Raw genomic sequence first — 57,671 nt, 5'->3', positions numbered from 1 at the left:
AGTTCGAAGATTAAGGCAAGACTTGCTATGGTTTTAGGCATTTTTAAAAGATATGATTGTAAGGATGGGGAGAGATTATCCTCTCTTACTTCTTTATGAAGATTTTCCCACCATTCACGAAAGAGTTCTTGTGCATCGGGAGAAAAACGCATCACAATCGGGTGTTTAGGTGATCCCAAGGGTTTATATCCCGAAAAGAACGAAAAACCTCTTCATAGTTCTTATAGGCATCTTTTAAAGGGTCTCTATCAACCCATTTACATTTTTTTGTATCATCGGGCCACACTATCATTTGAAAACGTTGGATTAAACCATCATCTCCTTTTCCAGAATGGAGTGCCCGAATAAGAGGGGTAATTCGTGCAGGTTGGATGCCTCCAATCATAGAAAGCGTTGTATTTTCAACATGGATTGTTTCACGCCCAATATGGTCATGGGTATAGGGTTGATCACTATTGAAAGATTGCAAATAAAAACCACGGTCTGTTTGATACGCCTTTCGTTCTAGATTTGCTAAAAAACCAGAAAGTTCATCACGGACCAATAATAATCCGCGCGGGTTTTCTTTGAGTAATTCTCCTAGCTTTTCTACCGTTGCATCATTGACAATAAGACGCTGCTTTGTATCGTTTTGGTTGCTTTCTTCCTCATTTTCAATGAGCTCTGCTAAAAAGACACGGGTTGCATCATAATCATCGTTTTTAAAAGCTTTTGCTGCTTTTTTATTTCCTTCTTTTTTTATGCAAGGTCTCAAAAGCTTCATTCACTTTTGCTTGTTTATTCTGGTGTTGACAATTTTTATGCCATTCATTTTGTAAGTTATAGAGAGGAGCGAGAGCCGCTTGCATAGCAGGTGTTTTTCGTGCAGAAGGTTCTCCAATAATAACCCCCCATAGATTAGGGACAATGAACCAATCATCATGCTGTTTTGGAGCGATGCGCACGCCATTGCCAATCACGGAAGCTAAAGCACAGACGGCAGACACAGCAACAAAATCAAGAGAGGATTGTTGACGGTCAGCAATATCATAAATATAACTTCCCAATACCAATGGAACTTGGGTAGCATGAAAAGGCTCAACCGATAAAAGAGCGCTATTAATCGGTTGTATTTCCCCCCAACCAATTTGTTGCAATGCCACTTCATAAGGAATGGCTTTTAAGCAATCATGGCTCTTTAAAGAGACATCGTCGTTATTGTTATCATTATTATTTAAAGGAACATTTCCATTGTTATTGGCTAAATCAGATGGATTATGTTCTATCATTTTTTCTCCTTAAAATTTAGTAAACAATTATTGTAATCAACTCCTTCGGGAGCTTGCATGATAAAGACTTTGAAGCCGTGGCTATAAGCATGTTCTGCGAGGGCAACTGCTTTACGACTCGCATCATCTCCATCCATCGCTACAGTGAGACGGGCTTTGCATTTGGGTAAATTGACATGCATTATGCCAGTGGTTGAAAGAGATGCCCATAAAGTAACAGGCTTTGATAACAGACCAGACAGCAGAGAAAGACCTGTTTCTATTCCCTCACAAATGACCAGATGTTGGTGATTGGCTTGACATAAATACACAGCACCGCCCTTAACAGACCCCAGCATGGCTTTTGCTGTTAACTGCTCTGTTTTGCAGCCATTGTCTTGTAAAAAGGTTCTATGGATTGCAAAGGAGCTACCACCCTCAACAAGGGCAACCAACGCGGGGATGTTTTTCCCAGAGGGATGGGGGCATTTGTTATGAAAACGTAAATTAGGAGGCAAGTCACAAGTGATGCTCCGCTTGCGTAAATAAAGCTCTGCTAGGGTATCTTGAATCGGTTGACTTTGTTTCCAAATCTTTTGTGCTTTTTCTGCTTTCTGTTTTGCCTTGTTATCTTCACAACAAACCTGTTTTGAGAGAGAAAAGTTATGCGTGTAAGCTTTATCAAAACATGCTTGTGTATCAATAAGACCAATATTTTTGAGAGCTTGTATGATCTCTCTAAAAGAGCAACCAGCATAACAATGAAGTAAGAGACGCCTATCATTTCCATTAGAAATAGTTAAACTAGGCGACCTATCATCATGAGCAGGGCAACGGGCTAGTCTATAAGCCCCATGCCACACACCACGCAATGCATAAGCAATGCTTTGAGCATTTGTACAATGCATAAAATATCATCCTGTACTTGCATTACAGGATAGATTCTGTTATTTTAGGATTTGCTACAATCGAAATAGTTTTGTCTGTCCTATAGACAAAGTTGTTTTTTAGGGGGTGTTGTTGCCACGTTGATTTTTAGCCTTCTCAATTACATTATGAAGGTCTGATGCTAACCAACGGGATAAGGCACCAATATTTAAAGGTTTAGGTACCGTTCCATCAGCGACACGCCTCCAAAGTGTCGTGGTGCTTATACTTAGTAGTTTTGCACTCTCACGAGTTGTGAGAAGTGTTTCTTTTTGTTCATGATATCCCTAATCTTTTAGTTTATTTTAAAATTATCGAATCACTGTTCGATAACGATCTATAAATAGCAATTTGTAGCAAACATTTCCAGTGAAAACATGCGATTCTTTCGTAAAAAAAAACAATATATTGTGTTGCTGTCTTCATAATAAGCAATAATTTGTGATTTATATTATTCATTATGTATACAATAAAAAGCAGCGTCATAGTTATTCACAGTTTTTATTGTTTTGCCCCGTGACATAAGCCGTCCATTTATCCATAAAAACACGGCGTTGTTCTAGATAGTCAGTACGACGGTAGGCACGCTCTACTTTACCACTGGTCTTATGACCTAGAATGGTTTCTGCTACCTCAAAAGGGGCATCGGTTGTTTCTGCTAGCCAATCGCGTAAACTAGACCGAAATCCATGAGGGTAGGTATCAAGTCCAATTCTTTTCATGTAGTTTGACATGCATTAAAAAAGAAATCATTGCGAGAAAGAAGGCGCGCTTGTTTCAAAATTTCCAATGCCTCTGATGATAAAGGCACGCGAAATTCTGTTGTGGTATCATGCCTTCCTTTCATATTCTCAGCAGGGATGGTCCATATATTCCCATCAATCTGATCTTTATTAATATGACGCAAAGGATTTGTACGAACACCTGTAAGAATAAGCAGACGTAAAGCTAGTTGTGTCATGGTTGGTGTTTTGCAAAGTGTTTGATAAAAAGCTGGTATATCTTTCCAATCCATTGCTGGTCTGTTTTGCGTTTTATGGCGTTGTTTCCCTAAGAGGGCTTTTGCTTTTTCTGTTGCTTGTAAATCAACATCCAATCCCAATGCAGCAGCATGTTTGAGACAGAGATTGAGACGTATCAGTGCTGTGTTAGCTGTTGCAGCTTTTGTATGCAAAATGGGGGCAAGGGTATTGCGTATATCGGTTTGTGTAATCTCTGAAATCGGTAGACAGCCTAATTGGGGGAGAATATGAAGTTTTAAAGGTAAAAACCATACACCATCTTTACCATCATTTTTTAATTCAGCTTTACGACTTTCAAAAGCATCCACAGCAATGTCTTTTAAGTAGTGGAGGTTACGCATTGCCTCACGCTTTTGTTTTTCACGTTCTTTAATGGGGTCACGCCCCTCACGAAGAACAGAACGCCATTGAGTTGTCAATTCACGGGCTTTTTTAAAAAGAGAAATTTCTTAGCACCCAAGCCTATCTCACAACGCCGCCCGTGTATGGTATAATGATAAATCCATTGAGCACCACCATCTTTAAGCTTATGAAGGAGCAAGCTGGCACCATCATTATATTTGCCAGCCCCCAATGTTGCGACAGCTCTTGCATTAAGACGATTCATAAGAGGCATTTTTACTCCTTTCTAAATGGTTTTTTATCCACACGATAATCCCACTTGTGATGTGCAAGGAGATGGTTTTGATTGATTCAAAATGAAATGATTTGAGATGAGAGAATCTTACAATATTCGGGGGTATGATACAAGTTAAAAAACGATGATTTATCATTATAAATCAATGTGTTGTGTTTATACGACGGCACGGTTGCATGGTTGTAAATTAGGACGCTATATGGAAATTAATGAGCGGGTCGTTTTGCATGATGTAACGGTTGGAGATTTTTCTTATTTTGAGCGTAACAGTAAAGCTATTTACAGCGATATTGGGCGTTTTTGTTCTATCGCATCTCATGTGTGTGTGGATGCGCTAGAGCATCCCATGGAACGACTTTCAACGCATAAAATAACAATCGTTCTAATGAATATTTTCATTATATGGCATTAGATAGTGCTTTTCGCGAAAGGCGTTGTGCAAAACGTGTTATCATAGGGCATGATGTATGGATTGGACACGGTGCGGTTATTATGCCTGGAGTGGAAATTGGACATGGCGCTATCATTGGTGCGAACGCTGTTATAACGAAAGATGTTTTGCCTTATACGGTTGTTGCTGGTGTTCCTGCAAAGCGGTTACGGATGCGTTTTTCCGATACTGTGATTCAGTGTCTTTTAGAGATGGCTTGGTGGAATTGGCCGCTTGACAAAATTTACAAGGCATTGCCTGATATGCAAAACCTTCCAATCGAGGTTTTTATTGGCAAATGGAAAGAGCATTTAAAATAAAATGATTTTTTGTTTGGGGATGTGGTTTCATTGTTTTTTATACTAAGCTTTGCTCACAAAATTATCGAGCACACGCTTTTCTCCAGCTTTCTCAAACACAATAGTTAATTTATGGCCGTCTATTGCTGAAATATGACCATAACCAAATTTTATATGAAAAATCCGATCATTGATTGAAAAATTTGAGGGTGTTTCAGAGACTGATTGGGCAATGACTTTTCCTTCAATGTTTTTTTGTGCACGTTTCCACCCTGATTTTGAATAATCGTTATAAAAGGGATTTTGATATTTAAAGTGCGATTTTCCATAACCACCATAAGAGGTTTCTATTTCTACTACTTCTATATGTTCTTCTGGCAATTCATTCAGAAAACGCGAGGGAAGTGTAGATTGCCAAAATCCATGAATTTTTCGATTAGATACAAACCATATATGCAGATGTTTTTTTGCTCTTGTTAGTCCTACGTAAGCTAGCCTACGTTCTTCTTCTAAACCTGAACGTCCTCCTTCATCCAATGAACGTTGATGGGGAAAAAGCCCTTCTTCCCAGCCAGGAAGAAAAACTGTTTCAAATTCAAGCCCTTTGGCTGAATGAAGGGTCATGATGTTGACGGCATCGGTATTTTTATTGTTTTCAGTGTCCATAACCAGTGCAACATGTTCTAAAAAGCTGTGAAGACTTTCAAATTGTTCCATAGAGCGGATCATTTCTTTGAGATTTTCTAGTCGCGTTGGTGCTTCTGGGGAGCGATCTTCTAGCCACATAGCTGTGTAACCTGAATCATCAAGGATTGTTTCGGCAAGCTCTCTATGGGGGATGTATTGCAGCATATTTTGCCAGCGGCGGAAATTTTCTACAATGTTTCGTAGAGCACTGCGTGTTTTTGGTTTTATCTCATCGGTTTCAATTATTTCAGTGGCAGCAGCAAAAAGAGGAATAGAGCGTGCACGTGCACTTTCATAAAGAGTGCGTAGGGTTGCATCTCCTAAACCACGTTTAGGTGTGTTGATAATACGTTCAAAGGCTAAATCATCGGCTGGTTGGACAACAACGCGTAAATAAGCCATGGCATCACGTATTTCCATTCGTTCATAAAAGCGTGGACCACCAATGACACGGTAATTAAGACCAAGTGTTACCAAGCGGTCTTCAAATTCACGCATCTGGAATGATGCTCGTACCAATATAGCTATATGATTTAATGAATAACCGGCTTTTTGCAATTGTTCAATTTCTTCTCCGATGGCGCGTGCCTCCTCTTGCGAGTCCCATGCTGCATGAATTTTTACTTTTTCTTCTTCGTTGTTTGTTTGATCAGAAAAAAGTGCTTTTCCAAGTCTTTCTTGATTATGAGAAATAAGATGAGAAGCTGTTTTGAGAATATGTGATGTTGAGCGATAATTGCGCTCTAAACGAATAATTTTTGCAGGAGGAAAATCTTTCTCAAAACGTAATATGTTATCAACTTTAGCGCCACGCCATCCGTAGATGGATTGGTCATCATCCCCAACACAACAAAGATTGACATGTTGGCCTTTTGGTTGCTGCGCCAAAAGGCGAAGCCAAAGATATTGTGCTGTATTCGTATCTTGATATTCATCTACGAGAATATAGCGAAATTGAGAATGATATTTGCAAAGAATATCTGGATTATGTTGAAAGATAGAGATAGAATGAAGCAGGAGATCGCCGAAATCACAGGCATTAAGGCTTTTTAATCTATCCTGATAGCTGTGATACAGCATGCGTCCCATACCATTACCAAAGGAATGGGCCTCACTTTCTGAAATGCGCTCTGGTAAAAGTCCTTGATTTTTCCAAGAATCAATCATTATGGCAAGGCTTCGTGCAGGCCAACGCTTATCGTCTAAGCCTTCAGCTTGAATAAGCTGTTTTAAAAGACGAAGTACATCATCGCTATCAAGAATTGTAAAGTTGCTTTTTAAACCAACAAGCTCTGCATGGCGGCGCAGAATTTTCGCACCGGTAGAATGAAAGGTTCCAAGCCAGGGCATGCCTTCAACAATTTCACCAATCAGTTCACCAATACGCGTTTTCATTTCACGCGCTGCTTTGTTAGTGAAAGTTACAGCGAGTATTTGCTTAGGGGAAGCAAGCCCTGAGCGCAAAATGTGAGAAATGCGGGTAGTCAAAACACGCGTTTTTCCAGTGCCAGCCCCCGCAAGAACTAAAAGAGGCCCTTGTGTATTCATGACAGCCTGTCGTTGTTCGGGGTTGAGTTTTTCTAAATAGTTAGCATCAAACTTCACAATATGAGCAACTAACCCAGGATTGTTTTCATGCTTTTGGGGAGGGGGCGCATCTTCGAAAAATGGTATGTCATCAGAAAAATTATTCATTGTACCTTTTGTGTAGTATTTTTTTCATTTAAGTGCTAGATCTAAAAAATCTTTTCTCAGAAAAGCTACACTTTCGGTTGAATAAGAAAGCAGAGATCGTAAAAATAAATATTAAAGACGTTGGCTGAGAACGCTTTGGAGTGCATAAATACGTAACGAAGCCGAAAGATTCACTTTCTGTGGTCTTTTACTGTCAATATCAGTGATAATGAAGGCTAAAGATTGTCCTTTTTTGCGTGCTAGAGTTTTGAGTATGTCTAGGAATGGTTGTTCTAAAGATACGCTTGTCGAATGCCCATCAATTCGAACAGATATTTTCCGAGTAATTACTGTTGACCAATCAATCAAATCATCTCTTTGCATTCTTTTTTACTCTTATTCACCGTTAGATAAACGATTTTGATCAAGAAATTCTTGAACCTTTAGGGCTTCTTTTTGTTCAAAAAGTTTTTCAACTTTTGTTCGTCCAAAACGATAACGATTTTCTTCTGCATGAACAGCTTGTTCCGCACGCTTTTTTTGTTTTCGAAATTGGCGAAGGTTAATCAGTTTAGTCATGAGCAAATTATTTTTTTCGGAAAGAATCTAAGGAAACAACATCAGCACTTTGTTTGGCATCATTGTTTGAAGGTTCTTTATTTGTTTTAAGATTTTGGTCTTTATTTAACATGTTTTCTTTTTTTTGTTCGTCCGATAGAATGACAGGTGCAGACGAGGTATTTTTAAATTTCTTACTCTCTTCAGGGTTAAGATTTGGAGGTAAGTCAAATGCTGCTTCAAATGTTGCTATAGGATCATAAAATACTTGGATAGACGTGAAAGGAATTACTAATCTTTCGCTAATTTCCCTAAAAGACAATGTTACTTCAAAAGCAGTTTCTGATACACTTAAATCTCTAAATTGATGTTGTAATACGATTGTCATTTGTTCTGGATAACGGTTTTTAAGTCGAGTAGAAATTTTTACTCCTGGCGCATTTGTCAAAAAAGTAATAAAAAAATGGTGATTACCTGGAAGTCCTGCTTTGGAAACTTCCGATAAAACCTTACGGATAACTCCACGGAGCGCATCCTGAACGAGAATATCGTAACGGATTTGATCTTGAACCATCGAAGTTTATTCCTTTTATTTCATACAGTGGATGGCATAAATGATATTGTGTAATGAAATGTTTCTCTAAGGTAGCAATATTTTTTTTACAATGCATCTTATTAATTGAGAAAAACACGAAATTTTATCACAAATAGTTTCTGAAAGATCAATCAATAATACTTAAAAAAGTGAAGGCTTCTGTTGCCAGGTGCCTTCGAACCCCGCTTAAACCTGCGACGGTTTAAGGCTTAGTTTGAAACATTCGCACTGCATTAAGCAGCGAGACTTGCTTCCGCATAGTTGTCATTTGCAACTACTCATTTAGTCCGATAACGGTGGTACTATGCCGAGTAAAAGAGCAATCTTTACGCCCTTGTCGATCCTATTTCGCCCCCACCAAAATATAATTTCCATCCATTATATTTTGGTGGAGGCGCCGGGTACCGCCCCCGGGTCCAATGAGTTTATTTCATTGTCCATTTATTACCATAGCTGGCAAGCCAGCCTTTTAAATATAGTTGAAAAACAGTCTTTGTAAAAGGGGGCTTGTTAATATTTTTAATCCTCTAGTTATTTATAAAATAGATAATGCGGTTGTAAAATACAGTCGCTAATTTTGGGAGAGGAGATGTTGCAGAATGACAAATGATCTAGAAGATATTAAATTATATGATCCAAATCCCGATGAAGCTGCAATAGAAAGGCTTCATCATCGTTTAGCTTTGGTGATGAAAAAGCAGGATGCATCACTTGTTGCTACATCAGATCCAAAAGAATTAGAGCGTGTTGAAAAATGGATTCGAGATGTATTAGCTGCTGGTGAGCAGAGTGCTAAAGCCGCTGTTTCAAAAGTTGCCGAAATGATGTCTGGAGATCATAGAAAAAGCCGTATGACTTTTTATTATTTGGTCGCCAAACAATTAGACGCACTTGATAAAATTTAAACAATTTTAAAATTCAATTTTTATTCGATAATTGCAAAAAAGCCCAGTTTATTGGGCTTTTTTATTTTTTTGTAAAAAGTTTAATGGGTTTCATTGTTTTGGAGATATCCCCCTTTACTCATATCCGGTATAAAAAGGGTGGCAATGAATGCAATGATCATTACGCCGGTTACGTAAAAATAGAAGAGAGATTCATGTCCCATATTTTTTAATCCAAGTGCTACGTATTCGGCAGAACCACCAAATAATGCATTACCAACAGCATGAGAGAGACCAACTCCTAGTGCTCGTACTGAAGAAGGAAACATAGCTGATTTTACGACACCAGAGATGGATGTATACATGCTCATAATACAAAGTATTCCAATAAGGGTTGACAGCGCAATCCATGTATTATGTGTGTGACCGATTATGAGAAGTCCAGGAATCGTAAAGAGAGTAGAGAGTACACTCCAAAGGACAAGTAAATTTTTTGTGCCAATTTTATCGGCTAGGATACCAAATACGGGTTGGAGTAATATGAAAATAAACAGCGCGGCAGTCATCACAGTTGTAGCTGTATGTTTATCAAAGCCAGTAGTTGTGATGAGATATTTCTGCATATAAGTCGTACAGGTGTAAAATGTGAGAGATCCTCCAGAGGCGAAGATAGCAATCACAAAGAAGGCTTTTGTATGTTTGCTTAGAAGCTCTCTAAGACTTCCAGTTTGTTTTTGAGAGCGGCTTACTTCAGTGGTTGTTTCATGGAGAGAACGACGTAGATAAAGTGCGACTGCTGCTGCTAATCCACCAATAGCAAAAGGAATACGCCAGCCCCATGTTCTTAATTGGTCTTCCGTTAGATAAAGTGCCAAAATAAATATAATAAAACTGGCTAAAAGTTGACCAGTAATAAGCGTGCCAGATTGGAAAGAAGCAAAGAGACCACGGTGATTTTTAAGGGAAATCTCGCTTATATAAGTTGCAGCTGTACCATATTCCCCCCCCGCTGAAAGTCCCTGCATCATTCGGATTAGGAGCAGAAGAATTGCTGCAGTTCTCCCTAAAGTTTCATAAGTAGGAAGTATGGCAATGAAAAAAGAGCCTCCACACATCATAAGAATAGATATGAGCATTGAGCGTTTGCGTCCATAGCGATCCGCAATAAAGCCAAAGAGCCAGCTTCCAATTGGGCGCATAAGAAAACCAATAAAAAAGATGCCTGCAGTTTTTAAAAATTGGGTAACAACATCGCCATCTGAAGGGAAAAATTGTGGTGCAAAGTAAATCGATGCAAATGAGTAAACGTAAAAATCATACCACTCTACCAGATTCCCTGATGCACTGGATATAATAGAAAAAATACGTTTTCTTGTATCATGTTGTATTAAATTTGTTTCGTTTTTCATAAAATGTTCCCCTTTTAGATCTATTTTATTTTTCTATTTAAAACTGTTTACAATTTGCGTTATAAGAATTCAATTGTATCACGATAATTTCTTATAAAAGTTATTGAAGGTTTGTTTGGGTTATAAATTTGTGCCTTTTGATGACTTTATTGTTGTAGTAGGCTAAAAGCTAATCACATCGAATCTAAAGGGAAAGAGTGCATTGAAAAATAGCTTTAAGTGGGATAAATGTTTGTAAAAAGAGTGCTAAAATAGCCATTTTAAAAGTTGCCGATAGGATGTTTGGAGAGTGCAGGAAAATTGTATAACTTTTAATTATTTAGTCGCTAAGCAATTTAAAATATTTGATAAATTCTAAATAAGACAGATTTTTATATACATATTCTTTACTTTGCAAAGGAGCATAGTATTTGCTCCTTTTATTGAATTTTTATACATTTATTACAAAAAAGCCCAATTTCTTGGGCTTTTTTTATTGTGTGTATAATTTTTAATGGATTTCATCATTTTTAAGATATCCCTCTTTGTCTATATCCGGCATCAAAAGAATTGAGATGAGTGCAATGATCATCATACCAACTATGTAAAAAGAGAACACAGTTTCATATCCAATATTTTTCAATCCAAGCGCTACATATTCAGCAGAACCGCCGAATAGTGCATTACCAATAGCAAAAGAAAATCCAACTCCGATTGCTCGGATTGAAGCAGGGAACAGTTCTGCTTTTATGATACCAGCGATAGATGTATAAAGACTCATAACACAGAGCATGCCGATAATAATTAATAGTGCAACCCATGCATTGTTGGTATTCCCAATCATTTTAAGCACAGGAATTGTGCAAATAATGGATAAGATACTCCAACTGATGAGTGAAGCCCTTGCTCCAATTTTGTCTGCTAGAGAACCAAAGAGCGGTTGGAGTAACACAAAAATAAAAAGTGCAGCAGTCATTATCATTGTTGCAGTGTGTTTATCGAATCCAGTGGTTGTGATGAGATATTTTTGCATATAAGTGGTGTATGTATAAAATGTGAGCGATCCTCCTGCTGTAAAGCCAACAACCAAAAAGAAAGCTTTTTTGTGGTTGTGTAAAAGCTCTCTAATACTACCAGCGTTTTGTTTAGAGCGGCTTTCTTTAGTGGTTGTTTCATGAAGCGAACGACGCAGATAAATTGCAATTATTGCTCCTAAACCACCGATCACAAAGGGAATACGCCAGCCCCATGCTTTTAACTGATCTTCAGTGAGGTAAAGCGCTAAAATGAATATAATAAAGCTGGCAAGAAGTTGACCTGTGATTGTTGTAGCATATTGGAAGGAGGCAAAGAGTCCGCGACGATTTTTGAAAGCGACTTCACTCATATAAGTTGCTGTTGTACCATATTCACCGCCAACTGAAAGTCCTTGAAACATACGGATTAAAAGCAGAAGAAATACTGCTGTTATTCCCAAAATTTTGTAGGTGGGGAGTATGGCAATGAGGAATGAGCCACAACACATCATAAAAACAGAAATAAGCATTGAGCATTTACGTCCATAACGATCGGCAATGAAGCCGAAGAGCGATGCTCCAATTGGGCGCATAAGAAAGCCAATAAAAAAGATTCCTGCGGTTTTTAACAGTTGTGTAATGGTATCATCATCTGAAGGGAAGAATTGTGATGCAAAATAAATCGACGTAAATGAGTAAACATAAAAATCATACCATTCTACTAGATTTCCCGATGCACTGGCTATGATAGCAAAAATACGCTTTCTTGTATCATGTGGTGCTAAAGCTGTTTTATTTTTCATTGAGTATCCCCTGTTAATGCTTATATTTATTTTTCTATTTAAAGTTGTTTACAATTTGAGCCATTAAAATTCAATTGTATAACGATAATTTTGATTGCGTTTTTAATAATGGCATTGATCAGTCATATCGAAAGGGCTTTGAGATAGGAGTGTTTTGTTGTACAGACGTAGTTTAATTTCCATTTTTGACAATAAGAAAACTATATTTTTGCTTAAATTATTATGAGCTTTTATAATTTCTTAGGATGATACAAAAATTACATGCTGAAAAAGAGTATTTTATCTTTTAGGATTAAAGAGTTTGATCAAAAAGGCAATTTTGTAAGAGCTACCAATGTTGCTTTTGTCCAATGTTATATTATTTAAATGAGCGCTCTTTGGGATATGGTTAAGAAAATTGTTGTATCTTGTTCTTTAATTATGAATTTTAGCTACATGCCAGAGCATCTGTAATTCTATAACATTTCCAATTTTTTTAATATAACGCTTTTTATCGATAAATTTATGGCGTTTTTAAAGTATTAGTTTGCGATGAATTCATTATCATTGAGAGAAATTTTCGATTTTTCTCAGGTAAATTCTCTATGTATTTTCTCAGGTAAATTCTCTATGTACAAGAATATTGTGATAACTTGTAGTTATACATTCACAGCTAAAGACATCGTTGTTGCTTATTTTCTTTTGCAAGTTTTTACTGTTACAAAAAAGGGGGAATGGATTTAAAGAATGGAGCGAATACGGTAGCTTATATTGAAAGAAGGAAAATTTTTCAACAAAGGTTAATCATTGCTGATAAAATATCATTTGCTAAAATTTAATCTTTAGTGAAGGGGCTTTTTCTTCTGATCCCTGTAAAAAAAGAGCGGATTCTTGTTTAAAAAAATCTAATACTTCACATCTAACTGCACTGAATTTTGTGCAATCATCAAACAAAATACTCGTAGTAGTATGAGAATTTACTTCTCAGAGTCTATATTGAAGGGGGGAGATTTATTCTTTTATGATGTTAGAGATTAAGCATAACATTTTGGAAATGTTTAATTTTATGACTTTTATAAAAAAGCCCAAAAGATTGGGCTTTTTCCTTTAATATAGAAAAATTTAATGAATATCATCACCTTGGAGATATCCTTTTTTTCGGGCATCGGGCATCAAAAGAACCGCAATAAATGCAATGATCATCATGCCAGTTATATAAAAATAAAAGACGGATTCATATCCGATATTTTTTAATTCGAGTGCTACAGCTTCAGCTGAGCCCCCAAAGAGGGCATTGGCAATAGCATAAGAAAGCCCAACCCCAATTGCTCTTACTGAAGAGGGAAACATTTCTGACTTTACGATACCAGAAATCGAAGTATAAAAGCTCATAATGCATAGCATTCCAATAATAATTGCTAGAGCAACCCATGTATCATTAGCGTGAGCAATCAGTCTAAGCCCAGGAATCGTAAAAATAATAGATAAAAAACTCCAAATGAGGAGTGAAGTTCTTGTTCCAATTTTATCAGCTAGAAAACCAAATGCGGGCTGAAGTAACATAAAAACGAAGAGTGCAGCGGTCATTATAGTTGTCGCTGTATGCTTATCAAATCCGGTGGTCGTAATCAAATATTTTTGCATATAAGTTGTATAAGTATAAAATGTGAGAGATCCTCCAGCTGTAAAGCCAATAACTAGAAAAAAAGCTTTTCGATGGTTTCGTAGAAGTTCTATAACACTGCCAGCTTGTGCATTAGAACGGCTTTCTTTGGTTGTTGTTTCATGGAGTGAACGGCGCAGATAAATTGCAACAATTGCTCCTAGTCCACCAATGGCAAACGGAATACGCCAGCCCCAAGCTTTCAGTTGATCTTCTGTTAGATAAAGTGCCAGAATGAATATAACAAGACTGGCTAGAAGCTGACCACCAATCAGTGTAGTGTATTGGAAAGAGCTAAAGAATCCACGACGATTTTTTAGAGCAATTTCGCTCATATAAGTTGCTGTCGTACCATATTCACCGCCGACAGAAAGTCCTTGAAGCATTCGAAGTAAAAGTAAGAGAACTGCTGCTGTTACTCCAATGGTTTCATAGGTAGGAAGTATGGCGATTAAGAAAGAACCACCACACATCATAAAAACAGAGATAAGCATTGAGCGTTTGCGTCCATAACGATCGGCAATGAAGCCAAAAAGCCATCCACCGATTGGTCGCATGAGAAACCCAATAGCAAAGACACCTGCAGCCATTAAAAGTTGTGTCACAACATTACCATCTGACGGGAAGAATTGTGATGCAAAGTAAATAGATGTAAAGGAATAAACATAAAAGTCGTACCATTCTACTAAATTACCTGATGCACTGGATACGATAGAAAAGATACGATTTCTTGTATCATGCCGCGCTAAAGTTGTTTCATTCTCCATAAAGTTATCCCTTTTGTGATCATATTCGTTCACTTCATTCTGAACATTGTTTACAGTATTTTATTTTTTGCGTCATCAAAATTTTAATTTTATAATACCAATTTCTTGTGTAAGATGCTCTTGGGAGCCGGTTTGGACTGTATTTTTATGAATTTTGCTATTTCTCTTTTCCTGTGAGGGACAGAATCGGTCATAATGTTTACATGAAAACTTATCTTGATCTTTTATTGCATGTTTTAAATAAGGGTATTGATCGTTCAGATCGAACAGGTGTTGGGACGCGATCAGTTTTTGGGTATCAAATGCGGTTTGATTTACAGGCAGGCTTTCCTCTGTTAACAACGAAAAAATTGCATTTGCGTTCGATCATTTATGAACTTTTGTGGTTTCTGAGAGGTGATACAAATATTGCATGGTTGAAAAAACATGGCGTATCAATTTGGGATGAGTGGGCTGATGAAAAAGGTAATCTTGGTCCTATTTATGGTTACCAGTGGCGTTCTTGGCCAACTTCTGATGGACGTCATATTGATCAAATCAGTAATCTTTTGAATATGATTAAGGAAACGCCTGATTCTCGTCGCTTGATTGTATCTGCTTGGAATCCGGCATTGATAGAGGAAATGGCTTTGCCTCCTTGTCATTGTTTTTTTCAATTTTATGTTGCTGATGGTAAATTGTCGTGTCAGCTTTATCAGCGTTCAGCGGATATTTTCTTAGGTGTTCCATTTAATATTGCTTCTTATGCGTTGTTGACGATGATGATTGCGCAAGTAAGCGGACTTAAAGCGGGTGATTTTATTCATACTCTCGGTGATGCACATCTTTATTCTAACCATTTTGAACAGGCGAGATATCAATTGTCTCGTATACCAAATGCTTTGCCGTTGATGCGTATAAACCCAGCGGTAACAGATCTTTTTTCTTTTAAATTTGAGGATTTTGAATTGCTTAATTATGAAGCACAGCCACATATCAAGGCACCGGTCGCAGTATGACTTTTCCAGTTTGTTTAATAGCAGCTGTTGCAAAAAATGGTGTTATCGGTCGTGAAGGTGCAATGCCTTGGCATTTGTCGACTGATTTGCAGCGCTTTAAGGCTTTGACTTTTGGTAGACCTGTTATTATGGGGCGAAAAACTTGGGATTCTCTTGGACGTCCTTTACCAGGGCGTACAAATATTGTCATTACTCGTAATTGTGCATTTACGGCCGAAGGCGCTGTTATTGTTCACTCTTTATCTCAAGCTTGTTCTATCGCAAAAAGAGTGGCTTCTCAAAATGGTGCGGATGCAGTTTTTATTATTGGTGGTGGTGAAATTTTTCAACAAGGATTAAATATTGCTGATAAAATATTCCTTACAGAAGTTTTGGATTCTATTGAAGGTGATAGTTTTTTTCCTGTTTTTGATAAAGAGAAGTGGACTATTGTGCAAACACAATATATTCCAGAAGGAGAGAAAGACAGTCATCCGACACGTTTTGTAGTTTATGAACGAAAATAATCGTTGTGATTAAGTGGAAAGAGCCTGTTAGTTGTATTGTAATGAGGTAAGAGGCACCCTATAAGATCAAGCGAATAGTTGGTATTTAAGTAGTGGTAGTCTGTTAAAGAGGTGATGATGCCCTGGACAAATCAAAATGGTGGTGGCCCGTGGAGTGGCGATAAAAGCAAGTTTGGTGGTGACAAAAAGAAACCAGCTAAGAATCTCTTTGGTTCTGGTGGCAATAACGGTGGTGATAATAGTCCCAATCTTGATGATATTTTGCGTAAAGGGCAGGATCAGTTTAAACAATTTGGTAGGAGTGGACTTTCTGTTTTATTACTTCTGGTTGCTGTGTTTTTTTGGCTATACCAGTCAATTTATATTGTTCAGCAAAATGAGCAAGCGGTGGAGTTGCGTTTTGGCGTTCCTAAAGAAGGAATCATCGGTGATGGTTTACATTTTCATTTTTGGCCAATTGAGACCTACATGAAAGTACCTTTAACGGAAAAAACAATCGCGATTGGTGGCCAATCTGGTCAGATGCAACAAAGTGAAGGCTTAATGCTTTCGAGTGATCAGAATATCGTTAATGTCAATTTTTCCGTTTACTACCGAATTTCCCGCCCTAGTCAGTTTTTATTTAATGTGAATGATCAAGAAGGGACTGTTCGTCAGGTTGCTGAGAGTGCGATGCGTGAGGTCATTGGTTCTCGGCCAGTTGATGATGTTTTGCGTGACAAGAAAGAAGAAGTTGCTAATGATGTAAGAAAGATTATCCAGTTGACTGTAGATAAATATCAGCTTGGTGTTGAAATAAGCCGTGTGTCTATCAGTGAGGCTGCTCCTCCTACAAAGGTTGCTGCTGCGTTTAATTCTGTTCAGCAGGCAGAGCAAGAACGTGGACGAATGATTGAAGAGGGGAATCGTGTGCGTTTTACGAAGATTGGTTTAGCGAATGGTGAAGCTTCACGTACACGGGAAATCGCAAAGGGTGAAAAGGCACAAATGGTTGAAGAGGCCACAGGGCGTGCTGAGCGTTTTCAGGCTATAGCTCGTGAGGCTGCAATTTCACCAGAGGCTACGCGCTACCGTCTCTATATGGAGACGATGGGGCGTATTCTTTCTTCACCAAATAAGTTGGTTCTTGATCAAGTAAATTCTCCAGCGGTGCCCTATTTACCTCTGAACGAATTGTTGCGTGGTAATTCATCAGAAAAAGTGAAGGCAACATCAATGCGTCCTGCATCGCTATTGGATTCTCGAACTTCTGGAGGACATTAATTATGCAGCAGTCTCGTTTTTTGTTTATTTTTAGTGCTATAGTGCTTGTTTTGATGGTTTTCTGGATGTCCGTTTTTATTGTCTATCCCCGTCAACAAGTTGCAATTAAGCGTTTTGGGCAAATTGTTCAGGTAGAGTCTGATCCTGGGATCTATTTGAAGTTGCCTTTTGTAGATAAGATGATCATTGTTGATAATCGGCTGTTGCGTTACGATGTTCCTACACAATCTGTACAGGTTCGTGGTGGTGCCTATTATGAAGTGGATGCATTTTTTATTTATCGTATTACTGATCCTAAGTTGTTTTTACAGCGTATTGCTTCTGGGCGTCCGCAAATTGCTGCGCGTGAAAATCTTGCACCGCGTTTTATTGACGCTTTGCGTGCCGTTTATGGTAAGCGAGAATTTAAAGCGGCTTTATCGGATGAACGAGGAGCTATGATGGCTGAGGTACAGAAGCAGTTTTCTGTAGATGCAGGTTCGTTGGGGATTACCATTGTTGATGTGCGTATTCGCAAAACCGATTTAACCGATGCTGTTTCAGAAGATGTCTATCGGCAAATGGCGGCTGAACGTGAAGCTGCTGCAGAAAATATTCGTGCTCGTGGTCAGCAAGAACGGGATCGTATTGTGGCGGAAGCTAATCGTGAATATGAAGAAATCGTAGCAGCTGCAAAACGTGATGCCGAAATTACCCGTGGTGAAGGTCAGGCTGAAAGTATTCGCCTTTTATTGAATGCGCGGGAGGCTAATCCGTCTTTTTACGATTTTTGGTTGGCTATGGAGCAATATAAAAATTTAGAGCGCACTCCGATGGTGATTTCACCACATGAAGATTTCTTTTTCTATTTTCGTAATCCGCCACAAGCAAATAGAGAATTCTTACCAACAATGAATACTGGACTTAATAATACGGGTAAAAAAACCGCGGGAGAATAGATAGGACAATGGATTGCGGTCTGAATTTTTTATGAGGTAATTCGTGATCGCTTTCTTTTATGATGAAAGTGGTATAGCGTTTTAAGAGCCATAATAATTTCGCATGAATGAATTTAGTAATGCTCTTTGCAGTATTTATCGAAGGCAGGTTATGGGTAAAAATATTAGGGATAAAAATACGTCTCTGAAGCGCTTTGCTATAGGAGCCGCCATCAGTGTAGTTTTGTTTTTTTCAGGATTAATGAATTGTTGGTCTCGTGAGGGAGTATACGAAACTACACCACTTTCTATTCCTGATTTAGCTGCTGAGCTTTTGGAGACAGTGGTGAATATTTCCACAGCCCAGACCGTTGATGGGACCGAACAGGACGAACTGACTTCAGTACCTGTTATCCCAAAGGATTCATTGCTGCAAGAATATTTTAGTGATTTTTTTACGCCTGAAGATGGAAAAGGGAGCCAGTATCAAAAGGTACGTTCTTTGGGATCTGGTTTTGTGATTGATGCGCGAAGAGGGCTTATTGTTACAAATTATCATGTTATCGTTGATGCTGATGATATTGAAGTTAATTTTACTGATGGTACAAAGCTAAAAGCAAAATTACTTGGAAAGGATAGCAAGACTGATTTGGCACTGCTTCAAGTGGAAGTAGGAAGAAAAAAATTAAAAGCTGTACGTTTCGCAGACTCAGAAAAGGCGCGCATTGGTGATTGGGTTATGGCTATTGGTAACCCTTATGGTTTTGGTAGTAGTGTGACGGTTGGTATTATTTCTGCACGCAATCGTGATCTTAATGCTGGTCCTTATGATAATTTTATTCAGACTGATGCAGCCATTAATCGGGGCAATTCTGGAGGTCCATTATTTGATAGAAATGGTGAAGTGATAGGGATTAATACAGCAATTATTTCGCCCTCTGGAGGATCGATTGGTATTGGTTTTGCTATACCATCTGATATGGCTCTTTCTGTTATCAATCAGTTGCGTGATTTTGGGGAAATAAGGCGCGGTTGGTTAGCTATTCGTATTCAACCAGTGACTGAGGGTATTGCAAAAAGTTTGAAGCTGGAAAATCCTGTGGGGGCGTTGGTTGCAGGTAAGATGGAACAGACGGATGTTGATAATAGCCAGTTGCATATTGGGGATATCATTCTTTCCTTCGGGAGTGCTCAAATTAAGCATGCACGTGATTTGCCGCGTTTAGTAGCAGAAAGTCAGGAAGGGAAGGTGGTAGATGTTACTGTTTTGCGGAATGGGCAAGAAAAAACGGTAAAAGTTAAGCTTGGACGTTTAATTGAGACAGATGCAAATGAAGATACAGTAGAAGAATCCGATGATGAAAAAAGTGGTGCTTTATCGAAAAGCGTGACAATGCAATTTATGGGAATGACATTATCTGAGCTTACAGCGGATTTACGTCAACGTTATTCTATTACTGATAAACTTCGAGGTTTAGTCGTGACGTCTGTTGCACAAAATAGCGCGGCAGATAAAAAGCGTATTCGCGCTGGTGAAGTGATTGTTGATATCAATCAAAGTGCTGTCACAACAATTGATCAGGCGCAAAAACGTGTTCATAAATTACGTGAAGCTGGACGCAAAAATGCTTTATTCATTGTTGCTCGTCCAGATGGAGAATTACGGTTTGTAACACTTCCAATGGACTAAATATTGAGGAATTGTTTTTTGAATGGGTGTTTAACTAGTTTGTATTTTTGTTATGTCTATTAAAATTTGTAATAGCTGATGGTTTACTCTCTTTAGTTTGCAAAAATACAATTATACAAAAAATTAATATCAAAACCAGTATTTATAGGCCGGCTGAGTTTTTCTTTGCGGTAGATGGAAAAAAAGTTGCAAGAGTAGAGCTTGAAAAAAATAATTTACTTGGCGCTTATGATAAACCAGAATTTATAAAAAGATAAGACTATTTAATTTGAGATATTAAGTTAAATAGTTAGCATGCAAAGCGTATGTGTATTTATGATGGGTTTTCTGAAAGAATTTTTGTGGGCTGTATTTTGTTATGAAATGATGATAGCAAGAAGAATTGCTGTGAGATTTTTTTAGCATTGTTATTGTGTTCATTTTTTATTTTTTCAAGAGGTTAAGAATTATCCTAGTATTTTCAATATTTTAAGCATAGATGTTCTTTTTTTGTTTGAAAAGCTCACTCTATGACAATGTAGATGAAATATAAGGGCTTTAGGGGAGGGCATGCATCTTGTAATAAAGCGATGTATGACAGACATAGGGGATTTCCATTTATGATGCAGAGAACGATTACATTGATAGCAGGGCCAACTGCAAGTGGGAAGTCAGCCCTTGCTTTACAAATGGCTCAAGAAAAAAATGCTCTCATCATTAACACTGATTCAATGCAAGTTTATGATGTTTTAAATATTTTAACGGCACGGCCTACGGAGGTTGATACTGCGATTGTTCCACACTATCTCTATGGTTATGTGAATCCTACTCTTCATTATTCAGTGGGACAGTGGTTATGTGATGTTGGAAAGCTTTTAAATACTTTCACATCGAAATCACTTATTTTTGTCGGTGGAACAGGGCTTTATTTTCGTGCTCTTTTGGGGGGAATTTCGGAAATTCCACATATTCCAGATGCTGTGAGGCAGAAATGGCGATTTCGGCTTGATAAAGAGGGAGCTGAAAACCTTTATCGCCGGTTGTTGCAGGTTGATGCTGTTCTCGCTGAGAAAATTTCTTCGCAAGATGGTCAGCGTATTGTTCGTGCTTTGGAGGTTTATGATGCAACTGGTAAGAAGCTCAGCTGGTGGCAGAAGAAAAAAACGCTTCCGCTGATTTCGCCAGATTGTTCAGAAAAAATTCTTCTTATTCCACCACGTCAATGGCTTTATGAACGTATTCATAAGCGGCTTGATTCTATGATTGAAAGAGGAGCTTTAGAAGAGGTGTTTGCTATGAAGAAGCTTATGCTTTCCCCTTTGTTACCAGCGATGAAGGCTATTGGTATATCTGAATTTATAGCTTATTTGGATGGATATAGAAGCTTTGAGAATGCTCTAGAAACAGTGAAGATGCAAACGAGGAGATATGCAAAAAGGCAAATGACATGGTTTCGTCATCAATTTGATGAGACATGGACCCTTATTTCTTCATATGAAGAGCTTTAGTAAATTTTAAAAGAAGAGAGCATTTTGAATGGAAAGTTTTTAAAAAGGTAATTTTTGATTGACGAATGGCATTGATAGAATTAGAACTTTTTTCATAAGGAATATCTTTCTTACAGTGCGTTGTACGTTTTAAATGGGGGGATAATTATACGATATATTTTTTTCGTGTGTAATAGGCTCCTTTGGGAGCCTTTTTTTATTGTATTATCAATGGGCGAATGGGGAAAATGATAAATCATCTAACAGTGAAAGAGAGTGCGGATGGAAAAATAATGTCTGGGGCTGAAATTGTGGTTCAAGCTCTTATTGATCAAGGGGTTAAACATCTCTTCGGTTATCCTGGTGGAGCTGTTCTTCCTATTTTTGATGTTATTTATCAACAAAATTCACTTCAGCATATTTTGGTCCGTCATGAACAAGCAGCAGGACATGCTGCTGAAGGTTATGCACGAAGCACAGGAAGAGTGGGAGTTATGCTTGTGACTTCTGGTCCGGGTGCAACTAACGCTGTAACGCCTCTGCAAGATGCATTCATGGATTCTATTCCACTTGTTTGTTTTTCTGGGCAGGTGCCGACAACAGTGATTGGAACAAATGGTTTTCAAGAAGCTGATACAGTCGGTATTACAAAGCCTTCTACAAAATATAATTGTTTAGTTAAAGATGTGAATGATCTTGCAGCGATCATCCATGAAGCCTTCTCTATAGCTCAATCAGGACGCCCAGGACCGGTTTTAGTTGATATTCCTAAAGATGTTCAATTTTCTTCGGGAATTTATAAAGCGCCGCAAGCTTCGACATCTATGCGTTCTTATTCACAGCCGAAAGGGAATATTCAGGCTATCGGACATGCTGTTTCTCTTTTGGCAGAAGCAAAACGTCCTATTATTTATTCTGGTGGTGGTGTTGTTTCATCAGGTCCTGAAGCTGTACAGTTTTTGCGTGATTTGGTTCAATTGGGAAATTTTCCGATTACTTCAACACTCATGGGACTTGGCGCTTATCCAGCTTCTAGAAAGAATTGGCTTGGAATGCTTGGGATGCATGGAACCTATGAAGCTAATATGGCTATGCATGATTGTGATGTTATGTTGGCTGTTGGTGCGCGATTTGATGATCGTATTACTGGGCGTCTTGATGCATTTGCACCTTATGCGCGTATTATTCATATTGATATTGATCCTTCTTCCATCAATAAGATAGTAAAAGTAGAAGTACCACTTATTGGTGATATTGCTTGTGTTTTAGGAGATATGGTGCGGCTCTTAAAGATACAGCAACCAGCGTTTAACAGTGCAGTCCGTGAGGCGTGGTGGGCGCAAATTAATCGCTGGAGGGCTCGTAATTCATTGGCATATGCGGAGAAAAAAGATATTATTATGCCGCAATATGCTCTTGAACGGCTTTATGCACTAACCAAAAATGCGAATGCTTATATCACAACGGATGTTGGACAGCATCAGATGTGGGCAGCACAATATTATCGCTTTGATGAACCAAACCATTGGATGACTTCTGGTGGCCTTGGGACTATGGGTTATGGTCTCCCTGCTGCTGTTGGTGTTCAAATAGCACATCCTGATGCGCTTGTTTTATGTATTTCTGGTGATGCCTCTATTCAAATGAATATTCAAGAGCTTGCAACAGCAATTCAGCATGACACACCAGTGAAAATTTTTATTTTAAATAATCAGTATATGGGTATGGTCCGTCAGTGGCAGCAATTGTTGCATGGTAATCGTCTTTCTCATTCTTATACGGAATCTATGCCTGACTTTGTGAAATTGGCACAAGCTTATGGAGCCGTTGGTATCCGTTGTTCAAAACCTGATGAACTTGATGATAAAATTCAGCAGATGATTGACTGTGATAAGCCAGTTCTCTTCGATTGCCTAGTTGATAATTTAGAAAATTGTTTTCCAATGATCCCATCTGGGTGTGCCCATAATGAGATGTTATTACCCGATGAGGCAAGCGAGGAAGCTGTTGCAAATGCTGTTTCTTCCGAGGGAAAGATTCTTGTATAAAATGAATATGTTAACAAAATAGTGAAGGATGGTGATGATGAAGTCTTTGGAGTCTTCATCTCTGTCTCTTCTTTGTGGAGAGTTCCTGTTATCCTTAGAGTTCATTTTATGATTTTCATTCTTTGTTTAAAGACATGGGGTGTATTCTTATTTGTTGATCTAAAAAATTTTATAACCCGTGTGCTCAATTATATTTGAATTTATTTGTACGCGATGTTTGTTTTTTTACTTCATATGTTCACATTGATAGCTGTTCATTGCATTTTTTAGATAATACATTGAATTATCTATTATAAATTAATTATGTTGTCTCATCTATGAAAGTTTCCATCGTGCAAGAAAAAAAGCTGCCATGCTTGAAGGGGGCAACCATGCAAGCCGTCATGCCTATGAAAACAATAGAAAAGTTTGTCACTATGTTTTGGTTTCGCATTATGAAATTACTCAAAATCGCTCTTTCAAGAGCTTGATAGGAGAATCCCCCTAGCGGCTTGAAAGGAAGGGAAAAAATAACAAAGATCAAAGGCAGCCATAGAAAATCAATTGGCCCCCATAGCTTATAATCAGATAGTAACCTCACCTAATTATGCAGGAGAAATCTATATATATATATATGAGATGTGCAGTCAATATATATAAACCAGAATAATACTCAATATCATATCATTATCAGGACATTAGCATTGAAAATCAAATACTCTTTCTTTTATTTGTTCTACATATCTATGATTCCATAAATCTGCAGACACAAACACTCTTTGAATCCACCGCATTGGATTTTCATAATTATCAAATGATCCAGAAAATTTATCTCTAGAGTGTAGAGCCATTCTGTTATCAATGTATAATAATCTTCCTGGTTGTACATCAATTCCAAAAGATACAGCCTTAATAGCTTCATAAAAATGATCTAAAGCTTCCTTGGCTTTTTTTGACTGTGGTTCTAACATGCCCGGATAAAAAACAGCGCTGATATCTGGAAATTCATCGTCCCCTTGAACTAGGGGCACTTTACTTGTAGAGGTTACCCCATTTTTTCTCCATCTATAGGGAACATTAATTATATATAAACTATCCTTTAAGCTACTCAAAGCTTCCTCACTTAAAAGTTTTAAAGCGAGACGTGCATCAGATATTCTCGTTAACGGGCCATCAACATCATTGCGAACACCAGTTAAAAGTATCCCTTTAGGAGATAAATTTAAACCCCTTATGAATTTTAGTGCAGAATTTTCTATATGAAAATCTAACTCAACTTCCGATCCTAATCCTGTATAATCTTTTTTATTCTCCTCTAAAGGAACCAGGTTATTTACTATAATGTTCGCCTTCAAACTTAATTGAATAAGGTTCTCCGATTAATAAAGAAAACATCATAATTAAATTTTCGCTAATATAGCCACTTTTACAAGACGCATCTAAATTATAAGGATTAGGTGACGTATTAATTTTTCTATCAATTGGAAGGTTTTCAAAGATTAAATATGGTCTAGGGGTAATAGACATCTTTTGATTCATAAGAATTGTCAATATTCTATGTGGTAGCAGTGAAAATGCTATTTTTTTTAGCTTAACCGAATATTCAATACCACCGTATGGATCATAAATAACATGGTCTAAAGCCTCCCGAACTTTGTCTCTTTCGTCATTGCTCAACTCAAAAGTATTTTCATTTATCATTATAATTTTCTCCCCAATTATATTTCCCTACTTTTTTATTAAGAAAAGTGAAAAAACAATCATTAAAATTAAAATCAGCCATGTTAGTAAATAAGTGTCTGTAAAATCTTGGATTAATCCAAATAATGGTGGAGCAGTAATAATTGCGATTTGATTTACAGACATTGCTAAACCCAGAGAAAATCCAACGTTTTCTTTCGGCGAGGAGTCTACAATATAAGCAACCCAAGGGCCATACCATCCTAATCCAAAAAAACCTAACCAAGCAGATAAAATAGTTAAATAAATTATGGATCCACTCATGCCCAAAATTAATGTTAAAAATCCAAAAACTACTGCAATCATGCAAAACAAGACAGGAAAAAATCGTCCTTTTCTACAATGATCACTCCACGCTGCTAAAATAATTCTTCCTAAGGCACCAGAAGCCTGTAAAATAAAAAACAAATAAGCACTTTTATCTAGAGACAGGTGATAGATTCTATGAAAATAAATCGTTATAAAAATGGTTAAAACATATTGAACTATCACAAGTGAAACGCCTGAAAAAATAATATTCTTCATATGTGGCGTAGCCAACATCGCAAGACGAGATCTTACATTTGCGTAGAACGAAATTCTTGCCTTGTTTTTTGGAACGATAGCGACAACTTTTGCTGGTGAGTGATAAAAAATAATAAATATACATCCCCCTAAAAAAGAAACTATGGCACCAACCAAAAACGCACCTTGTATGCCATAGACAAACGCACTAGCAGGAAGAACTATCCCAGCCAATGCCCCACCTAATGGTAGCCCCGCCTGCCTTATTCCCATTGCAAATCCGCGCTGCGATTGTGGAAACCATGAAGAAACAGATTTAGCGCCACCGGGTTGAGCAGAACTGTAAAATCCTCCTACAATTAGCAAACAAACCAAAAGGGAAATATAGTTATCTGCGATTGCTCCCAACAAAAGAGCGACAGAAACGCCGACTGCGCCAGCTCCAACAATATAGCGCTCGTTAAACTTGTCTAGTAATTCGCCAGCTACAAGTAACCCAATAATAGGTAGGAATTGCGCTGCTGAAGACAGCAAACCTATCTGAGAGTCATTAAGCGAGAAATCCTTCTTAAAAAATTCAGCTAAAGGACCAATTCCTTGAACAAAGAAGCAAGCTGATGCTTGAGCGATAGTGGCAACAAGCAATACAATCCATTTATAATAATTTTTTTCTATAAATTTATTATTGCTCACTATGCCCCCTCCAATTAAAGTGTATTCCAATGAAGTAGCCTTTTTTAATAATAATTACAACAATAAATGAGGTATTTTATGCTGATTACATAAAAATCTGTCGATACGCTTGGTATTAATGTGAAAGCTAAGGAATATGCTTCATTTAAGGAAATAAGCTATTAGGTGTAGTGCAAATTTGATACGCTAGCGGTATAAGATAAATTTTACAAACATTGGCTCAGCCGTCATTAAGCGCTCTTCATAAAAGACGCTATATTTTGGCAAGCTTTTTCAATATAATTCTCAAAGCTTTCTCCAGTCACATAGCCCAAATGTGGTGTGCAAAGAACTCTATCTGATTGCAATAATTTGCTCTCATATACTGGCTCGCTGTCATAAACATCGAGTGCAAAGTAAGTTGAATTTTCCAAACTTAGTATTTTTTCTATCGCCCCTTTTTCAACCAAAGCTGAACGCGCTGTGTTGACAAAAATAGCATGAGGTTTCATGCTCAATAGATCATCTCATTGAATGATTTCTCTGGTTTTATCGCTTAAACGTAAATTTACGGATATAATGTCAGGACGTATAAAAAATTTATCTTTTGAATGCGTAAAATGATAACCTAGATTTTTTGCTTCTTGCGTTGAACGCTCACTCCCATAAACCAAAATGGACATGCCAAAAGCTTGAGCATATTGAGCAACCATTTTACCAATACGCCCAAACCCGAATATTCCAAGAGTAGCCCCTTTCATTTGGTTGCCAAATGTTTTTTGCCATCGTCCTTTTTTCATATCAGACACAGATTCACAGAGTTTTCTACGCGCAGACATAGTTAAGAGCCACGCAAATTCAGCAGCAGAAGTTGGATTTCCACCACCCTCTAATATTTCACTTCCTAAGTCTCTACAAGCTTTTATATCAATGTGTGAATATATGGGTGTGGCAGATTAATTTTAAATTTGGCAGTTTCAGGAGAAGATTCCTATCAAATATAGTCCGCTCTTTGATTAAGATAAGAATATCCATCTCTTTGAGCTCATTATTTTATTTCTAAAACGACCAAAAAGCAATCTCACCACTGATATTTTGACATAACGCCAAGCCTATTAGCAAATTATACCCTTTGATTTCATTGTTATTTCTAACAATAAGAATAGCATTAAGTTAGTTTTTATAAAATTTAAAACATTGCAACAAAAAGAAAAAGTTTGATTTCGCAGATGTAGAATTGCGCTTTTCTCATATTCTAGAGGACGAATTTGAAGTGCTACACTGGACTAAAACTATGCCCCAGTTTTTTATAATAGACTACCAAGAAGGCCATACTTACGAACCAGATTTTATTGTCGAAATAGAAAAAGCTATATATTTGTGCGAGATAAAGCGTGCTTCATATAAGCGTGATATCTTTCTTTATGCGTTGAGATATAACTTATTTGTAGCATGAAGAGTGAATTTATGAAAATTATGATAAGGGGGAGAGAGGAACTTTATAGGTGTATCATCATAGGCTTAAGTAGTTTTGTTGAGAGCTATTTCTGTTTCTGCCAAAAGGTTTTTGATGTATTTAATTATTATTTCGTAATAGTGGATGTACTTTATTTTATGTGCAAGAAAGCCGATTGATTGTGTAAAATAGTATGCATAAAATTACATTATTCTTATCCTGTTAAGGACATTTTTTCTGGCGAGGATTTTGCAATTGCAATGCTCTTTTTCTCATTCTAAATTTTGGGTTAGAAAAAGCGTATATAGGTGTTATTTCAAATTTAAGATATGTATATTCTATTGTTGGTGTTACTGTTGTAAAAAACGATATTATCCTTTGATAAGTATAAGGTTTTACCAAGAAGATCGATGTATAGATAAAATTTAGATTGTTACAATATCTTGAAAAAGCAATGGGTAAATAATTGATAATTGTGCTACGAAAGTTGTTAGATGGGCATATGTCAGCAATTCTTAATAAAAAAGTTTTTCTTGATAGGAGTTTTTTTTCAAAATACTGCTCTTTTTATGCAAATCTTGTGTTGGTAGGCTATGCAGTTTTCACCAGAACAAGATAATGCATTGAAGGCTGTTGCTGCGTGGTTGAAAGAGGGGCGCTCTCCGCTTTTTCGTCTTTTTGGCTATGCTGGAACAGGGAAAACGACACTTGCTCGCTATTTTGCGGAAACAGTTGATGGCTCTGTCCAGTTTGCTGCGTTCACAGGTAAAGCAGCTCAGGTTTTGCGTTCTAAAGGTGCAAGCAATGCTTGTACTATTCATTCGCTGATTTATTGCCCGCGTGGGGAAGAAGAAGTTTCCGATGAAGTTACGGGAAAAAAATCAATTGCCCCGACATTTGCGTTAAATCGTAGAAGTGCAGCTGCACAAGCTAAGCTCATTATTGTCGATGAGTGTTCGATGGTAGATGAACAATTAGCGCGTGATTTAATGAGTTTTCGGACGCCAGTTCTTGTTCTTGGTGATCCAGGTCAGTTGCCTCCTATATCAGGAGGAGGTTTTTTTTCCAATGGTGCGCCAGATTTTCTTCTCTCAGAAATTCATCGACAAGCGCAAGATAACCCAATTATTCGTTTAGCGATGAATGTGCGTGAAGGGCGCGATATTGCTTATGGTGATTATGGGGCAGCGCGCGTTGTTACACGTAAAGAGGTTGATAAAAAATTGGTTTTAGAGGCTGATCAGCTTTTGGTAGGGATTAACCGAACACGTTATCTTTATAATAAACGTTTACGTGAGTTGAAGGGGTTTACAGCAGATTATCCACAAGCAGGAGACAAGCTTGTGTGTTTGCGCAATGACCCCGCTAAAGGCTTGTTGAATGGCTCTTTGTGGAAGGTTCTAACTTCACAGAAGGAAACCGTTAAACCCGGTGTTAATCTTCTCGTTAAACCAGAGGAGAGTGAGCGCGGAGTGGTTAAGATAAAGCTTTTGAAAGCAATATTTGAGAATCCTGATAATGAGATTTCATGGCAATTAAAAAAAAGATATGACGATTTTGATTATGGATATGCATTAACTGTTCATAAAGCGCAAGGGTCCCAATGGGACAATGTGGTTTTATTTGACGAAAGTTTTGCATTTCGTGATATGTATGCGCGCTGGCTTTATACCGGAATTACACGTGCGGCAGAGCGTTTAACGATTGTTCGATAGAAGAAAATATTGTTATTGTTTGAGATTGCGCTGGGAATCTATTTTTTTTGTCTTTAGAAATATATATGCAAGTAGGGATCTGTATGGCAGTAAAACTTTCGGTTAATCTCAATGCTGTTGCTGTTTTGCGCAATCGCCGTAATCTTCCGTGGCCAAATATTAAGAATATTGGACATATAGCGCTCACAGCAGGTGCAGCAGGTTTGACGGTTCATCCACGCCCAGATGAGCGACATATTCGTTTTAACGATTTGCCGGAGATACGCTGTTTAATTAACAGTGCTTTTCCTGCTGCAGAGTTTAATATTGAAGGATATCCAAGCGATATATTTTTGGATTTGGCAGAAAAATATGCTGATCAGATTACCCTTGTCCCTGATGATCCAGCTCAGTCAACCTCTGATCATGGTTGGGATTTTGTTCGTGATGCAGAGTTTTTAGCGCCCATTGTTCAGCGCTTAAAAAAAAGAAAAATTCGTGTGTCGTTATTTGCTAATCCTCTTTTAGAGGGGCTTGACATTGCTAAAGCAATTGGTGCTGATCGTGTAGAATTTTATACTGGGCCTTATGGGGGCGCGTTTAAAGATAAGATAAAACAGGATCAAGAGTTGCATAAACTTACTTTAGCGGCAAAAAAGGCCAAAGAGCTGCATTTAGGGGTGAATGCAGGACATGATTTGACGGTTCATAATCTTCCTAATCTTGTCAATCGTATTCCTTGGCTTGACGAAGTTTCCATTGGTCATGGGCTTATTGCTGATGCGTTAGAACATGGAATGCATGAAACTGTTCAACGTTTCGTTCGGTTATTATCGTAATCCTTTGTTTCTTTATTCAATTTTCCGGATGAGGTTTTATAAAGCTCTGTCTCAATTCTAGTTCTGTTTCAAAAGAATAACTTTGCACGTTCTGAGAACAATAACGCCGCTCTGCTGATGATGTATTTATTTATAGTTCGTTATATTTTTTTAGCACATTAAATGTTTTTATATAAATACTCTTGATTATAAAGATGTTTTTATTTGAAATATTTTCATGTTCTCTTTAAGTATATAAAAATAATATTTTAAAAATATTGTTTTTATCAAAAAAATGCGTAGAGGGTTATGTGAATAATTGTTGTTATAATAAGGAAGATGAAGTTATTTTTTTGTACTAGAGTGTAAAGAAAGACTATGCTTATTTTATAATTTTTCTTGCTATCCACTTTAATTTAGTTCATCCTAAAATTGCGTGGTGTATCTTAATTTCAAGGATACAATGATTTATTGTGTGAAGAAGAGTAGAATTTTAGAGTATGTATTTTTCTTCGGCACTGTTGTTTTGTATAATTCCTCGTTTTTTGTAGAGCAGCGGCTTAAATCGTATTTTTGATCTGGATATTCTTTTTGAAGGTTTGGGGACACATTTTTTGTGTAGAATAAGTTTTAGAGATTATTCAAGTGCTGTCTTGTTATGAATAATGATATGGGTATTCATAGTATACGAAGCACGGAGAGGTGGCTTTGGCTTTTTATTCAATAAAAACTTAAATTCAGTTTAATGCAAATATAAGGAAGTATTTTCATGCGTGTTTATTATGATCGAGATGCGAATGTTAATTTGATTAAAGAGAAAAAGGTAGCGATTGTTGGTTATGGATCACAAGGGCGTGCCCATGCTTTAAATCTAAAAGATTCTGGTGTTAAAAATGTGCAAATTGCTTTGCGTTCAGGGTCGGAAACAGCAAAAAAAGCTGTTGTAGATGGTTTTGAGGTTGTTAGTGTTGCTGAAGCAGCAAAATGGGCAGATCTCATTATGATGGCAACACCTGATGAGTTGCAAGCTGATATTTATAAAGAGCATATCCATGATCATTTACGCGATGGTGCAGTGATTGCTTTTGCTCATGGTTTAAGTATCCATTTTGGTTTAATTGAACCTAAAACAACAGTTGATGTTGTGATGATTGCTCCGAAAGGCCCAGGTCATACAGTTCGCAATGAATATCAAAATGGTTGTGGTGTTCCTTGTTTAATTGCGGTTGCACAAGATGCTTCAGGGCATGCCCATGACATAGCATTGTCTTATGCGTGTGGTCTTGGTGGAGGACGTGCTGGGGTGATTGAAACAACGTTTAAAGAAGAGTGCGAAACTGATCTTTTTGGTGAACAAGCTGTTCTCTGTGGTGGTCTTGTTGCACTTATTCGCGCAGGTTATGAAACATTAACGGAAGCGGGCTATGCACCGGAAATGGCTTATTTTGAGTGCTTACATGAAGTTAAATTGATTGTTGATCTCATTTATGAAGGTGGTATTGCGAATATGAATTATTCTATTTCCAATACAGCTGAATGGGGCGAATATATGTCTGGTCCACGCGTGATTACTGATGCAACAAAAGCAGAAATGAAGCGTATTTTGAAGGATATTCAGACTGGTAAATTTACGTCAAATTGGATTCAGGAATATAAAGCCGGTGCAGCCCATTTTAAAGGCATGCGCCGTTTGAATGACAATCATCCTATTGAAGAAGTTGGCAAAAAACTCCGCTCTATGATGCCTTGGATAAAATCTAACGCTTTGGTTGATAAAGAGCGTAATTAAAGGCATAAAGATTTCTATGTGAAAAGTTCTTATGCTTTATCTATAAAAAGGGTAACTAAAGTTACCCTTTTTAAATATGCTCTTTATCTACGGATTCTATTTATTATCTTTAACCGTTTTTTTTCTTAAAAAGATAAAATACGTTATGCCTAATAAAGTGAACCACAATAGACCGTATTTAAAAGCTGTAAAAGTATCAGACTCTAATGTTAATAAGTAGAGAATGAAAGCAAAAAAAGCTAAAATAATCCAGCACATGGTGACACCTCCTGGCATTTTGTAGATGGATTCAGCATGTAACTGAGGATGATTGCGCCGATACACAATATAGCTGATCAAAATTACAGACCACACAAATATAAATGCGATTGCTGAAATGCTGGTGACAATTGTAAAAGCACTTATGATGCTTGGAGAGAGTGATGTAATTGTGTACCCCAATAAAATGCACAAACAAGAAAAGAATAGGGCGTTGGCTGGGACGTGGTATTTAGAAAGTTTTCCCAAAATCCGAGGCGCTCCTTTTTGCGTTGCAAGCCCATATATCATGCGGCTGGTAGAAAAAATACCACTATTTGCTGAAGAGGCAGCTGATGTGAGAACAACAAAATTTACTAAACCAGCAGCTATCGGAACGCCAGCAAGCCAAAACATCTCGACAAAGGGACTTCTATCTGGAATAACTTGATCCCAAGGTGTGACGGACATAATCACAATGAGAGAAAAGATATAAAAAAATACAATACGCACCGGTATCGCATTAATTGCTTTTGGTAGAACTGTTTTAGGGTTTTTGACTTCAGCTGCAGTTGTTCCAGCGATTTCTATACCAACAAAAGAAAAAATGGCAATTTGAAATCCAGCAAAAAAACCTGTAATTCCCAGAGGAAATATATTTCCATCGTTCCATACATGACTGAGAGAGGCAACAGTACCATTGGGAGAGGTGAAACCAGTAACGATCATATAAAAGCCTACAATAATTAATACTAAAATCGCTATAATTTTGATAAGACCAAACCAAAATTCAAGTTCACCAAACATTTTTACGGCAAAAAGATTAAAGACTAAAAAGAAAGTGATGCAAGAAAAAACGACAATCCATGGATTGAGTTCAGGCCACCAAAAGTGCATATAAGTGATGATGGCAATAATATCTGCTGCTCCAGTTACAACCCAGCTCAGCCAATAGCTCCAGCCAACAAAAAAAGCAATTCCTGGTCCTAGCATATCGGTTGAAAAATCAATGAGAGACCGGTATTGTGAATTAGAAAGCAAGAGTTCTCCCATAGCGCGCATGACGAAATATAAGGCGCACCCAATAATAGCATAAACGAGTATGATGGAAGGGCCCGCTACGCTGATTGTTTTTCCTGACCCCATGAAGAGGCCTGTTCCAATAGCACCACCGAGGGCTATAAGTTGTACGTGACGGTTATCTAGTCCTCGATGTAATTTTTTGTGATGTTTTTTATCTAAAGTTTGTTTATAATCCATTTTCTGGAGTTCCCTTTATATTATTTTAAGGATGAAATTACGTTGAAAAAGGTAATATTTTCATATCGAAGCATGATATAACTGAGTCGTAAAGGAGAAAAATATTTTTTATGGCTTCATGTGGACAAAGAATAAAGCATATTCTCTCGATAAGAATTATGCATTTCACTCCAAAAGAACGCACCAGAAATTTGAGTATGGAGTTTTGAATATAGCTTCGATGGCGGGTGAATGATTCATGGAGAAAACACACTGTGATTAGATAGCTACCATTGAGTTGTTAGATAGTCATAAGAAGCTGCAAATTCTCTTTAGATTGTGCCAAAAAGCGGCATAAAATTGAGATGAAGTAATTGAGTTATATTGTTTGCTTGTATAATCAGAGCGATGATTTTTTTTATTTTTTTTAGACAGAGCATAGAATTATCATTTCTTTAAGCAAAAGTCTTTTGTTGCAAATTTTAAAATGATTTCTTCATGAGCAGCTCTCGTACCATAGAAGGATAAAAATAACTCTTAATATTATTTCCAGAGGGAAATTGGTGTTGAGAATTGCGTCATATTTATTTGTTTTTTATAAGGACGATTCTGACGGGTGTTTTATCTAGAATAAAGGAAGTCAAGGGGGCACAAAATTATTTTAGAAGCATCAATAAAAGGGAATAATTGACAGACAAAGAAAGCGTTACCTGCAATAGGTGTTATTAGGCTAGGACACTTGAGATACTCCATGTAATTTGAAACGAGTTTTTGTATTAAGCAGGAAAAGGTGGAATTAGGTAATAATTGGTTGTTTTTATGACTATTTTTTACCATTAAACGCGTTGTTTATAAAATTGGATTTTACATTTAAAATTGCAAAAATCAAAATTTGATAGCAAAAATGAGAGAAGGTTTTGAGAGGTCTTTGAGAACCCCTTTAAGAGCTTTGAAAAAAATAAATTGGTAGAAAATCTAGTGTTGTTAAAATATACAAAACTTATCGAAAAGCTACAAAAAGAGAAGATGAGAAAATGCTATTGTTGTAGAGAATGCTATTGTTGTAGAGAAATGTAAAAAATACTAATCCCTCACTTTTATCCACGTATCCCGCACCTTGAAAAACATATGGAAATTAATATGTTACTGGGTAAATAAAATTAAATGGTGGGTGATGAGGGGATCGAACCCACGACCCGCTGATTAAGAGTCAGCTGCTCTACCGACTGAGCTAATCACCCAAGGTATCTCAAAAGATGAGAATGAAAAGTTCTATAACGCTCCTAAAAGAGTATGTCTAGATGATTTTGTTTTTTTATATGGAGATGATAGAGAAGCTATAGCTAAACTGGTTGTACAGTTAAAAATATGATACACCCTCTTGATCTTATATAAAAATAGACCCATTATAAACAGCGCTATAAATAAATGTTCCGAATTATAAGCGGAACTGTAGTTGGAGGATTATCGAGCGTAATGCCCGAGAAAAATACAGAAGAACCTTCTTATGGCTGTAAGCGATGGGGGGCGTCGTTCTATTTTTTTAAATTTATCAGTAACCATGTGCGTTTAAGTGATGGTTTTTTGTTGTTTGCTTTGGATGCGACCCGTTTGTGTTCAATGTTTTTGCTCAATTATGAGAATAAAAGCTCATGAGTTTGTTTTGTCAACCGCGCGCTTTTAAGATTTTAAAGACGTTTTTTAAGGGTGAGCTATGATGGAATGGATCACTGATCCTCATGCGTGGTTTGGCTTGGTTACGTTGATTTTTCTCGAAATTGTTTTAGGAATAGATAACCTTGTCTTTATTGCAATTTTAGCCGAAAAGTTGCCGCTGCATTTGCGTGATCGCGCACGCTTGATAGGTCTCACTCTAGCATTAGTTATGCGGCTTTTTCTTCTTACGATTATTGGATGGGTGATGAATCTCGATACGATGATTTTTTCATTCTCATCCTTTGTGTTTAGTTGGCATAGCTTCATCTTGATTGGTGGTGGGGCTTTTTTGCTAGCAAAAGGAACGCTAGAATTACATGAAAGATTAGAAGGTACTTCGCATGAAAGAAAAACGGGTGTTGCTTATGTTGTTTTTTGGCAGGTAATTGTTCAAATCGTAGTGCTTGATGCTGTATTTTCTCTAGATAGCATTATTACTGCAACAGGTATGATTGCAAAAGAGCAGGCAGTAGTTATGTACATAGCAGTCATTATTGCTATGGGTGTGATGATGTGTGGATCTGGCACTCTTATGCGTTTTATTAATCGTCATCCCACTATTGTAATCCTTTGTCTTGGCTTTTTGATGATGATTGGTTTTACTCTTATTGTTGAAGGGTTTGGCTTTCATATTCCAAAAGGGTATTTATATGCCGCTATTGGTTTTTCTGTTCTCATTGAAGCTTTTAATCAAATTGGGCGTCGTAATCGTGAAAAGATGATTACAACAAATGATCTACGTGGTCGAACAGCCGATGCTGTTTTAAGGCTTTTAGGGGGGGGAAACAAAGACGGTAATCTTGGTGAAACTGTAGATGTTATTGCTGAACAGGCGGCGGCTTCTGAGCTGTTTCGACCGGAAGAAAAAGAAATGATTCGTGGTGTTCTCGATTTGGCTGATCGTCCTGTTCGCTCTATTATGTCGCCACGTAATGAGATCGAATGGTTAGATTTAAATGGAGATGAGAATGAAATGCGTGAGGAGTTACAGCAGGTTAAACATAGCCGCTTAATTCTTGCACGTGAAAAAGTAGACGAATTTGTGGGTGTTGCTTTGACCAAAGATCTTCTTTTAAATTTGGCTGAGGGCAAAAAAATTAATTGGAAAAAAGCTATGCGAGAACCACTTGTTGTTCATGAAAATACAAGTGTTTTACGATTAATGGAGCAATTACGTCGTTCGTCGATTCAGCTTGCAATTATTGTTGATGAACATGGATCTTTTGAAGGTGTTGCAACACCAACCGATATTCTTGAAGCCATTGCAGGTGATTTTCCTGATGATGATGAAGAACCAGTGATTGCAGAACAGTTTGAAGATGGAAGCCTTCTTGTTGAGGGATATGCTGATATCCGCCGTTTAAGTGGTTATCTTGAGCGTAATCTTGTTGATGAGGCAGATCGTTATACTACTTTAGCAGGTTTTATGCTTTGGCGGTTTGGTCATTTACCGAGTGAGGGCGAAAGCTTTGAAGCTGACGGTCTGCGCTTTAAAGTTATTGAAATGGATCGCCGAAATATATCTAAAATCCTTATCTCTCCACTTTTATTGCCAGAAAAAGGCTGATCACTTGGTTAGGTGAAGTAATAGGAAAGAACCTTCTTATTATAGAGAGTGAAAAAGATACCGAAATTGGCTTATCGTTTGTGTTTTCATTATTTGTAAGCTTCTAAGTGGGAAGTGATGGATAGAAAAAAGTTGAATTTTTATATTAGAAAGAGGCTTTCATTGATGATTTGCGAGAGGCTTTAAGAAAGAGAGAAAATGATGCCGAGTGATTTGTAAGTCTGCATCAATCTTATGGTTATTGTGTATGTGTTATTTGTGCATTTTTAAAAGACGAAAATTTTTTTTAATTGTTGCTCGTTTTTTGTGTGGCCGTGTACAGGAACTCTTTTTATTCTGTCTTTTCATTAAAATCTTTAGAGAGGGTATTATACTACAAAATAGCAATCGCAATATTCAATGTTTAAAATCGATTGAAGGTTATAGAAATTATTATAGCAAAGAGTTCATTTGAGGGGCTGATCAAGTAGCTGTTTGAAAGAAAATTAGAGTATTATATATTTTGATACAGTGGAGATGTTATCGAAATAGAGGTACTTTAATACACAATCTAAAAAGGATAGATGACAATTGCCGTTACTTACATATAAAGGAAGATTCAATACGTTTATTGTTATTTACGTGCCCCAAAAAAGAGGACGTTGATTTTTTTATTTATTCAGGGGGTGTTTTTTGTACTCTTTTCCAATATTGCTGAACTTCAAAAATTGCTACAATGAATAACGAGATGATGAGTGGTATGATCAAATAAAGCAGTCTAAATACAATAAGTGCTGCAACAACATCAGTTGGATTTATATTAGACATCCCCGTTATAAATAAAGCTTCAAGAACACCAATCCCTCCAGCTGGGGCGTTGGAGAGAAGGGTTATAGTGAAAGATGCAAGGAAGATACCAAGTACAGAGATAAAATGAATATCTGTATTATGCGGGAGGACAGCATATATAATTCCTGTTGCTCCTAGAAGCTCTAAAGGGCCAATGAGAAGCTGCTGAATAACAATTTTTAGCCGTGGATAGGAAATTTGAACTTTTTTGCCTAAGTGTAAAGGTTTTAACTGAAGCCAGCTGCCAAAAGTGTAGAGTGCTACGCAGCTAAGTAAAATGACACCAACCGTTGTTCCAAGCCATTCAGGAAGTTCGTTATGCAGGAGAGAGATAATTTCAGGTTGCAGAATCAAAACGATTCCAAAAAGTAAAATTGTGCCGATCACAAAAGTGAAAGAGCAAAAACCTACTAATATAGCGATTTCTGTTCCATTTAATCCCTTCATTTTATAGGCGCGATAGCGCACAACTGCACCAGAAAAAACAGAAGCGCCAATATTGTGTGAAAGGGCATAGGTGGTAAAGGAACAGAGAGCAATAAAAATCCAAGAAATTTTATGGCCTAGGTGCTGCAAAGCAATCCGGTCATAGCCAGCAAGGGCAGCATAAGCTAAAAGAGAGCATAAACAGGCTAATAGCCAATGTTGTGGATGTAAATTGCTGAGGCGATCGAGTACATCACTGAAAGAAATAGCAGAAAGCTTGATATAAAGGATGCGGACAGACACCAGCATTGCTAAGATACCAATAAATGGCCATATAAATTGCTTTATTTTCATGCTGTTTTATCCGTTTTTTTAACTTATGTTTTCTGTAAATTTAATTCATTATTTTTCATATTCGTTACAGATCTCTGTCCAGTCATATGTTCGATAACACCATTGGCAATTTCTTTATCGTCAGTTACTACGACATCAGCACCTAAATCAATGAGATAAGTTGCATCTACATCGGATAATGCATGCGTGATTATCTGTATATCCTTCTTCATATTACGTATATTTACTATACATTCTCCTACTTCAATGGTACTTCGCATTGTAATAACAACTTTATAAGCATGGCTTATATTTGCTGCATTCATTATTTCTTTTTGAATTATATTGCCACAAATGACTTCAAATCCATCTGCAGCTGCTTGATCAGCGAGGCGTTTTGATTCCTCTACTATCACTATGGGCTCACCTTTGTCTACTAAAGATGATGCAACACATTTACCAATGCAACTGTAGCCAATAATTACGATATGGTTGGTTTTTAAGGTCACTGGTAAAAATCCTTGGTCAGGATCTTGTGGATCAATATCAACAATTTTTTGTGTATCTTGTGAATTTACAGGAAAGCTTTCTAGACGTTTTTTAATTTTGTTACAAGCAATGAAAACAAGAGGATTAAGTAAAATAGAAAGAATCGCTCCTCCAAGAATTAAATCATGAGCATCATTGTTTAAAAGTCCTAGGCTCAAACTTAAACTTGCGAGGATAAAAGAAAATTCTCCGATTTGGGCAAGGCTTGCAGAAATGGTCAAAGCTGTTGCATTAGAATAGTGAAAAGCTTTAACGATGAAAAAGGCAACTACAGATTTTCCTAGGATAATAATGAATAAAGTTGCTAGGAGAGGGAAAAAATGAGTCAACAGTTTCCCTGGGTCAAATAACATGCCTACAGAAACAAAAAAGAGAACAGAAAATGCATCTCGCAGTGGTAAGGATTCTTCTGCTGCACGGTGGCTTAATTCTGATTCACTCATGACCATGCCTGCGAAAAAGGCACCAAGAGAAAGAGAAACACCAAATAAATGGGCGGCTCCAAAAGCTACTCCTAATGCAATAGCAAAGACGCTTAGACGAAATAATTCACGTGATCCCGATTGTGCACTCATTTTTAATAACCACGGGATAACACGCCGTCCAATAACAAGCATGAGTATAATAAACACAATAACTTTTAGGATAGTGAGACCAAAAACTCCCCAAATACTTAGGTCCAACCATTGAATAAGAGGATCAAGTGCTTCTTTTTTCGTATTGTCAAGGATGTTTGCCAGTGCTGGTATGAGAACAAGTATGAGGACCATCGCTAAATCTTCAATAATTAACCAACCAACAGCAATACGTCCTTTTTCTGTTTCAATAAGATGACGTTCTTGCAAAGCACGCAGCAGGATAACAGTACTTGCTATTGATAAAGCTAAACCGAAGACTAAACTACTGGCGAATCCCCATCCCATAATCAGTCCGAGGCACAAACCTAGAAAAGTAGAACATGTCATTTGTGCAACGGCGGCAGGGATAGCAATAGCTTTGACAGATAAGAGATCTTTTAATGAAAAATGTAGCCCAACACCAAACATTAGCAAAATGACACCAATTTCAGCAAGTTGGTTGATAATACTCGAATCTATTCTAAAACCGCCTGTGTTTGGCCCCACAAGAACACCAGCTAACAAGTATCCAACGAGTGGTGAGATACGCAAACGGCTCGCAATCATTCCCAGAAGAAATGCTAAGCATAAACCCGCAACAATAGTTGTAATAAGTGGTGTATCATGGAGCATAATAGTTACTTTTCGAAGAAAAAGGCATTTATAATTTTTTTATAAGAAGAGGGGACTAGTGCGTTATATGAACTAATATGGATTTTCAGTTTAGGTTAGTGTTTGTACGATCATTTCGTTCACGCCACCAATTCCCTAGAAAGAGTAAAATAGGGGCGGCAATAAAAATAGAAGATGATGTTGCAATAATAATTCCAAAGACCATAGGAAATGCAAAATTATGAACAGCGCTTCCGCCCCATATCGCCATAGGGAGCATAGCGAGAGCTGTGGTTGTTGATGTAAAGAGGCAGCGCACAAGAACTTGATTAATTGAAAAATCAATCAGTTCACGAAGTGGCATTTTTTTATAAAGGCGCATATTTTCGCGCATTCTATCATAGACCACGACCTTATCATTGATGGAATAACCAACAATCGTTAAAAGGGCGGCGATGGCTGTTAAATTGAAATCAAATTGAAATAAAGCAAAAAAACCAATCATTTTTGTGGTGTCTAGGATGAGCGTTACAATGGCTCCCACTGCAAAGAACCATTCGAAGCGTAACCATATATAGAGGGACATGGCAATTGCTGCGAGAATAACAGCAGTAAAAGCAGCTGTAGCAAGTTCACCTGAAATTTTTGGGCCAACAACTTCTATTTGATCGAAAGTGGCGTCCGGATAGATGTTTTGTACTGCTTTTTTAACCTTATCAAGAGCAGAGGTTTGTTGTGTTTCGCCGCCACTTTGTTTCTGAATGCGGATTAGAACAGTATTTGCATTATCCATATTTTGTAACGTAACTTCACCAATATTAAGTGTAGAAAGTTTTGAACGTAGGGTTGCCAAGTTTGTTGGTTCTTTTGTGGTAATGCTCATTTGGCTGCCGCCAATGAAATCAATTCCGAAATTCAACCCAGGTTTAAAAAACAGAAAAACTGAAGCGAGTGATAAAACAATTGAGATGCCAATACCAATGAAGCGCGCTTTCATAAAGCGGAAAGTTGTATTTTGTGGGATAACATTGAAAACAGAGTGAATATGTAGCGTTTTAATTTTCCATTTACGGACAATCCAAATCATCATGATACGCACAATGGTAATATTCGTGAACATGGAAATGATAATACCAAGCAACATTGTTACAGCAAAGCCGCGAACAGGACCAGTGCCAAACCAAAATAGTAAAATAGTTGCAATAATTGCAGTAACATTGGCATCAACGATGGTTGCGAAAGCGTGTTTGAATCCACGGTCCAAGGCAGCAAAGGCGCTGATACCTTTTCGGCTTTCTTCACGGATACGCTCATTGATCAGAATATTGGCATCAACAGCGATACCGATACCTAAAATAATACCAGCAATGCCGGGTAGTGTGAGTGTAGCACCGAGAAGACTTAGTGCGGCAAATGTTAAAATAGTGTGGAGTGCTAAGGCTATATTCGCAATGATACCCCAAATCCCATAGAGAAGAAAAATAAAAATCGTAACAAGAATAAAGCCAATAATGCCCGTGTAAAGTCCCATTTGTATAGCGTCAGCACCAAGGTTGGGACCTACAGTTCTCTCTTCAATCACTGTTAGTGGTGCGGGTAACGAACCAGCGCGCAGGAGAGCAGCTAGAGTTGATGCTTCTTTGGGATCAAAATTTCCTGTAATTTGACCTTGTCCATTGGGAATGACGCTATTGATGGTAGGAGCAGTCAACACTTTGTTATCAAGAACGATTGCAAAAGGACGGTTAATATTTTGCCGTGTTATGTCCGCAAATATTTTTGAGCCTATGGAGTTCATGGTAAATGAAATAATAGAACGCCCTGGCATTTGCGGATCGAAACCTGCACGGGCATCCTTCAACACATTTCCATCTAAAGCGATTTGATCATAAATTGCATAGCGTTGTGTTTCATCAGTATATCCAGGAAGGATTGAAACACCTACTGGTAAATTATTTATATCGACATTGGAGGGTACAAGATGAAAGGTCATCTTAGCCGTTGTTCCTAAAAGGTCGCGCAGTTGCTTTGGGTCTTGTAGACCAGGCAATTGAACCATAATACGATCAGTTCCTACCTTTTGGATGGCTGGTTCAGTAACACCAACCTGATCTATACGGCGACGGATAATTTCTAAGCTTTGTTCAATGGCATTGCTGATACGATCTTTAATTCCAGCTTCAGTCAAGACCACACGGATAGTTTTATCTTGAGTACTGATAGCGATATCATTAACTACAGTGCCAAAGCTACTATGTATGGGAGTGATTATTGATTTTAAAGCAGCAACAGCTTTTTCACTTTGTGTTGGATCAGAAACAAGTGCAATGACGCTATCTTCGAGGACACGAATGCTTGATGTACGGATTTGCTTTTCACGTAGTGTATTCCGCACATTGCCTAAAATCATGTGTAATTGATCACGTTTTAGTGTTTTGGTATCGACTTCGAGTAGGAGAGAAGAGCCTCCTTGAAGGTCAAGTCCAAGTGTTACTCGGGTATCGGTTAAGAACTTTGAGTTTTTAACCTGCTCTTGCGAAAATAAATTGGGCAGGGCAACGTAAATGCTGCTTAAAAGGATAAAACAATAAAGAGTAGTCAACCAACCGGGTGTACGCATGATATATTCCGCTAATAGGCAATCTAATGGTGTATTGCTAATGGTTATTGCAGTGAAAACGCAGGAGTAAAATAGGATGATGCTTTCATAGTTCAAGAAAGAGGAGGAGCGCGTTTGTTTGAGAAAAATTGCGTTTGAAGATTATGAAGTTGTCTGCAAATAACCATGGCAATTATTAAAAATATATTCAATGTCAGACTGCCTTGAGGAGCATTAAAAGGCAAAACATAATTTGTATGGAGTGTTACAAACTTTTTATTTGCAGCTGTTGTAATATTCAATTGATCATATTTGTTTTCTGAATCACATACATTTGTTGTAATTCCATTAATAGCATTTGGCTGTGCAATAAAATGAATATACACTAGTTTACTCGTTAATAATATGCCAAAGCTGGACAGCAGAAGCCAGGTCGTAACAGGCAAGAAATTTCCTTTTTTGCAAGAAAGGTGCAAAAAAAACATATCGGATTGCCCTCTTGATCTTAATTTAATTTCAAATTTTTATATTTTATCTCTCTTATCAGTAATATAGAATAAGGGGAAGCTTTTATAAGATTATTCTACAAAAGTTGAAAATATTTGTCTCATGTCATATTTTTATCAGGGGGTATTGCTCATTTTTATACCTAAGGCAGATATGTGTTCATTTTTTAAAAAGAAATTATGCATTCTTTTCTTTATTCTTGAGATTCTCGTTGTATCGAGCTCTTGTGTATGGGGGCATCTTGGATCAGAAAACGCGATAATTGGACAATCAGTAACTACGCATTCAATAGATGAAATTATTCAAAAACAACAGTCAATTGTTAAGATTCTTGAACAAGATACAGAAACTTTAAAAAAAGACTTTGCAAGCAAATCAGAAGACGAACTTGTTTTGGCAGAGTTGCGGTTGCGAGCCAGAAATATCAGTAAACGTGCTATAGAAGAAGCATTTTTTTTACGTTCTCCTCTGAATGATATCAATGTACTTCTTGATCAGTTGACAGAACTTCGTGATGATCCAAAAGATTTGAAAAACAAGAGTCGAGAGCGTTCTCATCTGATAAAGAAAAGAGCTCAGATTAATTCTATAGTACTTCGGTTTGAAGAAGTTTTTTTGGCTACCAATAGAATAGCCGAACTTTCTCTTTCTCAGTCTCGAGAACTTTTTAAACGCACACTTACGCACAGACTTGAATTTTCGATACCGATGGTCAAACGTCTCGTTGAGAAAACCAAAGAGGCTTCATCTGATTTTCTTTTGCTGTTCAGTTCTTGGTGGAAATTTGTATTTTATTTCAAACCTTTACAACTGTTTTTTTCTGTTTTAATTCCGCTTTTTGTTGCTTTTGGGCTTTTTTATTTTTTTCGTAAGGCTCTTGCACAACTACAATGCCGTATTATCAAGAGCAATGAGGAAATATCTTATTTACAGCGTTTATTAGTTGCTTTTATTTCAATTCTTCTGCCTTCGCTTGGATGTTTTGTTTGTGTTTATCTCGTGTTTTTTTTATTTCATAGTTTTGGCTTGGATCCAGGGAAACTTACGACAGTATTTTATACGCTCGGGCATGAAATTATCTTAGTCTTTTTGATAAATCGTTTAGCCGTTGTTCTTTTGTCATCAAATATGCTGCATGTGCGCCTTTTCAATATTGCACCGTCGGCGGCGTATCAATTAGTAACTTTACTCACTTTTTTAGGTGCAGTGTTGGCATTTGATGCAATTCTCGATAGTATTTATCAAGTAGTGTTAGCCTCTCTTTCTTTGACAATTGCAAAAAGTTTTCTGGCTGTTTTTCTTGTAGCTATACTGCTGTTTATAATCTCATTTGTGCCTTTGCGGTTCAGACGTAGGTATGCTCAACTTGAAAAAGAGCCGCTCTTTTGGCCACTTTATATGCGCATTCCCCTCATTGTATTGGGATTATTGCTCATTGTGATGGATTTGTTTGGTTATGTTGGTTTTGCGCGTTTTATTATGCAGCAAATTGTGATTGGTGGTGCATTTTTGGTTTTAATGTATTTGGGGATACAAAGTGCTCAAGCACTTGCAACTAAAGGCCAATTTATGAAAACGAGTGTTGGTCATATTTTAATGCAATGGTTACATTTAGAAGAGAAAACGATGAATCAATTGGGGGTTATTGTAAGCGTTTTTCTCAATTTGATTGTAGTCGTATTGTGCGCAATGCCAATTGCTGTGCAATTTGGGTTTTCATATTCTGATTTGAGAGCGGTGTTGTGGCAGTTGATGACCGGTTTTCAAATTGGAAATGTCTCTATTTCTTTTATTTCTATTGTAACTGGAATCGTTGCTTTTTTCGCTTGTTGGTTCCTCCTTCGCCGATTTATCGGTTGGCTGGATGGCACGGTGTTGGTACATGGGGAATTTGATTCTGGTGTACGTAATTCTATCAAAACGGTCATAAGTTATAGTGGTGTTGTTGTTTCTGCTTTGATAGGACTGTCAACGGCAGGTTTGGATCTCAAAAATTTTGCACTCATTGCTGGTGGGCTTTCGCTTGGTATAGGTTTTGGATTGCAAAATATTGTTCAAAATTTTGTATCTGGGCTTATTATTTTGGTTGGAAGGCCCTTCAAACTAGGGGATTATATAGAATCTGGATCATTAGGTGGTATTGTCAAACGTATTAGTGTGCGTGCAACTGAACTTGAAACATTTCAGCGTAAGACGATTATTATTCCTAATTCAAGCCTCATTAATAATAATGTCAGTAATTGGACTCGAGGGAGCAAAATGGGGCGGGTTGATATCCCTCTTGTTGTTTCCTCTCATGTTTCTCCAGAGCGTGTTGTTGAGATTTTGCTAGAGATTGCTTCTGCGACAGAGGGGGTTTTAAAAAATCCTGCGCCGCAAGTGAATTTTACTGCATTCGATAGTAAAAAATTTTCATTTACTTTGGCTATTTATGTGCCTAACATCACCTCACCTTCTAAGGTGACCAATGCTCTTCGTTTTGTTTTGTATAAACGTTTTGTTGAAGAAGGGATGCTGGAATGCTAAGATATGCTCACCTTTTTTTTGCAATCACACTGTTGGATATTTTGACCGCGACAGCTTTTACCGCAACGGTGAAGAATACGGATTTAAAGATACAATCTCTCATCATCGTTGAAGGGAGTAGACCTTCAACTATCTCGCTGAATAGTAATCAAACAGTTACAGTTTGTATGAAAGGGTGTTTTGTCACTTTTCCTAATAAAGACCGTTTTGCAATAAAGGCAGAAGATAATATAGAAATCAATGAGGATAGAGTGATTTTTAAATAAAACACTTGAAGATTTTTTGTTATTGTAGGTAGGCTTTGAAAGCGTCTTGATGTTATTTTTGTAAAAATATATAATATCAGTGTAAAAATTAGCATTAAGTATTAGCTAGACGATATTTTTATTAATGTCTACACAATATAAAATACATATTTAAAATGAAATATGTTTTAAATAATTTTAATAATATTTTATTATTCAATTAAAAACGATTTAAGTAAAATTATTTTAATTATTTAATTTTGTGAATTTTATTTAAAAAAATTTCATATGAATATTTGTTTTAATATATTAAATATATATGATTAATTTAAATTGTATTTATTTATATTTTAAATGGCAATATAAGAAATTAATCTGAAATGTTTTATGTAAGTCCTTAAAGGTCGTGGAATGATCGATTTTTAAGGATTTTGTGCAATAATTTAGATGCTTAAGAACCTAATGCTCTTATTATTTCAACAAATAATATAATAGATTTTTTGCGTAATTTTTTAAAATTTTAAGTGTTACTTGTTGATAAAATATTAAAATTGATTAATATTATTTTTTTATATTAAATTTTTATGTACTTATGAGAAGTTGTACGAAATTTGTATTATATTATAGCGCTTTGTTTTTCTAAATGTGATTATTTTTATTTATGTTTAATAATAGCAAGGGGATGTAATTTTATGAATACGAAATATTTAGTAACAGTATCTGCTTTTGCTTTCTTTTCAGCTTCTATAGTGCAAGCAGCAGATGTTATTGTTCCTCAACAGCCAACGCAAGTTGTTTCATCAGTTGTTGCTCCTACCTTTTCTTGGCAAGGTTTTTATTTCGGAGGTCAAATTGGTCGGTTTTCGAGTAAGATTTCTGCAACTACTCGTGATGTTGATGTTCCTTTATTTCCTGATGAGGATAGTAAGAATAAAAAATGGGTTCCGGTTGAAAAAAAATATTTACCTGAATTGTCTGGTTTTGTAGGTGGTTTTTATGCTGGTGCCAATGTTGATTTTGGAGATAACTTTATCCTAGGTGTCGATACTGATCTGTTTTTGTCTGAACGAAAGAAGACAAAAGCTGTTGTCATTACCGGTGAAGGTGAAGATGTTATCCCCGATGCAAAGCGTAAAAATTCTGCAGATTCTTCAGATGGAGAGAAAGAGGGGCTTCAGGGTTTGGCAGTACAAGTTCTTCAAAATTCAATGGGAGCTAAGCTAGGCAGACTGTCTCAGTCGGTTGTAAGAAACCAAAGAGAAGCAGCAGAACAGAATGCTCTAAAATTTTGTCATACTCTAAAACAAAAATGGTCTGGTGCCACACGGGTGCGTATTGGTTTTTCTGCTGATCGTTTTATGCCGTATATTGCTGGTGGTGTTGCTTATGGGCAGCTTCAAGATATTTTGTCGGTATCAGTTACGGGGGAAGATAGTTTTGAAGCTAAATTAGATAAGACAAAGACTATGATTGGTTATACTCTTGGTGGTGGTGTTGATTTTGCAATGTTCAATAACGTTATTTTGCGTGCGGAATATCGTTACTCAGATTTTGGTAAAAAGAAATTTGGAGACGAGATTGAACTTGATTATAAGACGAATGATTTTCGTTTTGGTGTAGCTTACAAATTCTAATTTTTTTTAAGATTAAATTGTTTGAAGGCCCTTTTTTTGATGGGGCCTTTATTTTTTTATTGGGCACTCATAAAATACTGTCTTTATGATGGAGATGAAGTCATTGATTTTTAATGATTATGTTGAGATGAAGGATGATTATTGAGATTTCCATTTTTTAGAATAAAGCTTTTGAAGACCGTTTGCATATGCAAAATACGTGTTCAAAAAGAAAATCATGATTCGCATTTAGCATCATCGCGGTGCCGTCTAATAGCGTTATAATCGGGTTGCGAAAGGTGGTTTAGAAGGAGATTTAATTTGTTGATTTTTAAAACCATTAGAAAACAAGGAAAATTTAGATCTTGTGGTGCGGACGGCGGGACTTGAACCCGCAAGGTCTTCGACCGGCAGATTTTAAGTCTGCTATGTTTACCGATTTCATCACGTCCGCGATAAGAGCATCTTCATAAGCTATATTTTTTATTGAATCAAGAATTAATGATAAGAGGATAATTTTTCATTCTCTGATAAATTATGGCTGACAATAGTTGCCTTTATAGTTAGAAGAAATCCGTACAATATTAATGAAGCATGAAATGATGGTGTTATGAGTAAATTTATTCAAGATGTAACCAAGGCTACAGCGGCTTTGCATAAAGTATTTGCTGAAACACCACTTCAAAGAAATGATTTTCTGAGTCAAAAATATGATGCAGAAATTTATTTGAAACGTGAAGATTTAACCCCTGTACGCTCATATAAGATTCGCGGTGCTTTTAATTTTGTTTCAGAAATGCTTGGTGGGATATCTCGAGATGCTGCATTCGTCTGCGCATCAGCGGGTAATCATGCGCAGGGAGTTTCTTTTGTTTGTCGCTATTTTAAACGCAAAGGCGTGATTTTTATGCCTGTGACAACTCCACAACAGAAAATTGATAAGACACACATTTTTGGTAGAGAGTTTATTGATATACGTTTAATTGGTAATACGTTTGATCAATGTTATGCAGCTGCACAATCTTTCGCTGCTGAGAGTGGTGGTGTGATGGCACCGCCTTTTGACGATATTCGCATTATTACGGGGCAGGCGACAGTTTTATGCGAGACTGTTTTACAATGGAAAAAACTCAATGGGGAAATTGAGCCAGATTTGATGATTGTGCCAGTAGGTGGAGGGGGGTTGGCCAGTGGTGTAAGCAAATTTTTACATGAATATGGTTGGAAAACAAAGCTTCGTTTTGTTGAACCACAAGGAGCGGCAAGCTTGCTTGCTTGTTTAAAGAGGGGAGAACGCGTAAAACTTGAAAATATTGATACTTTTGTAGATGGTGCTGCCGTGGCTCAAATTGGCGCATTAAATTACACAATGCTAAAGCAATTTTCACCAGATTCTGTTATTACAGTTCCTGAAAATCGTGTTTGTTCTACAATGGTTGAAATGCTCAATGTTGAAGGTGTGGTCCTTGAACCGGCTGGCGCTTTATCGATTGATGCTCTTAATAGTATTTCCTCTCAGGAGGTAAAAGGCAAAAAAATTCTTCTCATTATTTCAGGTGGTAATTTTGATTTTGAACGTTTGCCAGATATTAAAGAGCGTTCTCTACGTTTTCATGGATTGCGAAAATATTTTATTTTTAGCTTTCCACAACATCCTGGGGCGTTACGTAGTTTTCTTGCTCAACTTTCTCCAGATGATGATATCGTGCGCTTTGAATATTTCAAAAAATCAGCGAGAAGTTTCGGTTCTGTCTTAATTGCAATTGAAACAAAAAAATACAATAATTTTCGTATTTTAGAAGAAAAATTTCAAGCTTTAGGTTGGCGCTATCGTGATATTACTGACGATCAAACATTATTTGATTTTGTCATCTGAGAAGCTAAAATTTTTGTTGAAACAAGAGCTATAAAAATGAAGTCTTTTTTTTATTTTATACTAAGTCTATTTTTGTTTTTTTATGCTGATAAACAAAGTTTAGCTTCTGAGCTAATGACACCACAAAAAGCTGAACTTTCCAATTTAATTGTCGATGTTAATAATGCTGTGAAAAATGGAAATTTTGTACCTCTTTCCACTTATATGCCTAGTCGGCTTTATAAAGAGATAGCGCGCCGGTTAAATACAACAGAGGATAATTTACGTGAAAATTTTCTTAAACAGTTGCGTGTTCAATTTGAGAACTTGCCCGCAGGCGCTTATCATTTAGATGAAACGGACATCGCCTATCTGCAAACTGATAACGGTACTTTTTATGCTTTGATTCCAACTACTCTTGAGACTCATGATCGTATCATTCAGTATAAAACTTTGGCCATTTTTGATAAAACGCAATGGTATTTAATCTATGGTGGTCAAAAAACTGTACAGAATCAGGTTTTCCTTGAGATTTATCCTGATTTTAGTGAGGTGCATTTACCAAAGGAAATGATCATAAATAGACAACGAAAATAGTGTTTTTATTGTTTATGATAAATATATTTTGCAAAGTACTTGATTTTTTGTTGCAATCGAACGATAGTACAAAAGAGGTGTTTGGGCTCATTAGCTCTTTAATAGAATGAATTTATCCACCTTTCTCCTTGATTTTAAGGTGTTCGTTCGGTGCGCAAATCGCTCTTTCAAGCGTTGCTTCTAAATTTATAATATCAAGAGCTCTCTTGCGCGGATTCTTGAACGACATGGTTCAGTTTATTACCTATTTGTGGTTATTGGGCTAAGGAAAGATTTTATTTTGAATGTAAATAAAGAAAATGTCTTCACAAAATTGGGCTTGCCTGCTCTTTTAATTAAAAATTTGCTTATTGCTGGGATGAGTAAACCTAAACCTATTCAGGAACAAGCTATTCCAATGATGTTGAAAGGGCATGATATTCTAGGTATTGCACAAACAGGCTCTGGCAAAACATTGGCATTTAGTTTGCCTGTTCTAAGCAAGGTTTTGACCTTGGGTGATAAACGTTGCCCTAGAACTGCGCATGCTTTGATTTTAGCTCCTACGCGTGAACTCGCTGTTCAGATTGATGAAACGATTCGTGCTGCAGCAAAAGGAACGCATCTTTCGACATGTCTGATTTTGGGTGGGGTATCACGTTTTAAACAAATTAAACGCATGGAAGCAGGTGTGGATGTTTTAATAGCAACGCCAGGGCGTTTAATGGACCTTGTTCGTGCGAAATGTATTGATCTTTCTCAATCCCGTTTTTTGGTTCTGGATGAAGCAGATCGTATGTTAGATATGGGCTTTATTAATGATGTGCGGCAAATTGCAAGACTTTTGCATCAAGAGCGTCAGACCGCACTTTTTTCTGCGACAATGTCAAAAGAAGTTAGCGCACTTGCAAAATTTTTGCTCAATGATCCTGTAAGAATAGAGATTGCTCCTCAAGGGACCACTGTTGCGGAAATTACTCAAAAATTATATTGCGTTCCTACGTGTGAAAAAAAGAATGTTTTAGCTCAACTTTTGACAAATCCAGCTTTCATTTCGGTTATTGTCTTTACTCGAACTAAACATGGAGCTGATGCTGTCACGCGTAGTTTAGCAAAGATAGGCTATTCTGTTGCGACAATTCATGGAAATAAATCACACAGTGCGCGACAGTATGCGTTGAAAGCTTTTCGTGAAAGATCAGTACGGATTCTTGTTGCAACAGATATTGCAGCGCGCGGTATTGATGTATCAGGAATAAGCCATGTTATTAATTACGATTTACCAGATGAGGCTGAAAGTTATGTGCATCGCATCGGTCGCACAGGACGCAATGGTGCATCTGGCAACGCACTCACACTTTTTGATGAAGGAGTAGAGCGTGCACGGTTGCGTGCTGTAGAGCGCTTGATTTGTATGAAATTAGTGCGTGAAGTTGTTCCAGAAAAGTTTGCAGCATTTCCAGAAAAGCCCATTGTGCCAAAAAGAAGCGAAAAAGAAAAAGGTAAGGAGCTTCATTTTAGAAAATCTAAACGTCAGAAACGATTTGGGGACCGCAAAGACAGTGCTGTACAGTTACAGCGGAGAAATTCTTCATCTTCAAATGAAAGACATGAAAAAGCAAAAGCAACAGCAAAGCGCGCGAAATCTTTTCGTTTTCGTAAGAAAGTGAAAAAGGCAGCTTAAGTAAAATATTGAGACAAGATTGTAAGCTCAGAATATTTTCCTTTTTCTGAGTTTTCTTATTCTTATTTTGAACGAGAGCAAGAGAAATAAAAAATAATGCTCTTGTCAAAATAAGAGAGAGCTCTTCAAAGGTTTCAATTTCTTAGAAATGGCAGCATTTGTATGTCTGGTGTGGTGACTAAAAAATATCTTAAACAGAAACGGTTATTCGTGATAGGTTGTAGAAGAAACTTTGCAAATTCCATTCCCTTATATTTGTTTTTGTATCTTTCATCTTTTAAAAAGCCTCATAAAAACAAAATAGAAAGAAGTATCTGTTATTTTCATATTCTGATTTATAATGGAGAGAATATTATGATCGGTAAAAATTTTTCAGTATCCTTGCAAATTAGCTACAGTCATATTTTGAAGGATTTGAAAATAATATCGAGGGATTTTGGTTTTTATTTTATCTTAATCGCAATCTAAAGAACATGCTGCAATGCGATGTGGTTTATATTTGAGGCAGATATTTAGAATTGAAATAGGAATTATGCTTAAAGCTTTCGCTTTCTCTCTCAAAAAGAATTCGCGATTTGCAATTTAGAATCATAACAATACTATTTGGTAACATTATAATGAATTGACAAATGATATTGTCATCTCTGCATTTTCTTAACAACTAATTAGAAAGAAAACTTATACATTGGCTTTTTAAACAAGGACGAATTAGTAAATTTGTTCTGATTGCAAAAAATAACTTCTATACGGGATGTTGTATTTTATTTATAAAAATCTATTCCCTCACTTTTATCGACGCATCCCTCACCTTAAAAAAACATATGGAAAATCAATAAGTTATTTGGAGAAAAAAAGACTATGGCTCCCCGGGCCGGTGGTTCTAGCTTTTTTAAACAAAATCAATGTGATAATAAAATATTAGGGCAATTTATAGGTATTGTTTTTTTTTAAGTTTTGTTAATTTCTATCCCTCATTTTTTTGGAGCTTTTTTATAGCTTCAAGAGCTAGCCTTTTACGGTCTGCGCTCTTTGTATACAGAGATGCCATTTTATCTTCTGTCCAACCAAAAATTGCTTTGAGTTGTGACACCGTTGCACCTGAGTTAGCAGCGCGCGTTGCTGCTAATTTTCTTAAGCCGTGTGCCGATTTTTTTATTCCAGCTGCATTACATGCTTCACGAAATAGATTGCCAAAACTTTCTTTAACCAGCTTATTTCCGTTTTTCCCGCAAATGAATGTTTCATTTCCAATAGGACCAATTTTCAGAGTTTCTGCTAGTTCTGGTAAAATAGGCAGAAAAACATCTATTTGAAATTTGCTTTTCTCTGTTTTGAGATGAATGATATTATCTTTCACATCTTTCCAACCAATGCGGACAGCATCACCACGACGCAAGCCTGTATACAGAAGAACATCAATCCAGACGCGTTCATGTGTTCTGATAGCCCATTTTTGATAATATTTTTCAACATCTTCTTCTGTCCAAACAGCAAATCCATCTTTGTTGTTGTAAGTTGGTCTTCTTACTCCTACTGTTGGATTACTTTCCAAAAGACCTTGGTCAATTGCCCAATTAAAAAGACCATTAAGGGCTTTTAGAAAATTGTGAGCAGCTGTTGGCGTTTCTTTGCGGCGTTCAACACCCGCTGTAATATGGGATTTCTTTATTTCTCTATAAGGGATGTTTCCTATGGTATCACATACCTTCATAAGGATGAGTTCTCTTTGTCTTTTCGTACTTTTAGCCAGATTATACCAATGAACGCTGTTAAAATACTGTTTAAGTAGCCATGCAAACGAACCTTCAACAAATTTTCCTGCTTTAGGTTTAGGAGGGATGATCCCTTGTAATTCGGCAAGCGCACTTTTGTAGTTGTCAACAAACTCTTGCGTTCCATAGGTTCCACGCACTCTAATACGTTTCCCATGACCAATGCGTACATACCATACAATTTTGCCATGTTGGGTAATTTGTTTAACAAGATGAGGGGGGCGTGGTTTAGGCATAGCAATTTCACATCTTAGAGAGCGCATCTTCGTAGTATTCATTCTTTGACAAATCGAATAATTTGTCTGGATGCGCTATTGAATTTGGTATTGGAATATCTGATTTGAGATAAATAAGGAGCTCGCCCGTAGGCTTAATTTCTATTAATTCGCATCCTTGTTTTTTTGCTTCTCTTAAAGCGCGAGCAATAGCTGGTTGCGTGATGGTAGCAGGGCGAGGTGCCATATCTTTTCTCCTTAAATTTTAGATGCAATTTACGCGTGGCGTGAATCGCGCTTGTGTTGAAAATTTTAGAGAGGGAGGAATTGGGAGGGGTTAAGAAAACATCTCACGTTTTAATAAATTTTCTGGTCCATTTTTTAGAGGTGCTGAATTTCGTATTTCCAATCTTGTAATTTTGTAAGAGCGTTTACTATTCTTCCTCTATGACACATGCATACATCAGCCTCAAAACAGGTGATTGCAATGCGTTTTTTGTCTAAGAAAATTTGATATAATCTGTCTATTGCCCAAGAGTTATTTTTGAGAATTGTATTTTCATACTCTTTAAAAAGGCGTTCATAAGCTTGTTGTGTTCTCAAATAACGTCGTTTTTGAGAAGGAATTCCAAGTTCAGGAATGTGCACATATTCAATACCAAAATTTTTTAAAGTTTTTGTGAGTTGTGTTTTTGAAAATCCTTGTTTTCTGCTGACTGGGTTTTTACGAACATCACATAAAAGTTTGATATTATTTTCCATGAGAGAATGAAGGTAGGTATCAAAGGATTTCCCTTGATAACCAATGGTGAAAAAGCAAAAGCTGTCATCTTGAGTAGGTTGTGTTGTGGTTGGTGGAAAATGTTCCATGGTTATGTCCCTTAAATTTTGGGTGCAATTTGCCTGTGGCGTGAGGCACGCATGTGTTGACGGTTTTTAGAAAAGGGTGGGGGGTGCTAGGAGGCTGTGAATGCACCCCCATAAGGGTTAAGCGGCTTTTGTCGAGAGTTGTGTTATCTCTCTTTCTATCTCTGCTAAAAAGGCTTCGACAGCTTCGTTGATAGTTGTAATTTGTTTTTCATCACGGTGGACACGTTTGACTTTCATGCGCAAGTGAAATGATTGCTGAGTAAAGCGTGGGTCAAAGCTTACGAAATCACACCATTTGCGCCCTGTACAAGCCATTTGGAATTGCATTTGTGCGTGATATTCTGGTTTGATTTTGTCATCTATACAGAAGCGCATATGTGTTGCTGATCTCGGGCATTTGACTTCGATTAAACCGTCTTCTCCAATAAGCCCATCAGGGCTTGCACCAGCCATTTCCATTGTGGGGTGTTGGATAAAGCCGCATCTTGTGATATTGGCATCATAAATGAATGCATATTCTTTTAGTGCGTTTTCTTCATTTTCGACGCCCCAACGCATATCTTCAGTTTCATAATGGGGGCTGTTTTCACCTGTTAAGCGTTCTGTAATGAGTTTGATTTTGTAATCCTCATATTTGCTTGTCGGTAATCCTTTAGCTGTTTTACTGAGGATGCTGTAAACATTAGATGCGGTAACTTTACCTAGTCTTGCTTGAAACCATTCTGCTGTTCTTTGTTCCATCTCACACCCCCATTTGTTGCTCTTGTTGTATTGGTGCATATTCGACATCTTGGATGTGAATATATTCGGCATCGAGAACGGCTACAGGAGTGTATGTTTTCTCTTGTGGTGGTAAGGATTGTTGTTCTTTTTCATTCTGTCTCTTTTGCAAAATATCCAAAATCCTTTGTGCTATTTCATCAGGAAGATCTTCAAGCCTGTCGACTTGTGCATAATCAAGCACTTTTTCCTCTTCTGTTTGAGTGATGTTTATTAATTGTTTGATTTGTGTAAGCACATCATAAGAAACTAACTTCGTTTGTACGTTATGGTTTATCTCATTGATACGTTTTGCTTCATCTTCTTCATAAATACCGGAAAACCCGAAAGCATAGCGAGCACATTGTATTGTAGCTTTGTGACGTAACATGCGTGCTGGATATTTTTTCCAAGGGTCACTGTGGTCTTGCTGGCATTCTTTGAGATATTCGGTGACTTCGATAGGGTCTTTAATTCCTTTGAGACGAATAGCACATTTGATAGCAATGAGATTACCATCCTTATCGAGTTGATCTTGAAAGGTCATGCCATCAAAGTCAGGATTTGATTTGATGATCTTTATCCAACCGTCGATAGAAACAACAGGGATCATGCCACCGCCTTTTTTAGGAAATACATAAATTTCTTTAGTTAAAGGATTAAGTCCATAAGTTTTTGCAACGAAAAGAAAAGTAGCAAATTCTGCATTATTGATGACACTAGCATTTTTATCTCCAATACAAGTTTTCATGATTGTGGTTCGAAATTCTTCGGCAGTAAATCCATATTTTTCTGCCATTTCTGTTAAAAAGGTAGAATTTGTCATCTTGATTGCCTCCATTGCGCGCAATTCACCCGTTGCGTGAATCACGCTTGTGTTTAAAAGTTGGTTGTGTGGTTAGAAACGGCTTATAGAGATACTATAAGATTAGTAGTGCGTATTTTTTCATCTGGTCTTTTTTCCAGTTGAGATGACATTATAGCCATCAACGTGTGCACTACGATAAACTTCTGCATCACCATAAACTTGTGCACTACCGTAAATTTCTGCCTTATCGTAAACACGTGCTTCATCGTAAACTTTTGCTTCATCATAAACTTTTGCACGCCCATGAACATGTGCATTGCCAAAAATTAACGCCTCACCAAAAACTCGTGCACTGTTGTAAATTTGTGCATGATGGCTCACACAAGATTTGCCGTAAATACGTGCATATCCATAAACACGCACATCTCCATAAACATGTGCCTCATCGTAAACTTGTGCACAGTCACAAATTACGGCATCCCCGAAAATCTGTGCACTATCGTTTACACTTGCGTCTTTAACTTTTGCATTTTCAAAAACTTGTGCCTCACCGTAAACACGTGCTTGGTCGTAAATTTCCGCCTTATCGTAAATGTGTGCTTTATCGTAAACGCGTGCATTACCGTATACTTCTGCTTTGTCGAAAACTTGTGCATTCCCGTAAATTTTTGCATTACAGTAAATTTCTGCACGACCGTAAACGTTCGCATTTTCAAAAACTCGTGCACTCTGGTAAACATGTGCATTATCGGAAACTTGTGCTTCGTCGTAAACTTGTGCATTGTGATAAATACGAGCATTTCCAAAAACACACGCCTTACCCCAAACCCAACAGTCTCCCTCATGACATAGGTTGCTTTCATGCTCTATAAAACCACCCAGATCACCTGCTTTAACCTGCCAAAAGTCCTTCAATGCACGAATGCGGTAAAGAGTGCGACCATTAACTTGGATTGTTTCGTCAGTCAGTTCGTATTTTCTCATCTGGTCTTTTCTCCAGTCGACATGAGGTTAGTATCATCAACATGCCCATAAGTACCTGCATCATTGCCAATGCATATATCATCGCAGTCACCAAAAACACGTACATCACCGTAAACTTCTGCAAATCCATAAAGATGTACATCCTCGTAAACTTCTGCATTACCAAAAACTTTTGCGTAATCAGAAACGTGTGCATTATCATAAATACGGGCATCTTCATAAACCTTGGCATCATCACCAACCCAACAGTCCCCCTCATGACTTAAGTTTTCTTCTTTCTCGATATAGCCGCCAAGATCACCTTTCTTGACGTCACCAAAGTTTCTTAATGCACGGATGCGGCGAAGCGTTTTGCTATCAACCTCAGTTGTTTCATCAGTAAATTCGTATTTCTTTTCCATGATGATAAACCCTTAAT

General features: G+C 37.2%; 45 protein-coding genes, 2 tRNA genes, 1 other RNA gene and 4 pseudogenes (1 of these 52 cut by a window edge). 20 read left to right on the top strand and 32 right to left on the bottom strand.

What is annotated here, in order from left to right; genetic code table 11:
* The 6 genes and pseudogenes from MCQ_RS09855 to MCQ_RS04950 all read right to left on the bottom strand — a co-directional run.
* On the bottom strand, positions 1-152 hold the 5' portion of the coding sequence (locus MCQ_RS09855; RefSeq protein WP_006923922.1) for a DUF3987 domain-containing protein. The gene continues 7 nt to the left of window position 1, outside the view; the window shows 152 of its 159 coding nt (coding positions 1-152); its start codon is at positions 150-152; its stop codon lies off the left edge, out of view.
* A complete protein-coding gene (locus tag MCQ_RS09850; RefSeq protein ID WP_006923921.1) occupies positions 152-763 on the bottom strand; it encodes a DUF3987 domain-containing protein in 612 nt (203 codons plus the stop codon). Before MCQ_RS09850 ends, MCQ_RS09855 begins: the two co-directional genes overlap by 1 nt.
* Positions 723-1,268 carry a DUF3987 domain-containing protein gene (locus tag MCQ_RS09845; RefSeq protein ID WP_006923920.1) on the bottom strand — a complete coding sequence of 182 codons (546 nt, stop codon included), beginning with the start codon at positions 1,266-1,268 and terminating at the stop codon, positions 723-725. The genes MCQ_RS09850 and MCQ_RS09845 overlap by 41 nt, the downstream gene beginning before the upstream one ends.
* On the bottom strand, positions 1,265-2,155 hold the full coding sequence (locus MCQ_RS04955) for a DUF7146 domain-containing protein (protein WP_006923919.1): 891 nt from the start codon (positions 2,153-2,155) through the stop codon (positions 1,265-1,267). Before MCQ_RS04955 ends, MCQ_RS09845 begins: the two co-directional genes overlap by 4 nt.
* A 99-nt stretch (positions 2,156-2,254) precedes the next feature.
* Positions 2,255-2,443 (bottom strand): annotated as a pseudogene (locus MCQ_RS09610) (helix-turn-helix transcriptional regulator); the annotation flags it as partial.
* A 219-nt stretch (positions 2,444-2,662) separates the two neighbouring features.
* Positions 2,663-3,812 (bottom strand): annotated as a pseudogene (locus MCQ_RS04950) (tyrosine-type recombinase/integrase).
* Positions 3,813-3,957: 145 nt separating this feature from the next.
* Between MCQ_RS04950 and MCQ_RS09930 the strand changes: the two are divergent.
* Both MCQ_RS09930 and MCQ_RS09925 read left to right on the top strand, forming a co-directional pair.
* A complete protein-coding gene (locus MCQ_RS09930; protein ID WP_081489773.1) occupies positions 3,958-4,245 on the top strand; it encodes an LbetaH domain-containing protein in 288 nt (95 codons plus the stop codon).
* A 38-nt stretch (positions 4,246-4,283) separates the two neighbouring features.
* Positions 4,284-4,500 (top strand): annotated as a pseudogene (locus tag MCQ_RS09925) (CatB-related O-acetyltransferase); the annotation flags it as partial.
* Between the two features lie 125 nt (positions 4,501-4,625).
* Here the strand turns inward: MCQ_RS09925 and MCQ_RS04935 are convergent.
* The 5 genes from MCQ_RS04935 to ssrA form a co-directional block, all read right to left on the bottom strand.
* Positions 4,626-6,944: an ATP-dependent helicase gene (locus MCQ_RS04935; RefSeq protein WP_006923913.1), complete on the bottom strand. Its 2,319-nt coding sequence runs from the start codon at positions 6,942-6,944 to the stop codon at positions 4,626-4,628.
* Between the two features lie 111 nt (positions 6,945-7,055).
* Positions 7,056-7,307 carry a ribbon-helix-helix domain-containing protein gene (locus tag MCQ_RS04930; RefSeq protein WP_006923912.1) on the bottom strand — a complete coding sequence of 84 codons (252 nt, stop codon included), beginning with the start codon at positions 7,305-7,307 and terminating at the stop codon, positions 7,056-7,058.
* 12 nt (positions 7,308-7,319) lie between these two features.
* Entirely contained in the window at positions 7,320-7,502 is a 183-nt protein-coding gene (locus MCQ_RS04925) for a DUF4169 family protein (protein ID WP_006923911.1), read from the bottom strand.
* A 7-nt stretch (positions 7,503-7,509) separates the two neighbouring features.
* On the bottom strand, positions 7,510-8,055 hold the full coding sequence (locus MCQ_RS04920; RefSeq protein ID WP_006923910.1) for an SspB family protein: 546 nt from the start codon (positions 8,053-8,055) through the stop codon (positions 7,510-7,512).
* Positions 8,056-8,224: 169 nt separating this feature from the next.
* Positions 8,225-8,581, bottom strand: a transfer-messenger RNA (tmRNA) gene (gene ssrA, locus MCQ_RS08815).
* Between the two features lie 94 nt (positions 8,582-8,675).
* On the opposite strand from ssrA, the gene MCQ_RS04915 reads away from it, so the two are divergent.
* On the top strand, positions 8,676-8,981 hold the full coding sequence (locus tag MCQ_RS04915; RefSeq protein WP_006923909.1) for a DUF2853 family protein: 306 nt from the start codon (positions 8,676-8,678) through the stop codon (positions 8,979-8,981).
* Between the two features lie 80 nt (positions 8,982-9,061).
* Here MCQ_RS04915 and MCQ_RS04910 read toward each other — a convergent pair whose 3' ends face one another.
* The 3 genes from MCQ_RS04910 to MCQ_RS04900 form a co-directional block, all read right to left on the bottom strand.
* Positions 9,062-10,369 carry an MFS family transporter gene (locus MCQ_RS04910; protein ID WP_006923908.1) on the bottom strand — a complete coding sequence of 436 codons (1,308 nt, stop codon included), beginning with the start codon at positions 10,367-10,369 and terminating at the stop codon, positions 9,062-9,064.
* A gap of 490 nt (positions 10,370-10,859) precedes the next feature.
* Positions 10,860-12,167 (bottom strand): MFS family transporter, encoded by a 1,308-nt coding sequence (locus MCQ_RS04905; RefSeq protein WP_006923907.1) that lies wholly within the window; start codon positions 12,165-12,167, stop codon positions 10,860-10,862.
* 1,101 nt (positions 12,168-13,268) lie between these two features.
* Complete coding sequence (locus MCQ_RS04900) at positions 13,269-14,576, bottom strand: MFS family transporter (protein ID WP_006923906.1); 1,308 nt, start codon at positions 14,574-14,576, stop codon at positions 13,269-13,271.
* A gap of 203 nt (positions 14,577-14,779) precedes the next feature.
* Here MCQ_RS04900 and MCQ_RS04895 point away from each other — a divergent pair, with 203 nt between their 5' ends.
* The 7 genes from MCQ_RS04895 to MCQ_RS04860 all read left to right on the top strand — a co-directional run bounded on the left by MCQ_RS04895 (position 14,780) and on the right by MCQ_RS04860 (position 23,464).
* Positions 14,780-15,574, top strand: a complete 795-nt coding sequence (locus MCQ_RS04895; RefSeq protein ID WP_006923905.1) for a thymidylate synthase — start codon at positions 14,780-14,782, stop codon at positions 15,572-15,574.
* On the top strand, positions 15,571-16,080 hold the full coding sequence (locus tag MCQ_RS04890) for a dihydrofolate reductase (protein WP_006923903.1): 510 nt from the start codon (positions 15,571-15,573) through the stop codon (positions 16,078-16,080). The genes MCQ_RS04895 and MCQ_RS04890 overlap by 4 nt, the downstream gene beginning before the upstream one ends.
* Before the next feature lie 117 nt (positions 16,081-16,197).
* Positions 16,198-17,343 carry an FtsH protease activity modulator HflK gene (gene hflK / locus MCQ_RS04885; protein WP_006923901.1) on the top strand — a complete coding sequence of 382 codons (1,146 nt, stop codon included), beginning with the start codon at positions 16,198-16,200 and terminating at the stop codon, positions 17,341-17,343.
* 2 nt (positions 17,344-17,345) lie between these two features.
* Positions 17,346-18,281 carry a protease modulator HflC gene (hflC, locus tag MCQ_RS04880; protein WP_006923899.1) on the top strand — a complete coding sequence of 312 codons (936 nt, stop codon included), beginning with the start codon at positions 17,346-17,348 and terminating at the stop codon, positions 18,279-18,281.
* Between the two features lie 151 nt (positions 18,282-18,432).
* Positions 18,433-19,950, top strand: a complete 1,518-nt coding sequence (locus tag MCQ_RS04875; RefSeq protein ID WP_006923897.1) for a Do family serine endopeptidase — start codon at positions 18,433-18,435, stop codon at positions 19,948-19,950.
* Between the two features lie 599 nt (positions 19,951-20,549).
* Positions 20,550-21,437 carry a tRNA (adenosine(37)-N6)-dimethylallyltransferase MiaA gene (gene miaA / locus MCQ_RS04865; RefSeq protein ID WP_006923896.1) on the top strand — a complete coding sequence of 296 codons (888 nt, stop codon included), beginning with the start codon at positions 20,550-20,552 and terminating at the stop codon, positions 21,435-21,437.
* 227 nt (positions 21,438-21,664) lie between these two features.
* Positions 21,665-23,464, top strand: a complete 1,800-nt coding sequence (locus tag MCQ_RS04860; protein ID WP_035008021.1) for an acetolactate synthase 3 large subunit — start codon at positions 21,665-21,667, stop codon at positions 23,462-23,464.
* Positions 23,465-24,141: 677 nt separating this feature from the next.
* Here MCQ_RS04860 and MCQ_RS04855 read toward each other — a convergent pair.
* The 4 genes and pseudogenes from MCQ_RS04855 to MCQ_RS04845 form a co-directional block, all read right to left on the bottom strand.
* Complete coding sequence (locus MCQ_RS04855; RefSeq protein ID WP_006923894.1) at positions 24,142-24,798, bottom strand: TauD/TfdA family dioxygenase; 657 nt, start codon at positions 24,796-24,798, stop codon at positions 24,142-24,144.
* Positions 24,773-25,144, bottom strand: coding sequence for a hypothetical protein (locus MCQ_RS09605; protein WP_006923893.1), 372 nt, complete (start codon positions 25,142-25,144; stop codon positions 24,773-24,775). Before MCQ_RS09605 ends, MCQ_RS04855 begins: the two co-directional genes overlap by 26 nt.
* Positions 25,145-25,171: 27 nt before the next feature.
* Positions 25,172-26,380, bottom strand: a complete 1,209-nt coding sequence (locus MCQ_RS04850) for an MFS transporter (protein WP_006923892.1) — start codon at positions 26,378-26,380, stop codon at positions 25,172-25,174.
* A gap of 230 nt (positions 26,381-26,610) precedes the next feature.
* Positions 26,611-27,159: pseudogene (locus MCQ_RS04845) on the bottom strand (NAD(P)-dependent oxidoreductase).
* A gap of 1,249 nt (positions 27,160-28,408) precedes the next feature.
* Here MCQ_RS04845 and MCQ_RS04835 point away from each other — a divergent pair.
* The 3 genes from MCQ_RS04835 (at position 28,409) to ilvC (ending at position 32,116) form a co-directional block, all read left to right on the top strand.
* Positions 28,409-29,530, top strand: coding sequence for an ATP-dependent DNA helicase (locus tag MCQ_RS04835; protein WP_006923888.1), 1,122 nt, complete (start codon positions 28,409-28,411; stop codon positions 29,528-29,530).
* A gap of 83 nt (positions 29,531-29,613) precedes the next feature.
* On the top strand, positions 29,614-30,348 hold the full coding sequence (locus MCQ_RS04830; RefSeq protein WP_006923887.1) for a pyridoxine 5'-phosphate synthase: 735 nt from the start codon (positions 29,614-29,616) through the stop codon (positions 30,346-30,348).
* Positions 30,349-31,096: 748 nt separating this feature from the next.
* Positions 31,097-32,116, top strand: a complete 1,020-nt coding sequence (gene ilvC / locus MCQ_RS04825; RefSeq protein ID WP_006923886.1) for a ketol-acid reductoisomerase — start codon at positions 31,097-31,099, stop codon at positions 32,114-32,116.
* Between the two features lie 96 nt (positions 32,117-32,212).
* Here ilvC and MCQ_RS04820 read toward each other — a convergent pair whose 3' ends face one another.
* Together MCQ_RS04820 and MCQ_RS04815 are read right to left on the bottom strand one after the other, a co-directional pair.
* Positions 32,213-33,613, bottom strand: coding sequence for an amino acid permease (locus MCQ_RS04820; RefSeq protein WP_006923885.1), 1,401 nt, complete (start codon positions 33,611-33,613; stop codon positions 32,213-32,215).
* A 1,144-nt stretch (positions 33,614-34,757) separates the two neighbouring features.
* Positions 34,758-34,833 (bottom strand) — tRNA-Lys (locus MCQ_RS04815).
* Between the two features lie 473 nt (positions 34,834-35,306).
* On the opposite strand from MCQ_RS04815, the gene MCQ_RS04805 reads away from it, so the two are divergent.
* Positions 35,307-36,875 (top strand): TerC family protein, encoded by a 1,569-nt coding sequence (locus MCQ_RS04805; protein WP_006923883.1) that lies wholly within the window; start codon positions 35,307-35,309, stop codon positions 36,873-36,875.
* Between the two features lie 654 nt (positions 36,876-37,529).
* Here MCQ_RS04805 and MCQ_RS04800 read toward each other — a convergent pair.
* The 4 genes from MCQ_RS04800 to MCQ_RS04785 all read right to left on the bottom strand — a co-directional run bounded on the left by MCQ_RS04800 (position 37,530) and on the right by MCQ_RS04785 (position 43,324).
* Positions 37,530-38,483: a lysylphosphatidylglycerol synthase transmembrane domain-containing protein gene (locus MCQ_RS04800; protein WP_006923882.1), complete on the bottom strand. Its 954-nt coding sequence runs from the start codon at positions 38,481-38,483 to the stop codon at positions 37,530-37,532.
* A gap of 23 nt (positions 38,484-38,506) precedes the next feature.
* The gene (locus MCQ_RS04795) at positions 38,507-40,261 is read right to left on the bottom strand and encodes a cation:proton antiporter domain-containing protein (protein ID WP_006923881.1); all 1,755 of its coding nucleotides are present in this window, start codon (positions 40,259-40,261) and stop codon (positions 38,507-38,509) included.
* An 85-nt stretch (positions 40,262-40,346) separates the two neighbouring features.
* Positions 40,347-42,860: a protein translocase subunit SecD gene (secD, locus tag MCQ_RS04790; RefSeq protein ID WP_006923880.1), complete on the bottom strand. Its 2,514-nt coding sequence runs from the start codon at positions 42,858-42,860 to the stop codon at positions 40,347-40,349.
* A 92-nt stretch (positions 42,861-42,952) separates the two neighbouring features.
* Positions 42,953-43,324, bottom strand: coding sequence for a hypothetical protein (locus tag MCQ_RS04785; protein WP_006923879.1), 372 nt, complete (start codon positions 43,322-43,324; stop codon positions 42,953-42,955).
* A 175-nt stretch (positions 43,325-43,499) separates the two neighbouring features.
* Here MCQ_RS04785 and MCQ_RS04780 point away from each other — a divergent pair, with 175 nt between their 5' ends.
* The 3 genes from MCQ_RS04780 (at position 43,500) to MCQ_RS04770 (ending at position 47,751) form a co-directional block, all read left to right on the top strand.
* Positions 43,500-45,872: a mechanosensitive ion channel family protein gene (locus tag MCQ_RS04780; RefSeq protein WP_035008014.1), complete on the top strand. Its 2,373-nt coding sequence runs from the start codon at positions 43,500-43,502 to the stop codon at positions 45,870-45,872.
* A complete protein-coding gene (locus MCQ_RS04775) occupies positions 45,866-46,138 on the top strand; it encodes a hypothetical protein (protein ID WP_006923877.1) in 273 nt (90 codons plus the stop codon). The genes MCQ_RS04780 and MCQ_RS04775 overlap by 7 nt, the downstream gene beginning before the upstream one ends.
* Positions 46,139-46,809: 671 nt before the next feature.
* Complete coding sequence (locus tag MCQ_RS04770) at positions 46,810-47,751, top strand: outer membrane protein (RefSeq protein WP_006923876.1); 942 nt, start codon at positions 46,810-46,812, stop codon at positions 47,749-47,751.
* A 347-nt stretch (positions 47,752-48,098) separates the two neighbouring features.
* On the opposite strand, the gene MCQ_RS04765 is transcribed toward MCQ_RS04770, so the two are convergent.
* A tRNA-Leu gene (locus tag MCQ_RS04765) sits at positions 48,099-48,184 on the bottom strand.
* Between the two features lie 156 nt (positions 48,185-48,340).
* Between MCQ_RS04765 and ilvA the strand changes: the two genes are divergently transcribed.
* The 3 genes from ilvA (at position 48,341) to MCQ_RS04750 (ending at position 51,845) form a co-directional block, all read left to right on the top strand.
* Positions 48,341-49,606: a threonine ammonia-lyase IlvA gene (gene ilvA, locus MCQ_RS04760; protein WP_006923875.1), complete on the top strand. Its 1,266-nt coding sequence runs from the start codon at positions 48,341-48,343 to the stop codon at positions 49,604-49,606.
* A 36-nt stretch (positions 49,607-49,642) separates the two neighbouring features.
* Positions 49,643-50,182: a hypothetical protein gene (locus tag MCQ_RS04755; RefSeq protein ID WP_006923874.1), complete on the top strand. Its 540-nt coding sequence runs from the start codon at positions 49,643-49,645 to the stop codon at positions 50,180-50,182.
* Between the two features lie 250 nt (positions 50,183-50,432).
* The gene (locus tag MCQ_RS04750) at positions 50,433-51,845 is read left to right on the top strand and encodes a DEAD/DEAH box helicase (protein WP_006923873.1); all 1,413 of its coding nucleotides are present in this window, start codon (positions 50,433-50,435) and stop codon (positions 51,843-51,845) included.
* Between the two features lie 964 nt (positions 51,846-52,809).
* On the opposite strand, the gene MCQ_RS04740 is transcribed toward MCQ_RS04750, so the two are convergent.
* The 7 genes from MCQ_RS04740 to MCQ_RS04710 all read right to left on the bottom strand — a co-directional run bounded on the left by MCQ_RS04740 (position 52,810) and on the right by MCQ_RS04710 (position 57,654).
* The gene (locus MCQ_RS04740) at positions 52,810-53,853 is read right to left on the bottom strand and encodes a tyrosine-type recombinase/integrase (RefSeq protein WP_035008097.1); all 1,044 of its coding nucleotides are present in this window, start codon (positions 53,851-53,853) and stop codon (positions 52,810-52,812) included.
* A gap of 7 nt (positions 53,854-53,860) precedes the next feature.
* The gene (locus MCQ_RS04735) at positions 53,861-54,079 is read right to left on the bottom strand and encodes a hypothetical protein (protein WP_006923870.1); all 219 of its coding nucleotides are present in this window, start codon (positions 54,077-54,079) and stop codon (positions 53,861-53,863) included.
* A 134-nt stretch (positions 54,080-54,213) separates the two neighbouring features.
* The gene (locus MCQ_RS04730; RefSeq protein WP_006923869.1) at positions 54,214-54,702 is read right to left on the bottom strand and encodes a DUF488 domain-containing protein; all 489 of its coding nucleotides are present in this window, start codon (positions 54,700-54,702) and stop codon (positions 54,214-54,216) included.
* A gap of 117 nt (positions 54,703-54,819) precedes the next feature.
* A complete protein-coding gene (locus tag MCQ_RS04725) occupies positions 54,820-55,443 on the bottom strand; it encodes a lambda exonuclease family protein (protein ID WP_006923868.1) in 624 nt (207 codons plus the stop codon).
* A 1-nt stretch (position 55,444) separates the two neighbouring features.
* Positions 55,445-56,287, bottom strand: coding sequence for a RecT family recombinase (locus MCQ_RS04720; RefSeq protein WP_006923867.1), 843 nt, complete (start codon positions 56,285-56,287; stop codon positions 55,445-55,447).
* 120 nt (positions 56,288-56,407) lie between these two features.
* Positions 56,408-57,253, bottom strand: a complete 846-nt coding sequence (locus tag MCQ_RS04715) for a hypothetical protein (protein ID WP_006923866.1) — start codon at positions 57,251-57,253, stop codon at positions 56,408-56,410.
* Complete coding sequence (locus MCQ_RS04710) at positions 57,250-57,654, bottom strand: hypothetical protein (RefSeq protein ID WP_006923865.1); 405 nt, start codon at positions 57,652-57,654, stop codon at positions 57,250-57,252. The genes MCQ_RS04715 and MCQ_RS04710 overlap by 4 nt, the downstream gene beginning before the upstream one ends.
* Positions 57,655-57,671 lie beyond the last annotated feature (17 nt).

The organism is Candidatus Bartonella washoeensis Sb944nv (assembly GCF_000278135.1).
Lineage (GTDB): Bacteria > Pseudomonadota > Alphaproteobacteria > Rhizobiales > Rhizobiaceae > Bartonella > Bartonella washoeensis.
The sequence above is the reverse complement of the archived record's forward strand: the minus strand, read 5'-3'. Positions and strand labels throughout refer to the sequence as shown.

What these genes read in the sequence shown, in the direction of transcription:
- MCQ_RS04920 (WP_006923910.1), bottom strand. Translation starts at nt 8,055, where the DNA reads ATGGTTCAAGATCAAATCCGTTACGATATTCTCGTTCAGGATGCGCTC.
- MCQ_RS09605 (WP_006923893.1), bottom strand. Translation starts at nt 25,144, where the DNA reads ATGATAAATGAAAATACTTTTGAGTTGAGCAATGACGAAAGAGACAAA.
- MCQ_RS04740 (WP_035008097.1), bottom strand. Translation starts at nt 53,853, where the DNA reads ATGCCTAAACCACGCCCCCCTCATCTTGTTAAACAAATTACCCAACAT.
- MCQ_RS04710 (WP_006923865.1), bottom strand. Translation starts at nt 57,654, where the DNA reads ATGGAAAAGAAATACGAATTTACTGATGAAACAACTGAGGTTGATAGC.
- MCQ_RS04820 (WP_006923885.1), bottom strand. Translation starts at nt 33,613, where the DNA reads ATGGATTATAAACAAACTTTAGATAAAAAACATCACAAAAAATTACAT.
- MCQ_RS04915 (WP_006923909.1), top strand. Translation starts at nt 8,676, where the DNA reads ATGACAAATGATCTAGAAGATATTAAATTATATGATCCAAATCCCGAT.
- MCQ_RS04725 (WP_006923868.1), bottom strand. Translation starts at nt 55,443, where the DNA reads ATGGAACAAAGAACAGCAGAATGGTTTCAAGCAAGACTAGGTAAAGTT.
- MCQ_RS04770 (WP_006923876.1), top strand. Translation starts at nt 46,810, where the DNA reads ATGAATACGAAATATTTAGTAACAGTATCTGCTTTTGCTTTCTTTTCA.
- MCQ_RS04955 (WP_006923919.1), bottom strand. Translation starts at nt 2,155, where the DNA reads ATGCATTGTACAAATGCTCAAAGCATTGCTTATGCATTGCGTGGTGTG.
- MCQ_RS09850 (WP_006923921.1), bottom strand. Translation starts at nt 763, where the DNA reads ATGAAGCTTTTGAGACCTTGCATAAAAAAAGAAGGAAATAAAAAAGCA.
- MCQ_RS04905 (WP_006923907.1), bottom strand. Translation starts at nt 12,167, where the DNA reads ATGAAAAATAAAACAGCTTTAGCACCACATGATACAAGAAAGCGTATT.
- MCQ_RS04720 (WP_006923867.1), bottom strand. Translation starts at nt 56,287, where the DNA reads ATGACAAATTCTACCTTTTTAACAGAAATGGCAGAAAAATATGGATTT.
- ilvC (WP_006923886.1), top strand. Translation starts at nt 31,097, where the DNA reads ATGCGTGTTTATTATGATCGAGATGCGAATGTTAATTTGATTAAAGAG.
- MCQ_RS09930 (WP_081489773.1), top strand. Translation starts at nt 3,958, where the DNA reads ATGATTTATCATTATAAATCAATGTGTTGTGTTTATACGACGGCACGG.
- MCQ_RS04895 (WP_006923905.1), top strand. Translation starts at nt 14,780, where the DNA reads ATGAAAACTTATCTTGATCTTTTATTGCATGTTTTAAATAAGGGTATT.
- MCQ_RS04780 (WP_035008014.1), top strand. Translation starts at nt 43,500, where the DNA reads ATGTGTTCATTTTTTAAAAAGAAATTATGCATTCTTTTCTTTATTCTT.
- MCQ_RS04875 (WP_006923897.1), top strand. Translation starts at nt 18,433, where the DNA reads ATGGGTAAAAATATTAGGGATAAAAATACGTCTCTGAAGCGCTTTGCT.
- MCQ_RS04910 (WP_006923908.1), bottom strand. Translation starts at nt 10,369, where the DNA reads ATGAAAAACGAAACAAATTTAATACAACATGATACAAGAAAACGTATT.
- secD (WP_006923880.1), bottom strand. Translation starts at nt 42,860, where the DNA reads ATGCGTACACCCGGTTGGTTGACTACTCTTTATTGTTTTATCCTTTTA.
- MCQ_RS04715 (WP_006923866.1), bottom strand. Translation starts at nt 57,253, where the DNA reads ATGAGAAAATACGAACTGACTGACGAAACAATCCAAGTTAATGGTCGC.
- hflK (WP_006923901.1), top strand. Translation starts at nt 16,198, where the DNA reads ATGCCCTGGACAAATCAAAATGGTGGTGGCCCGTGGAGTGGCGATAAA.
- hflC (WP_006923899.1), top strand. Translation starts at nt 17,346, where the DNA reads ATGCAGCAGTCTCGTTTTTTGTTTATTTTTAGTGCTATAGTGCTTGTT.
- MCQ_RS04735 (WP_006923870.1), bottom strand. Translation starts at nt 54,079, where the DNA reads ATGGCACCTCGCCCTGCTACCATCACGCAACCAGCTATTGCTCGCGCT.
- ilvA (WP_006923875.1), top strand. Translation starts at nt 48,341, where the DNA reads ATGAGTAAATTTATTCAAGATGTAACCAAGGCTACAGCGGCTTTGCAT.
- MCQ_RS04835 (WP_006923888.1), top strand. Translation starts at nt 28,409, where the DNA reads ATGCAGTTTTCACCAGAACAAGATAATGCATTGAAGGCTGTTGCTGCG.
- miaA (WP_006923896.1), top strand. Translation starts at nt 20,550, where the DNA reads ATGATGCAGAGAACGATTACATTGATAGCAGGGCCAACTGCAAGTGGG.
- MCQ_RS04755 (WP_006923874.1), top strand. Translation starts at nt 49,643, where the DNA reads ATGAAGTCTTTTTTTTATTTTATACTAAGTCTATTTTTGTTTTTTTAT.
- MCQ_RS04900 (WP_006923906.1), bottom strand. Translation starts at nt 14,576, where the DNA reads ATGGAGAATGAAACAACTTTAGCGCGGCATGATACAAGAAATCGTATC.
- MCQ_RS09845 (WP_006923920.1), bottom strand. Translation starts at nt 1,268, where the DNA reads ATGATAGAACATAATCCATCTGATTTAGCCAATAACAATGGAAATGTT.
- MCQ_RS04860 (WP_035008021.1), top strand. Translation starts at nt 21,665, where the DNA reads ATGATAAATCATCTAACAGTGAAAGAGAGTGCGGATGGAAAAATAATG.
- MCQ_RS04925 (WP_006923911.1), bottom strand. Translation starts at nt 7,502, where the DNA reads ATGACTAAACTGATTAACCTTCGCCAATTTCGAAAACAAAAAAAGCGT.
- MCQ_RS04800 (WP_006923882.1), bottom strand. Translation starts at nt 38,483, where the DNA reads ATGAAAATAAAGCAATTTATATGGCCATTTATTGGTATCTTAGCAATG.
- MCQ_RS04935 (WP_006923913.1), bottom strand. Translation starts at nt 6,944, where the DNA reads ATGAATAATTTTTCTGATGACATACCATTTTTCGAAGATGCGCCCCCT.
- MCQ_RS04930 (WP_006923912.1), bottom strand. Translation starts at nt 7,307, where the DNA reads ATGCAAAGAGATGATTTGATTGATTGGTCAACAGTAATTACTCGGAAA.
- MCQ_RS04805 (WP_006923883.1), top strand. Translation starts at nt 35,307, where the DNA reads ATGATGGAATGGATCACTGATCCTCATGCGTGGTTTGGCTTGGTTACG.
- MCQ_RS04795 (WP_006923881.1), bottom strand. Translation starts at nt 40,261, where the DNA reads ATGCTCCATGATACACCACTTATTACAACTATTGTTGCGGGTTTATGC.
- MCQ_RS04890 (WP_006923903.1), top strand. Translation starts at nt 15,571, where the DNA reads ATGACTTTTCCAGTTTGTTTAATAGCAGCTGTTGCAAAAAATGGTGTT.
- MCQ_RS04830 (WP_006923887.1), top strand. Translation starts at nt 29,614, where the DNA reads ATGGCAGTAAAACTTTCGGTTAATCTCAATGCTGTTGCTGTTTTGCGC.
- MCQ_RS04785 (WP_006923879.1), bottom strand. Translation starts at nt 43,324, where the DNA reads ATGTTTTTTTTGCACCTTTCTTGCAAAAAAGGAAATTTCTTGCCTGTT.
- MCQ_RS04730 (WP_006923869.1), bottom strand. Translation starts at nt 54,702, where the DNA reads ATGGAACATTTTCCACCAACCACAACACAACCTACTCAAGATGACAGC.
- MCQ_RS04775 (WP_006923877.1), top strand. Translation starts at nt 45,866, where the DNA reads ATGCTAAGATATGCTCACCTTTTTTTTGCAATCACACTGTTGGATATT.